Origin of the sequence: Crocosphaera sp. Alani8 (genome assembly GCF_038442745.1) — a bacterium.
Classification (GTDB): domain Bacteria; phylum Cyanobacteriota; class Cyanobacteriia; order Cyanobacteriales; family Microcystaceae; genus Crocosphaera.
The window spans coordinates 1-57,012 of the sequence record NZ_JARVCN010000460.1; the positions used below are offsets into that span (position 1 = coordinate 1).

At 38.7% G+C, this 57,012-nt stretch carries 59 protein-coding genes, 2 tRNA genes and 1 riboswitch (1 of these 62 only partly in view); of the genes, 26 read left to right on the top strand and 35 right to left on the bottom strand.

The genetic code is table 11. The features are described 5' to 3' along the window. Nucleotides 1–39 precede the first annotated feature (39 nt). Complete coding sequence (locus P9B04_RS22480) at nt 40–756, top strand: hypothetical protein (protein WP_342057192.1); 717 nt, start codon at nt 40–42, stop codon at nt 754–756. A 111-nt stretch (nt 757–867) separates the two neighbouring features. Here the strand turns inward: P9B04_RS22480 and P9B04_RS22485 are convergent, their stop codons facing one another. From P9B04_RS22485 to P9B04_RS22505, 5 genes are all read right to left on the bottom strand, one after another. After that, a complete protein-coding gene (locus tag P9B04_RS22485) occupies nt 868–1,221 on the bottom strand; it encodes a DUF1257 domain-containing protein (RefSeq protein ID WP_342057193.1) in 354 nt (117 codons plus the stop codon). Nucleotides 1,222–1,355: 134 nt separating this feature from the next. Next, entirely contained in the window at nt 1,356–2,864 is a 1,509-nt protein-coding gene (ycf46, locus tag P9B04_RS22490) for a stress-responsive protein Ycf46 (protein WP_342057194.1), read from the bottom strand. A gap of 39 nt (nt 2,865–2,903) precedes the next feature. Further along, nucleotides 2,904–3,254: a hypothetical protein gene (locus tag P9B04_RS22495; protein ID WP_342057195.1), complete on the bottom strand. Its 351-nt coding sequence runs from the start codon at nt 3,252–3,254 to the stop codon at nt 2,904–2,906. 99 nt (nt 3,255–3,353) lie between these two features. Then, the gene (locus P9B04_RS22500) at nt 3,354–4,361 is read right to left on the bottom strand and encodes a glycosyltransferase family 2 protein (RefSeq protein ID WP_342057196.1); all 1,008 of its coding nucleotides are present in this window, start codon (nt 4,359–4,361) and stop codon (nt 3,354–3,356) included. 164 nt (nt 4,362–4,525) lie between these two features. Beyond that, a complete protein-coding gene (locus P9B04_RS22505; protein WP_342057197.1) occupies nt 4,526–5,344 on the bottom strand; it encodes a sulfotransferase domain-containing protein in 819 nt (272 codons plus the stop codon). A gap of 617 nt (nt 5,345–5,961) precedes the next feature. Between P9B04_RS22505 and P9B04_RS22510 the strand changes: the two genes are divergently transcribed. After that, nucleotides 5,962–6,046 (top strand) — tRNA-Ser (locus P9B04_RS22510). A 55-nt stretch (nt 6,047–6,101) separates the two neighbouring features. Here the strand turns inward: P9B04_RS22510 and lepB are convergent. Further along, nucleotides 6,102–6,743 (bottom strand): signal peptidase I, encoded by a 642-nt coding sequence (gene lepB / locus P9B04_RS22515; protein WP_342057198.1) that lies wholly within the window; start codon nt 6,741–6,743, stop codon nt 6,102–6,104. A gap of 142 nt (nt 6,744–6,885) precedes the next feature. Here lepB and P9B04_RS22520 point away from each other — a divergent pair, with 142 nt between their 5' ends. After that, nucleotides 6,886–8,208, top strand: coding sequence for a dihydroorotase (locus tag P9B04_RS22520; protein WP_342057199.1), 1,323 nt, complete (start codon nt 6,886–6,888; stop codon nt 8,206–8,208). A 109-nt stretch (nt 8,209–8,317) separates the two neighbouring features. Here P9B04_RS22520 and P9B04_RS22525 read toward each other — a convergent pair. Next, nucleotides 8,318–8,389: transfer RNA gene (locus P9B04_RS22525), tRNA-Gln, on the bottom strand. Nucleotides 8,390–8,650: 261 nt separating this feature from the next. Between P9B04_RS22525 and P9B04_RS22530 the strand changes: the two genes are divergently transcribed. From P9B04_RS22530 to P9B04_RS22560, 7 genes are all read left to right on the top strand, one after another. Further along, nucleotides 8,651–9,694, top strand: coding sequence for an aspartate-semialdehyde dehydrogenase (locus P9B04_RS22530; protein WP_342057200.1), 1,044 nt, complete (start codon nt 8,651–8,653; stop codon nt 9,692–9,694). 58 nt (nt 9,695–9,752) lie between these two features. Next, nucleotides 9,753–10,652: a 4-hydroxy-tetrahydrodipicolinate synthase gene (gene dapA, locus P9B04_RS22535; protein WP_342057201.1), complete on the top strand. Its 900-nt coding sequence runs from the start codon at nt 9,753–9,755 to the stop codon at nt 10,650–10,652. 151 nt (nt 10,653–10,803) lie between these two features. Next, nucleotides 10,804–12,579: a ribonuclease J gene (locus P9B04_RS22540; protein ID WP_342057202.1), complete on the top strand. Its 1,776-nt coding sequence runs from the start codon at nt 10,804–10,806 to the stop codon at nt 12,577–12,579. 296 nt (nt 12,580–12,875) lie between these two features. Continuing rightward, nucleotides 12,876–13,478 (top strand): hypothetical protein, encoded by a 603-nt coding sequence (locus tag P9B04_RS22545; RefSeq protein ID WP_342057203.1) that lies wholly within the window; start codon nt 12,876–12,878, stop codon nt 13,476–13,478. Nucleotides 13,479–13,545: 67 nt separating this feature from the next. Next, nucleotides 13,546–13,752 (top strand): hypothetical protein, encoded by a 207-nt coding sequence (locus P9B04_RS22550; RefSeq protein ID WP_342057204.1) that lies wholly within the window; start codon nt 13,546–13,548, stop codon nt 13,750–13,752. 259 nt (nt 13,753–14,011) lie between these two features. Beyond that, the gene (locus P9B04_RS22555; RefSeq protein ID WP_342057205.1) at nt 14,012–14,182 is read left to right on the top strand and encodes a pentapeptide repeat-containing protein; all 171 of its coding nucleotides are present in this window, start codon (nt 14,012–14,014) and stop codon (nt 14,180–14,182) included. An 88-nt stretch (nt 14,183–14,270) separates the two neighbouring features. Beyond that, a complete protein-coding gene (locus tag P9B04_RS22560; RefSeq protein ID WP_342057206.1) occupies nt 14,271–14,804 on the top strand; it encodes a pentapeptide repeat-containing protein in 534 nt (177 codons plus the stop codon). On the opposite strand, the gene P9B04_RS22565 is transcribed toward P9B04_RS22560, so the two are convergent. The 7 genes from P9B04_RS22565 to P9B04_RS22595 all read right to left on the bottom strand — a co-directional run bounded on the left by P9B04_RS22565 (nt 14,801) and on the right by P9B04_RS22595 (nt 22,503). Continuing rightward, nucleotides 14,801–16,312: a hypothetical protein gene (locus tag P9B04_RS22565; RefSeq protein WP_342057207.1), complete on the bottom strand. Its 1,512-nt coding sequence runs from the start codon at nt 16,310–16,312 to the stop codon at nt 14,801–14,803. The genes P9B04_RS22560 and P9B04_RS22565 overlap by 4 nt on opposite strands. 42 nt (nt 16,313–16,354) lie before the next feature. Continuing rightward, nucleotides 16,355–16,984, bottom strand: a complete 630-nt coding sequence (locus P9B04_RS22570) for a transaldolase family protein (RefSeq protein WP_342057208.1) — start codon at nt 16,982–16,984, stop codon at nt 16,355–16,357. A gap of 399 nt (nt 16,985–17,383) precedes the next feature. After that, entirely contained in the window at nt 17,384–18,166 is a 783-nt protein-coding gene (locus P9B04_RS22575; protein WP_342057209.1) for an ABC transporter permease, read from the bottom strand. Nucleotides 18,167–18,194: 28 nt separating this feature from the next. Continuing rightward, nucleotides 18,195–18,779, bottom strand: coding sequence for a thioredoxin family protein (locus P9B04_RS22580; protein ID WP_342057210.1), 585 nt, complete (start codon nt 18,777–18,779; stop codon nt 18,195–18,197). An 84-nt stretch (nt 18,780–18,863) separates the two neighbouring features. Next, on the bottom strand, nt 18,864–19,952 hold the full coding sequence (locus P9B04_RS22585) for a tetratricopeptide repeat protein (RefSeq protein ID WP_446718036.1): 1,089 nt from the start codon (nt 19,950–19,952) through the stop codon (nt 18,864–18,866). A gap of 93 nt (nt 19,953–20,045) precedes the next feature. Further along, a complete protein-coding gene (gene psb27 / locus P9B04_RS22590; RefSeq protein WP_342057211.1) occupies nt 20,046–20,450 on the bottom strand; it encodes a photosystem II protein Psb27 in 405 nt (134 codons plus the stop codon). 238 nt (nt 20,451–20,688) lie between these two features. Next, on the bottom strand, nt 20,689–22,503 hold the full coding sequence (locus P9B04_RS22595; protein WP_342057212.1) for an ABC transporter ATP-binding protein: 1,815 nt from the start codon (nt 22,501–22,503) through the stop codon (nt 20,689–20,691). 202 nt (nt 22,504–22,705) lie between these two features. Between P9B04_RS22595 and P9B04_RS22600 the strand changes: the two genes are divergently transcribed. Beyond that, nucleotides 22,706–24,433 (top strand): diflavin flavoprotein, encoded by a 1,728-nt coding sequence (locus tag P9B04_RS22600; RefSeq protein WP_342057213.1) that lies wholly within the window; start codon nt 22,706–22,708, stop codon nt 24,431–24,433. A 79-nt stretch (nt 24,434–24,512) separates the two neighbouring features. On the opposite strand, the gene P9B04_RS22605 is transcribed toward P9B04_RS22600, so the two are convergent. The 3 genes from P9B04_RS22605 to P9B04_RS22615 all read right to left on the bottom strand — a co-directional run bounded on the left by P9B04_RS22605 (nt 24,513) and on the right by P9B04_RS22615 (nt 27,565). Next, nucleotides 24,513–25,178 (bottom strand): class I SAM-dependent methyltransferase, encoded by a 666-nt coding sequence (locus tag P9B04_RS22605; RefSeq protein ID WP_342057214.1) that lies wholly within the window; start codon nt 25,176–25,178, stop codon nt 24,513–24,515. A gap of 224 nt (nt 25,179–25,402) precedes the next feature. Beyond that, nucleotides 25,403–26,119: an FkbM family methyltransferase gene (locus tag P9B04_RS22610; RefSeq protein ID WP_342057215.1), complete on the bottom strand. Its 717-nt coding sequence runs from the start codon at nt 26,117–26,119 to the stop codon at nt 25,403–25,405. A gap of 381 nt (nt 26,120–26,500) precedes the next feature. Then, the gene (locus tag P9B04_RS22615) at nt 26,501–27,565 is read right to left on the bottom strand and encodes a glycosyltransferase family 4 protein (RefSeq protein ID WP_342057216.1); all 1,065 of its coding nucleotides are present in this window, start codon (nt 27,563–27,565) and stop codon (nt 26,501–26,503) included. Between the two features lie 141 nt (nt 27,566–27,706). Here P9B04_RS22615 and P9B04_RS22620 point away from each other — a divergent pair, with 141 nt between their 5' ends. From P9B04_RS22620 to plsY, 3 genes are all read left to right on the top strand, one after another. Then, nucleotides 27,707–28,120, top strand: coding sequence for a DUF3119 family protein (locus tag P9B04_RS22620; RefSeq protein WP_342057217.1), 414 nt, complete (start codon nt 27,707–27,709; stop codon nt 28,118–28,120). Nucleotides 28,121–28,357: 237 nt separating this feature from the next. Next, nucleotides 28,358–29,536: a DUF3086 domain-containing protein gene (locus P9B04_RS22625; RefSeq protein ID WP_342057218.1), complete on the top strand. Its 1,179-nt coding sequence runs from the start codon at nt 28,358–28,360 to the stop codon at nt 29,534–29,536. 41 nt (nt 29,537–29,577) lie between these two features. Further along, nucleotides 29,578–30,225: a glycerol-3-phosphate 1-O-acyltransferase PlsY gene (gene plsY / locus P9B04_RS22630; protein ID WP_287137908.1), complete on the top strand. Its 648-nt coding sequence runs from the start codon at nt 29,578–29,580 to the stop codon at nt 30,223–30,225. A 71-nt stretch (nt 30,226–30,296) separates the two neighbouring features. Here plsY and P9B04_RS22635 read toward each other — a convergent pair whose 3' ends face one another. From P9B04_RS22635 to egtD, 9 genes are all read right to left on the bottom strand, one after another. Continuing rightward, nucleotides 30,297–31,199, bottom strand: coding sequence for an RluA family pseudouridine synthase (locus P9B04_RS22635; RefSeq protein WP_342057219.1), 903 nt, complete (start codon nt 31,197–31,199; stop codon nt 30,297–30,299). Between the two features lie 4 nt (nt 31,200–31,203). Then, nucleotides 31,204–31,626 (bottom strand): ferredoxin, encoded by a 423-nt coding sequence (locus tag P9B04_RS22640; RefSeq protein ID WP_342057220.1) that lies wholly within the window; start codon nt 31,624–31,626, stop codon nt 31,204–31,206. Then, nucleotides 31,626–32,012 carry a DUF1257 domain-containing protein gene (locus P9B04_RS22645; protein WP_342057221.1) on the bottom strand — a complete coding sequence of 129 codons (387 nt, stop codon included), beginning with the start codon at nt 32,010–32,012 and terminating at the stop codon, nt 31,626–31,628. The genes P9B04_RS22640 and P9B04_RS22645 overlap by 1 nt, the downstream gene beginning before the upstream one ends. 56 nt (nt 32,013–32,068) lie before the next feature. Next, on the bottom strand, nt 32,069–32,284 hold the full coding sequence (locus tag P9B04_RS22650; protein WP_342057222.1) for a DUF2997 domain-containing protein: 216 nt from the start codon (nt 32,282–32,284) through the stop codon (nt 32,069–32,071). A gap of 252 nt (nt 32,285–32,536) precedes the next feature. After that, a complete protein-coding gene (locus P9B04_RS22655; protein WP_342057223.1) occupies nt 32,537–33,649 on the bottom strand; it encodes an ABC transporter permease in 1,113 nt (370 codons plus the stop codon). Between the two features lie 274 nt (nt 33,650–33,923). Continuing rightward, nucleotides 33,924–34,241, bottom strand: coding sequence for a thioredoxin (gene trxA, locus P9B04_RS22660; protein WP_342057224.1), 318 nt, complete (start codon nt 34,239–34,241; stop codon nt 33,924–33,926). A gap of 224 nt (nt 34,242–34,465) precedes the next feature. Then, nucleotides 34,466–35,671: a YcjF family protein gene (locus tag P9B04_RS22665; protein WP_342057225.1), complete on the bottom strand. Its 1,206-nt coding sequence runs from the start codon at nt 35,669–35,671 to the stop codon at nt 34,466–34,468. A gap of 47 nt (nt 35,672–35,718) precedes the next feature. After that, complete coding sequence (ovoA, locus tag P9B04_RS22670) at nt 35,719–37,071, bottom strand: 5-histidylcysteine sulfoxide synthase (RefSeq protein ID WP_342057226.1); 1,353 nt, start codon at nt 37,069–37,071, stop codon at nt 35,719–35,721. Nucleotides 37,072–37,148: 77 nt separating this feature from the next. Beyond that, nucleotides 37,149–38,156: an L-histidine N(alpha)-methyltransferase gene (egtD, locus tag P9B04_RS22675; RefSeq protein WP_342057227.1), complete on the bottom strand. Its 1,008-nt coding sequence runs from the start codon at nt 38,154–38,156 to the stop codon at nt 37,149–37,151. A gap of 488 nt (nt 38,157–38,644) precedes the next feature. On the opposite strand from egtD, the gene P9B04_RS22680 reads away from it, so the two are divergent. From P9B04_RS22680 to pirA, 3 genes are all read left to right on the top strand, one after another. Beyond that, nucleotides 38,645–39,082, top strand: coding sequence for a hypothetical protein (locus P9B04_RS22680; RefSeq protein ID WP_342057228.1), 438 nt, complete (start codon nt 38,645–38,647; stop codon nt 39,080–39,082). Between the two features lie 44 nt (nt 39,083–39,126). After that, a riboswitch (Glutamine riboswitch) is annotated at nt 39,127–39,187 on the top strand. 34 nt (nt 39,188–39,221) lie between these two features. After that, nucleotides 39,222–39,389 carry a hypothetical protein gene (locus P9B04_RS22685; protein ID WP_342057229.1) on the top strand — a complete coding sequence of 56 codons (168 nt, stop codon included), beginning with the start codon at nt 39,222–39,224 and terminating at the stop codon, nt 39,387–39,389. Between the two features lie 13 nt (nt 39,390–39,402). Further along, complete coding sequence (pirA, locus tag P9B04_RS22690; RefSeq protein WP_342057230.1) at nt 39,403–39,558, top strand: arginine synthesis PII-interacting regulator PirA; 156 nt, start codon at nt 39,403–39,405, stop codon at nt 39,556–39,558. 137 nt (nt 39,559–39,695) lie between these two features. On the opposite strand, the gene P9B04_RS22695 is transcribed toward pirA, so the two are convergent. After that, nucleotides 39,696–40,802, bottom strand: coding sequence for an FG-GAP repeat domain-containing protein (locus tag P9B04_RS22695; RefSeq protein WP_342057231.1), 1,107 nt, complete (start codon nt 40,800–40,802; stop codon nt 39,696–39,698). A 241-nt stretch (nt 40,803–41,043) separates the two neighbouring features. Between P9B04_RS22695 and P9B04_RS22700 the strand changes: the two genes are divergently transcribed. The 4 genes from P9B04_RS22700 to P9B04_RS22715 all read left to right on the top strand — a co-directional run bounded on the left by P9B04_RS22700 (nt 41,044) and on the right by P9B04_RS22715 (nt 43,159). After that, entirely contained in the window at nt 41,044–41,352 is a 309-nt protein-coding gene (locus tag P9B04_RS22700; protein ID WP_342057232.1) for an MTH1187 family thiamine-binding protein, read from the top strand. A gap of 60 nt (nt 41,353–41,412) precedes the next feature. Continuing rightward, a complete protein-coding gene (locus tag P9B04_RS22705; protein WP_342057233.1) occupies nt 41,413–42,084 on the top strand; it encodes a glutathione S-transferase family protein in 672 nt (223 codons plus the stop codon). 11 nt (nt 42,085–42,095) lie between these two features. Further along, on the top strand, nt 42,096–42,407 hold the full coding sequence (locus P9B04_RS22710; RefSeq protein ID WP_342057234.1) for a hypothetical protein: 312 nt from the start codon (nt 42,096–42,098) through the stop codon (nt 42,405–42,407). Between the two features lie 191 nt (nt 42,408–42,598). Further along, nucleotides 42,599–43,159 (top strand): response regulator, encoded by a 561-nt coding sequence (locus P9B04_RS22715; RefSeq protein WP_342057235.1) that lies wholly within the window; start codon nt 42,599–42,601, stop codon nt 43,157–43,159. Between the two features lie 100 nt (nt 43,160–43,259). Here the strand turns inward: P9B04_RS22715 and rsmG are convergent, their stop codons facing one another. Next, nucleotides 43,260–43,985: a 16S rRNA (guanine(527)-N(7))-methyltransferase RsmG gene (gene rsmG, locus P9B04_RS22720; RefSeq protein ID WP_342057236.1), complete on the bottom strand. Its 726-nt coding sequence runs from the start codon at nt 43,983–43,985 to the stop codon at nt 43,260–43,262. Between the two features lie 131 nt (nt 43,986–44,116). Beyond that, nucleotides 44,117–46,963, bottom strand: a complete 2,847-nt coding sequence (locus tag P9B04_RS22725; protein ID WP_342057237.1) for a cation-translocating P-type ATPase — start codon at nt 46,961–46,963, stop codon at nt 44,117–44,119. Between the two features lie 127 nt (nt 46,964–47,090). Here P9B04_RS22725 and P9B04_RS22730 point away from each other — a divergent pair, with 127 nt between their 5' ends. The 3 genes from P9B04_RS22730 (at nt 47,091) to P9B04_RS22740 (ending at nt 49,451) form a co-directional block, all read left to right on the top strand. After that, nucleotides 47,091–47,315 carry a hypothetical protein gene (locus tag P9B04_RS22730; RefSeq protein WP_342057238.1) on the top strand — a complete coding sequence of 75 codons (225 nt, stop codon included), beginning with the start codon at nt 47,091–47,093 and terminating at the stop codon, nt 47,313–47,315. Between the two features lie 75 nt (nt 47,316–47,390). Continuing rightward, a complete protein-coding gene (locus P9B04_RS22735) occupies nt 47,391–48,893 on the top strand; it encodes an AAA family ATPase (RefSeq protein ID WP_342057239.1) in 1,503 nt (500 codons plus the stop codon). A gap of 75 nt (nt 48,894–48,968) precedes the next feature. Next, nucleotides 48,969–49,451: an SH3 domain-containing protein gene (locus P9B04_RS22740; protein WP_342057240.1), complete on the top strand. Its 483-nt coding sequence runs from the start codon at nt 48,969–48,971 to the stop codon at nt 49,449–49,451. Between the two features lie 344 nt (nt 49,452–49,795). On the opposite strand, the gene P9B04_RS22745 is transcribed toward P9B04_RS22740, so the two are convergent. The 3 genes from P9B04_RS22745 to P9B04_RS22755 form a co-directional block, all read right to left on the bottom strand. Further along, on the bottom strand, nt 49,796–49,966 hold the full coding sequence (locus P9B04_RS22745) for a DUF3611 family protein (RefSeq protein ID WP_342057241.1): 171 nt from the start codon (nt 49,964–49,966) through the stop codon (nt 49,796–49,798). Nucleotides 49,967–50,221: 255 nt separating this feature from the next. Beyond that, nucleotides 50,222–50,812, bottom strand: a complete 591-nt coding sequence (locus tag P9B04_RS22750; protein ID WP_342057242.1) for a DUF3611 family protein — start codon at nt 50,810–50,812, stop codon at nt 50,222–50,224. A 351-nt stretch (nt 50,813–51,163) separates the two neighbouring features. After that, nucleotides 51,164–52,633: an efflux RND transporter periplasmic adaptor subunit gene (locus P9B04_RS22755; RefSeq protein ID WP_342057243.1), complete on the bottom strand. Its 1,470-nt coding sequence runs from the start codon at nt 52,631–52,633 to the stop codon at nt 51,164–51,166. Nucleotides 52,634–52,927: 294 nt separating this feature from the next. Here P9B04_RS22755 and P9B04_RS22760 point away from each other — a divergent pair, with 294 nt between their 5' ends. After that, nucleotides 52,928–53,788, top strand: coding sequence for an RnfABCDGE type electron transport complex subunit D (locus tag P9B04_RS22760; protein WP_342057244.1), 861 nt, complete (start codon nt 52,928–52,930; stop codon nt 53,786–53,788). An 8-nt stretch (nt 53,789–53,796) separates the two neighbouring features. On the opposite strand, the gene P9B04_RS22765 is transcribed toward P9B04_RS22760, so the two are convergent. Next, nucleotides 53,797–54,978: an aldo/keto reductase gene (locus P9B04_RS22765; protein ID WP_342057245.1), complete on the bottom strand. Its 1,182-nt coding sequence runs from the start codon at nt 54,976–54,978 to the stop codon at nt 53,797–53,799. 29 nt (nt 54,979–55,007) lie between these two features. Then, nucleotides 55,008–55,631, bottom strand: a complete 624-nt coding sequence (locus P9B04_RS22770; RefSeq protein WP_342057246.1) for an SDR family oxidoreductase — start codon at nt 55,629–55,631, stop codon at nt 55,008–55,010. Nucleotides 55,632–55,779: 148 nt separating this feature from the next. Here P9B04_RS22770 and P9B04_RS22775 point away from each other — a divergent pair, with 148 nt between their 5' ends. Then, entirely contained in the window at nt 55,780–56,514 is a 735-nt protein-coding gene (locus tag P9B04_RS22775; RefSeq protein WP_342057247.1) for a DUF1997 domain-containing protein, read from the top strand. Between the two features lie 59 nt (nt 56,515–56,573). On the opposite strand, the gene P9B04_RS22780 is transcribed toward P9B04_RS22775, so the two are convergent. Further along, nucleotides 56,574–57,012, bottom strand: the end of a protein-coding gene (locus tag P9B04_RS22780; protein WP_342057248.1) for a M23 family metallopeptidase. The gene runs 917 nt beyond the window's last position; only the last 439 of its 1,356 coding nucleotides appear in the window; the start codon falls outside the window, past its right edge; its stop codon occupies nt 56,574–56,576.

The window sequence follows — 57,012 nt, forward strand, 5'->3', positions numbered from 1 at the left end:
TTGGCTCTTTTCGTCATCTGGTAAGGCTTTCAGGTATTCGTGTCCCCACGCCAGGATGCCTACACAGCTAGATTACAATTACCTAGTCGTTCCTGGCGACTGTATCGCACTGGAGCTATTGGTAAGTTGAGATTTCAAGCAGAACAGCTACAACAATCAGGAATTCCTTGTTTCACTGCACTGGTTACCCGTGTTAATACCTTAAAAGTGTACAATGTGCTTTACATTGAGTCAGTTGAGCCGAAAGTTACTATTGTTTATGAACCAAAAAAAGGACAACGGGACATCCTAGAGTTTGCATGGACAGAAGTAGGACAACGAGTAGATGGTTTACTGCCTATTTTTGAAGAATGTGTCGATGTTGGTTTGAGGGGACAGTTAAAAAGAAGCGTGAAAACTCTAGATTATGGCAACATCTGCGATTTACATCTTCCTGAAAAGGAGACTATTATTCGTTTGTGTGATCAACAATATCGGTTCTTAGAAGGGAATCCTTTTTCAGAAAAACAAAAAGCTCAGGATGGTCAAGCAACTATGAAACAAAGTTGGCAACACATTATGGCTTTTGTTACTGAGAAAACCCCTAACCTTCCTACTTATTCAGAGTTTACTCCCTTTGGAGAATCAGCTATTGATTTTCAGGAGTTACTGAAACTCATTAACCCGCGTATAGATTTACTACGCCGAGAGGAAACCCCTTGGGATGCCGCTTTCCACTTATACAGTAGTTTGGCTTTTACGAAAACATTTCCTTGAGGATTCAAGTATGGTCAATCTTTAGACTTTAGACTACTACCTTAATTTGGCACAAGAAAAGGGTTAACCGAAGACTGGTCAACCCCTAAGCTTGGGAACGCGCGCTAAATCTTAGCTGTGAAGAACTAAATTGATATTAGCTTTGCCTAAGTTACGCTGCTTAACTTCTGCTAAGGTCTTGTTAACAGCGTACTTTTGGTTGATGGAGTTGATTAACTCAGTTTGGTTGTGCTTCTTAGCAACACCCCAAAGGTCAGCAATCAAGTCGAAGCTACCATCGCTATTGCGAGACCAGCCGAGATCGTATTCGCCATCGAGAACAGCCACGATATCAGAACGAACACGCTGACCATTGTAACCTCTTACATCAGCATCGGTCTTCACAAAAATACCGAGATCACGTAAAGAAGCTTGTAAGATTTCAGCATCTGTAATTTTGGTGCGCAGAGTGCTAAAGTGAGACATTTTCGATTTCCTCCAGTAGAACAGAAGTTAACAACAACAATTTAGGGTTTGTGTGCCGTCTAATTACGACGACTTTTGATAAACTGCTAGCTTTTGACTAGCCTTTACACCTGTTGGGAGCAGATGAAAGCTTGTTAGAATTCCAATCGCTGGTATTCAGCGACTGAAGCTGAAGCAGGTCTGGCTCTTTGCCTTGCCCAGTCCCTCAGGGCAGTTACCTGTTCAGTCATGGTGCGAGATAGGGGCAGTGTGGACTTAATGGTGGCTATGATGTCAAGCTGCGTAAACTCCCTATCCTGAGCAAACGCTTCATACATAGCAGCAATAATTGCCTGCTCTATCTCTGCACCTGAAAATCCGTCGGATACCTTAGACAGTTGCTCGATATTGAAGCGAGAAATATCTGAGCGACGCTTACTAAGATGAATATTGAAAATTGCTTGACGCTCTTCCAAACTTGGCAAATCTACAAAAAATATTTCGTCAAATCTTCCTTTCCGCAAAAACTCCCCAGGTAGCCTCTCCACTCGGTTCGCTGTGGCCATGACAAAGACTGATGATGTTTTTTCCTGCATCCAGGTCAGAAAAGAACCAAAAATACGACTAGAAGTTCCTCCATCTGAATCTGCTGATCCTGCGCTCCCGGCAAAGGCTTTATCTAGTTCGTCTATAAAAAGTATGGCAGGAGAAATAGATTCAGCTGTTTTCAGAGCATTTCTCAGGTTAGCCTCCGAGCGACCCACAGCAGAGTCATATACTCGACCTAAGTCCAAACGTAGTAGGGGAAGACCCCACAATCTAGAGGTTGTCTTCGCAATTAAAGACTTTCCACATCCGGGAACACCCAAAATTAGCATCCCTTTGGGCTGGGGCAAACCATACTCTCTTGCTCTCTCAGTAAATGCACCAGAACGCTGCTTAAGCCACTTCTTAAGTTCTTCTAGGCCACCAACAGAATCGATAGTCTCGTCTTCCTCTATGTAATCAAGAACACCATTTCTACGTATCTGCTGCTTTTTTTCCGATAGGACAATACTGACCTCTTCATCTGTCAAGCGACCAGCCTTCACATAAGCTTTGCGATATACTTTTTCCGCTTCGTCCTTAGTAAGTCCCAACGTCGCTTTAAGAAGTTTCTCTCTAGCCTCAGTAGCAATACGATTACCTCTGTTCTTCTCTAGCTGTCTCGACAAAACTTGATTTAACTCACCTAAATCTGGGAATGGGAAGTCAAGAACAACAACATCTTTTTCCAGTTCTATGGGAATCTGTTGTAGGGGGGACAACAGTATAATGGTTTTTTCAGTTCCCCGCAAACTAATAATGGCATCTCGCAGAGAACGGGTGACATTAGCATCACTTATAAACGGGTGCAAATCTTTGAATATAAAAATTCCTGGTTCCTTCTCACGTATCACCCAACTGATCGCTGGCTCTGCGTGGACCGTGTTATGCTGGGTTGATCTTCCTGCCTGTCCATACTCGACCATGCCGTGGGTCACAGTCCAAGAGAATACACGTCGGCTCTTACTGTATTGTTGAGCAATGTTAGCAACTGCTTGCTCAGCCCTTTGTTCTTCTGATGTAACAAGATATATTAAAGGATATTGAGCCTGTATTAGTATGTTTAGCTCTTCTTTCATAGTATCGACCTGTAAGTAATGTTTGGACGGTTAAGCTACTTAGCAAGGTACTAAGGCTTCTTCCCCGGATGTTTGGGCATCGGTTGAAACACACTCCCCTACTTCTATAGTGAAGTCGTCAGTGAGAACACTAGGCTGATCCTTCAGTGAAACCATTTTTCCGTCTCGCATGATCATGGCAGCCTCGCACTCCGGACATACATGGACTTGGTGCTTTTTCCCGTGGGCAGCAGACTCAATCTCTTCCACCTTGTCTGGGTGTCTAAGGTAAAAGTCAACCGCCTTCTCAACTAATGCAGACATCGAATTGTGGTCGATAGCTGCTCTAATTTTGAGTTGCCTATGGACTCCAGGGGGGAGATACAGTGTGACTTTTTGCTTGTCTTGCATATCACTCTAGCTGAGTTTACCCGGGTATGTGTGATTATCCTAGCGAGCTTTTTTTGAGCTGTCAAGCTGTTATGCCAGCATGACGGCATTATTGTAATATTACTTAATATTTGAGGACTTAACAACCTGACGAACTCGATAAATGGGGCGTTTTTGTGATTCGTGATAGGTTCTCATGATTAATTCTGCTAGTAATCCAGAAATCAATAATTGGATGCCACTGAGGATGAGAAGCACGGCTAAGATGAGTAGGGGACGATGACCAATGCTCAATCCAACAATTAATTTGAGAAAGGTTAAATAAGTTCCGATCAACAGTCCTGTGATCAGTAAAATCAGTCCACCTAATCCAAAAATATGCATGGGACGAGTCAAAAATTTTTTTAAGAAGAAGATAGTCAGTAAGTCCATGACAACTCTAAAGGTTCGTCCCAAACCGTATTTACTTTCTCCAAAACGACGGGCATGATGACGAACGGGAATTTCTGTGATTTTTGCCCCTTCGATATAAGCAAGGGCCGGTAAAAAACGATGCAACTCTCCATAGAGATTCATGTCTGAAATCACTTCTCTACGATAAGCTTTTAAGGAACATCCATAGTCGTGTAATTTAACCCCTGTAACCCGACCAATGATCCAATTGGCAATTTTAGACGGTAAAAGCCTTGTTAAACGATCATCCTGGCGATTTTTCCGCCAACCACTTACCAAATCGTAACCTTCTTCCACTTTAGCCACTAATTCAGGAATATCAGCCGGGTCATTTTGTAAATCGCCATCTAAGGTAATCATGATTTTTCCTTTTGCATATTCAAATCCTGCGGCCATGGCTGGAGTTTGACCGTAGTTGCGGCGAAAAATAATAGCAACTAAATCATGGCGATTTTTAGCGAGGTCTTGTAACAACTCAGCAGAGCCATCTCGAGAACCATCATCGACGCAAATGGTTTCGTATGGTAATTGATTTTTTTCCAAGACATCGGCAATGGTTTTAATTAAGACTGATAAACTTTCGACTTCATTAAAAATAGGAACAATCACAGAAAGATAAACTTCTTTATAACTGTGATTATCTTTCTTAGTTATTAATGTTGATGTTTGACTCATTATTTTTATGGGTTTTTATTAACAATTTTGCTGACAATGTAACATAAAATGGAGAGAAAAATGAGTCAAGAACAAAAGTTAATGTTTGTTATATCTAGTAACAGAACCCTGCCGTTAGCGACGGGGTCTAAGTTAAACTTCTCTATTTAGGTTTATGAAAGATATTAAATCCAGTTAAAGTCTTGTTCGAGGTAATCACTAAGAGATTCATTATAAGGCTTGAAAAATTCTGATAACTCCTGGTTTATTTTTGAATCTAATTTGAGATAATTACCACCATTATATACAGGGTAATCACCTTTATAGTCTGGCAAATCTAAAAAATTGAATACTTTTTGCATAGTTTTTTCAGGCTTCTCAAACAGATCTTCACTTTTGAGAATGAGAATTTGCTTGCGCGAGAATGTATCTATCCATCGCTTGATTGAGCTAACATAAATTCCCCCCGATAAATAGAAGTGTCCTGTAGGTTCTATCTTATTAAAAGGCTCATCGGGTGATTGCTTGATTCTCAGGATTTCCAGTTCCCGTTTTACCTCTTTGATAAAGGCTGGTGTTAGTTCAGATTTTTTCATACCCTTTTTCTGCATTTTCATACTAAAGTGTGAATATGCTCTGGTGACTGGATTTCTGAGTAATGCTATCAATTTTACTTGAGGCATTGTTGACTTGATCCAATTTGGTGCATTTTTACTATGAATATATCCGGGAGTTCCTTCACCTGTTAATTTATTACTTCTGGTAATAAAGTTACTCAGTGGAAAATGACTTTTATACCAATAGATTGAATGATTAGGATATTTTCCATTTAAAAAGTAACCGGGTTCTTTAACTGTGGAAGGAATTACTTTTGGGTGGTTATTTATATATTTATGTAGAGATGTTGTCCCACCTTTAGCAACACCTATAATCAAGAAATCTGGTAGTTTCCGTATAGGACTTGTTAGGATTCGATATGCCTTTGATAAGTCTTTTTTTTTCATGTTGCTCTTCTCCATTTCGATGATCAATCTGGTGACTATTATTACTTATTTCCCTGATTTAAACAAAATTTTAAATTAGTGCTTTTTTGAAACTTAGAGGAAATAAGCGTTGTCTGAAGCAATAAAACATCCCGTGAATGTGTAGATGCCTGATTCCAACACTTTCCTAACATTTTTGAGCAGTGATACATAAACCAATATTTTTGATAAGCTTTGAGATAGTTAACATCTTAATCAGTCAATTATTGACTTGCTTTGAAATTAAGTGCTAAGATGGGAAAGGTCGTGGAAAGTTGGAGTTTAGGTTCATCTTTTCTCGAAGAGGTGAAAATAAAGCTGAAAAAAGTGTAAAAAAAGAGACTATCACTATCATAGTATTCTGAACGCACTTTATGTACGCTCGAGAACAAAAAAACTTGTTCAATGTTCAAAATGCTTATTACCTAACAATCAAGTTCTGTGGATGAAGAGGTTGAAGTGTTATAACCGTAAAAATAATAGGCAAACTTTAGTCCGCTTGATTGTCCTGGTTAGTGCAGGTATTGAATAATAAACCCTTCTAGGGTTGTGCAAGTTTTACGAATATACCTTATGTGTAAATCAATGTAGATTCCTGTGGAGAGGTGGCAGAGTGGTTGAATGCGGCAGTCTCGAAAACTGCTTTGTCGCAAGGCAACGAGGGTTCGAATCCCTCCCTCTCCGTTTCCATACTAGAAGTAGAGTTGAAAAATATCCACTCTCCTGTCAATATAAAACATCAGTGTCCAGGAGCCAAGGATTTTTTAGTTCCTTCGCCGTTGACACTTTCTCCAGGATATAAAGGTTGTTGATCAAGACTTCCTAAACGGTTAAATGGCCAAAAACGAACAAAGGCTTTACCAATAATCTTGTCCTTGGGAACGAAACCCCAGTAATGAGAATCGTAGCTATTGTTTCGATTGTCTCCTAATACTAAATATTCGCCTTCCGGAACTACAACCGGTCCATAATCGTAGTTAGGATCTTCTGCGATATATTTTTCGGTAATTTCCTCACCGTTAACATAAACCTTACCTTCTCTTACCTGAACAGTCTCTCCTGGTAATCCAATAATACGCTTAATAAAAGCATCATTAAAGTCCTGCGCTTTGAGTGCTTCTGTAGGATTAAAAACCACCACATCTCCCCTGACAGGCTCCCTAAAATGATAACTTAGCTTCTCTATAATCAGGCGATCGTTAATTTCTAGGGTTGGTTCCATAGAGGAGGAAGGAATGTAACGAGCTTCAGCGACAAAAGTACGGATACCGAAGGCAAGAATAACAGCTGTGACAACCGTTTGGGTTAGTTCTACCCAAGGATTTTCCTTCTTAGAAGACTGAGAATGCTTATTTTTATCTTGTTTTGCGCTTCGAGTCATAGGATATAAATATTTTAGGAGTTAAGCGAATCGATATTTTGAGAGCGTAAGGTAACGAATATTTGATTTTATTTTAGCTAAACTTAAGTCAGTGAGACAATTGAAAGTGTGGTTGATCACATTTTAGGAGGTTTTTACTTCAATGGCACCACTTCTCATTCGTAGTCCTCGCATTCTCCTACCTGATGGGGAATTTCTACTAGGAGATATCCTAATCCAACAAGGTAAGATTGTCCAGATTGCTCCAGAAATTACTCCATCTGGGAATCATACTATCATAGACGCTGAAGGATTAACTTTGTTACCAGGAGTAATCGATCCTCAAGTACATTTTCGAGAACCGGGTTTAGAGTACAAAGAAGACCTTTTCACGGCGAGTTGCGCTTGTGCTAGGGGGGGAGTTACTTCTTTTTTAGAAATGCCTAATACACGGCCTTTAACTATCACTCAGGCGGCTTTAGACCAAAAGTTAGAGTTAGCTTCTCAAAAGTGCTTGGTTAATTACGGATTTTTTATCGGAGCTACCCCTGAAAATTTACCCGATTTATTGACAGCTAATCCAGTTTGTGGAATTAAAATTTTTATGGGATCGTCTCATGGAGCTTTGTTGGTGTCTCAAGAAAAGGAAATTGAGCCTATTTTTGCTAAAGGCGATCGCTTAATCGCAGTTCATGCAGAAGATCAGGGCAGAATTTTACAACGTCGTCAAGAATTTAAAGGTATTAGTGAGCCGGCGATTCATTCTCAAATTCAAGATGAAACTGCCGCTTTGAATGCGACAAAATTAGCTCTAAAACTTTCTCAGAAATATCAAAGACGCTTACATATTTTGCATCTATCTACCGGTATTGAAGCTGAATTTTTAAGAGAAAATAAACCCAGTTGGGTGACAACCGAAGTAACGCCTCAGCATCTACTACTAAACACAGAAACCTATGAAAAAATCGGCACTCTAGCACAAATGAATCCCCCTTTAAGATCTCCAGACAATAATCATATTCTTTGGCGTGCTTTACTGGATGGGGTAATTGATTTTATTGCTACTGATCACGCCCCCCATACTTTAGAAGAAAAAGCCAAAGGCTATCCTAGTTCTCCTTCGGGAATGCCTGGGGTTGAAACTTCTTTACCTTTAATGCTCACCCAAGCTGTAGCAGGAAAATGTACAGTTTCTCAAGTTTCTTCTTGGATGTCTAATAAACCAGCAGAAGCTTATAAAATTCCCAACAAAGGTTTAATTAAACCTGGGTACGATGCTGATTTAGTTTTGGTCGATTTAGATAACTATCGTCCTGTATTAAGAGAAGAATTGCAAACAAAATGCGGCTGGAGTCCCTTTGAAGGATGGAGCTTAACAGGATGGCCTGTTTTTACTATTGTTGGGGGAAACATTGCCTACGAAAAAGGTAAATTAAACACACAAGTCAGAGGAAAAGCTCTACAATTCTCTGGTAATGTACAGTAGGCATTTTTTGGTATAACAAACAGCTATGGGCTTAGCTTTCTTCCTTGGATTAGAACATCTATTAAGCTAGTCCCAATGATCTACAATTTAGTTAGCTGACGCACTTGAACTGGGGTGCTAGGATTCGAACCTAGGAATGGCGAGACCAAAACCCGCTGCCTTACCGCTTGGCGACACCCCAATAATCTTACCCTTGTTATTATAACAGTGCTTACCGAAAGTTTGTCAAGTATTTCTTTAGAGAAGAGAAGCAGTAAGTAACAATTTGTTATGGGTGACAATCCAAAATCAACAATTTTGCTTAAAAACATACGGTATGTTTCAACACCATTCACACTATGGCACGAAGAGATAAGGTGAGCTATTACTTGTCCTTCTTTTAATTCTCGATCTCGGTATTATGATAAGATAGAAGACCCTAAAACTTGGGAGGAACACTATATTGTCCAAGCCAGTCAATGTCGCTATTTTAGGAGCAACTGGGGCCGTTGGCACTGAGTTACTCAAATTGTTAGAAAGCCGTAACTTTCCTGTCAAAAACCTCAAACTTTTAGCTTCTCCCCGTTCTGCTGGAACCACCTTCGAGTTCCAAGGAAAAAGCATACAAGTTGAGTCTGTAACAGAGAAGGCTTTTGAAGGCATTGATATTGTATTAGCATCAGCAGGAGGATCAACATCAAAAGCTTGGGCGCAAACTATAGTAGATTCTGGGGCAGTAATGGTAGATAATTCCAGTGCTTTCCGAATGAATCCAGAAGTTCCCCTCATTGTGCCAGAAATTAACCCAGAAACCGCAGCCGACCATCGGGGGATTATTGCTAATCCTAATTGTACTACCATACTTATGGCAGTAGGGATTTACCCTCTACACCAGTTTCAACCCATCGAAAGAATTGTAGTATCTACTTACCAATCTGCTAGTGGAGCCGGTGCCAGAGCAATGGAGGAAGTGAGAACTCAATCTGAGGCTATTTTAAAGGGGGAAAAGCCTAAAGCAGAAATTTTACCTTATCCCCTTGCTTTTAACCTTTTTACCCATAATTCTCCCTTAAAAGATACGGGATACTGCGAAGAGGAGATGAAAATGGTTAATGAAACTCGCAAAATATTTGCTGAACCCAACTTAAAAATAACAGCTACTTGTGTTAGGGTTCCTGTATTGCGGGCCCATTCAGAAGCCATTAACCTAGAATTTAAAGAGCCGTTCTCAGTAGAAAAAGCAAGGGAAATTATAGCTGAGTCCCCAGGAGTTCAACTACTAGAAGACTGGCAAAAAAACTATTTTCCTATGCCTATAGATGCTTCAGGAAAGGATGCAGTTTTAGTAGGAAGAATTCGTCAAGATATTTCCCATCCGAACGGTTTAGAATTATGGATTTGTGGAGATCAAATTCGTAAAGGTGCTGCCTTAAATGCCGTACAAATTGCTGAATTATTGCTGGAAAAGAGTTGCCTTAAGAAAAACAAATCCACCTTAAAGGTTTAAAAAGAATTATCTCAGTAAATCTACAGTAGAAATAACACAATAATAGACAAAAAAAGGAATGAGTGAGAGAAGTTTTGGCCAGGTGATTACCGCAATGGTGACACCGTTCGATCAAGAAGGAAATGTTAACTATGAAGTGGCAGAAAAATTGGCTGTTCATTTAGTTAATAATGGTAGCGATACACTTTTGCTTTCAGGGACAACAGGAGAGTCTCCGACCTTGAGTTGGTCAGAAAAAACCCAGTTATTTAAGACAGTAAAAAAAGCAGTAGGTAGTAAAACTAAAGTCATAGCGGGAACAGGAGGAAATTCAACTCAAAATGCTATCGAGATGACTAAATATATCGCAAAAATAGGTTTAGATGGTTCTTTGCAAGTGGTACCTTACTACAATAAACCACCCCAAGAAGGACTATATGAACATTTTAAAAAAATTGCTGAAACCGTAGGCGATTTTCCTATTATGTTGTATAATGTACCTGGGCGAACAGGGCAAAATATGTCTCCAGAAACTACAGCTAAGTTAGCAGAAATAACTAACATTATTGCTGTGAAAGAAGCAAGCGGGAACTTAGAGCAAGCCTGTAGGATTCGGAGAATGACTGACAGTTCTTTTCTAATCTACTCAGGAGACGATTTTTTGACATTGCCATTATTAACCGTAGGAGGTGCAGGGGTTGTTAGTGTTGCCAGTCACCTAGTAGGTTCGCAGATAAAGGAAATGATTAAAGCTTATGATAATCAGCAAGGAAATCTTGCAAGCGAGATTAATGTGAAACTTTTTCCCTTATTTAAAGTCTTATTTTCTACAACAAACCCAATACCTGTAAAAGCAGCTCTAAACCTACAGGGATGGGAAGTAGGTGGAGTGAGATTACCATTAGTAAATATTGATGAAACATTAAAAAAAGAGATTAAATTGATCTTAGAAGAACTATCATTACTAAAAAAACAGTAGAATAAATAGACTATAATGTGTGTATATCAAGAATTCCGTGAGTACAGCTATCACATAGTCAGCTAGTTGTTTTTAAGTATTTTTCATTAATATATTTAGTTTTTCAAAGTACAGAATCATCAACAAGCTATTTAATGACTTCAGGAGGAAAATGAGTCAAACCAAACAGCAGCCTAGCCTAAAAATTATTCCCTTGGGAGGACTTCATGAAATAGGGAAAAACACCTGTATATTAGAGTACAACGACGAAATTATTCTCATTGACGCAGGTATAGCCTTCCCCACCGAGGGAATGCACGGGGTAAATATTGTTCTCCCCGACATGACCTATCTAAGAAAAAATCGCCACAAAATAAAGGGAATGATTGCCACCCACGGTCATGAAGATCATATTGGAGGCATTCCCCACCATCTAAAACAGTTTGACATTCCCAAGATTTACGGACCAAAATTAGCCATAGCCTTAGTTAGAGACAAGTTAGATGAAGCTGGACTGAGCAATCGCACAAAGCTGCAAACTGTTGGCCCTCGGGAAATGGTAAGGATTAGCCCCTCATTTTTGGTGGAATTTATTCGCAACACCCATTCCATGGCCGATAGCTTTACCTTAGCTATTCACACCCCATTGGGTATTGTTATCCATACAGGAGACTTCAAAATTGATCATACCCCCGTGGATGGGGAATATTTCGACTTCCAGAAATTAGCCGAACACGGAGAAAAAGGCGTTCTCTGTTTGCTGAGTGATTCAACTAATGCTGAGGTTCCCGGAAGCACTGCTTCAGAAAGCTCGGTTTACCCGAACTTAGACCGCATTATTGCCCAAGCAGAAAAGCGGTTGATGATCACCACCTTCGCCTCTTCGGTACATCGGGTCAATATTATTTTACAACTAGCCCAAAAACATAAGCGAAAAGTAGCTGTGGTGGGACGTTCCATGTTAAACGTCATCGCCCACGCCCGAGAATTAGGCTATGTTAAATGTCCCGAGGATCTATTCATTTCCCTCAAAGCCGCTAACAGTCTCCCAGATGAGCAAGTTTTAATCTTGACTACTGGTTCACAAGGAGAACCCTTAGCTGCTTTAACCCGTATTTCCAGAGGAGCGCATCGTCATCTTAAGGTTCGTCCAGGGGATACCATTGTCTTTTCCGCTAACCCCATTCCAGGGAATACCATCGCCGTTGTTAATACAATTGACCGTCTGATGATGCAGGGGGCTAAGGTAATTTATGGTCGTAAACACGGAATTCATGTTTCTGGCCACGGTTGTCAAGAAGACCATAAGCTGATGTTAGCCTTGACAAGACCGAAATTTTTTGTTCCCGTTCACGGAGAACACCGAATGCTGGTTAAACACGCCGAGACAGCTTATAAGATGGGAGTTCCTGCCGACAATATCGTTATTGTGAAAAACGGGGACATCATAGAGGTTTCAGCAAACAAAATTGCCGTTGCAGGGGAAGTTCCATCGGGAATAGAATTAGTAGACCAAGCGGGTGTGGTTCATGATCACGTAATGCAAGATCGTCAACAACTGGCCGAAGATGGTGTTGTTACTGTTGCTGCCCCCATTAGTTGGGAAGGAAAACTCATTACTCCCCCCGAAGTTCATTTACGAGGTGTGGTGACAAAAGTAGAACAATCCTTGCTCAAACAACTAATTATTAGAGCGATCGAGAATATTCTAGAGAATCGTTGGGATGAATTTGCATCCAGCGATCGCACTCCAAGGGTAGACTGGTCTTATCTGCAAGAAGAAGTTGAAAACACCCTACAGAGATTAGTCAAACGGGAATTACGGAGTTATCCCTTAGTCATCTTTATGCTACAAACCCCAGACTATTCTGATCCTAATCCTGAACCCACCAGCAGCAATCGGAAAGTCTATCGTCGTCGTCGTCCTACCGCTTCTACTGCTTCTTAATACAGTTGTGTTGTGTACCTTTTTATGACAGTAGGAAAATTGGTTGAGACTTTTTAGACACAACTGGGAGTTTCTTGAACTTCACAAACATAACAAATAGTATGATAGGGGTCAAAGAGTTTTGACCCCATATTTTTATCTAGCAGTTCCCATACTTCCAAGTACAATTATTATCGTATGTTGACAATTGTGAATTTAAAGACCAATTACAAGTAGGATGTTATATTTGTCCAGAAAAATTTTAAGATCAGAAGGAATAATAAACATATTGCCATAAATATAGATAAGAAAAGCTAATGATTGAAAAATGGAAATCTCTTCTTAACCAGTTAGAAATCATAGAAACTCCTTATGGTTCAGAATTCTGGAGTCAAGATGGACTTGAGGCATTTGAAAATGAAATACGCATATTTTTCCCAATAGGATATAAGGAGTTTTGCCAAGTGTTCGGTACAGGATGCTTTGGCGATTTTATCACTATTTTTTGCCCCAATCTTAAGTTTTCTAATGGTTGTTTAGAAGCAATAAAAGAGGAAATAATTAGATTTCCAGATCCACAACATGAAAAAATGATGGATAGAGAATCACTGATTGATTTGCTCGATTCTGCCTTTGTGTTTGGCAGAGAACCCAGCGCTATTTCTATTTTTTGGGATTTAAGATCCTATAACAAATTAGATAAAAGCTATGATATTTACTGGGCAAATAGTGATTGCTTCAGTGGAGACATTTATAAGATCGGTCGAGACTTTTATGAATTTGTTAGTGAATTTTGTCTAGGAACAAAATCTTATGAAGTTCTTCCAAAAAAAGAATGGCGTTCTCAAGAATCATTGCAAAAAACTTTTACTCGTGTACGATCTAATTGGGATTTGTTAGAAATCATAGAAATGCCTTAACATGAAAACAAGTTAAAAGTTCCTATTAACAATAGGAAATTACCAGAGGAATAATTGGACGGTTAATATGTCCCAGGAAAAGTTACAAGGAGAAGCATTATTGCAAATGCTCAAAAAGCTGTCGTTAGCTTATGTGCCTCGCACTCAAATTGCAATACAATGCGGTTATTCTACTTCAACAACGACAGAAGATGGACAACCATCCATAAAAGCTGATTTAGAAGCATTTTATAATGCAGTTCTAGAAGCTAAGGGTATATCGAAGGACAATTAGGCGTTTATTTTCAAACACTTAACCCCTAGTCGTTTCGTGTCCTCGCTCACTTTTTCTTACTTTTATATAATGCAAAACTTCTACAATGTTACTCAATTTCTGGCGATGTTTAAATAAATTTTAGACAATGTTTCAACAGAAATTCTGTGTAGAAACAACTTCACTTAGATGTAGAGATTCTGATCACACAAATTGCCATTATCCGTGAGTATACTGAAACTGAAGAAAATAAAGTTTTGTAACTTGAGGGAAAATAAGAATGGCTAATAAACAACACTTAAATCTTTTGATGCAAGGAGTAGATACCTGGAATCAATGGCGAAAAAATAATCCTGAGATCATACCTGATCTTAGAAAGGCAAATTTAAGTCAGTTAAATTTGCGGGGTGCTAACCTTGATTATGCGGATCTTAAACAAAGTAAGCTATAGCGTTTCTCGGACTCATGAGGTACACCTAACTTCTGCCTCCTGCCCCCTGCCTTCTGCCTCAAAGAGATAACTTCTGTACCTCACAAGTATGGGAACTGCTATAGTTAATACCAATCTTAGCAATTGCTCTTTGAAAAATGCTAATTTAAGCTATGCTAACCTATCAGGAGTTATTTGTTTTAAGACTATGTTATCGGAAGCTAACTTAAGTCATGCCATTTTAATCAATTCAGATTTAAGTAGAGCTAATCTGGAAAAGGCTAACTTAGGTAAAGCTTATATTGTTGATAGTTACTTGGTAGATGCGAATCTCACTTCAGCTAATTTAGAGAAATGTGATTTTACAAGAAGTTATTTAGTAGGAAGCAATTTAATAGGAGCCAATTTAAGAACAGCTAACTTGAATAAAGCAGACCTGACAGCTAGTATATTTGATAATGATAAATTTTCTAATGTGTACAGGGAACAGAGAATATTGATTAATCAAGAACCGTCAAATGATCATCCTTCTATTAAAGTTGAAGAATTAGTCAGTACTTCTTCAGAAGAAAATTATTCAGCATCGTTAGAAAGCATTTGGAAAAGAACTGTATTAGAAAGTATTTATCAAACAGTTAATTAATTAGTAGTCAGGGAAATATCTTCTCTTTCCAAGACCGGTAATTTCAATAATATTCCCGCAATAAACCAATAATAAACAGCTACAGGATCGACGGCGAGAGGATAATAATAAGGATTATAACTAATCAATAAAATAAAAATCCATAGGCATAAACCAAGTCCACGCAAAGCAGGGTTTTTAAGGGAACGATAAGCTTTAAAAGTGATAATTGTTAAAGTTGTAACAACACTTAGGAACGCAATATATCCTAAAATTCCAATTTCGTATATCATCTGAACTGGAAAAGTTTCCACTAATCTAATGGAACCCAAACGACGAGCAGCACTTGCTGTTGTTCCTAACCCATTACCTAATAGACTGATGCGGTTTTTGGTTAACCATTGTATTTGATCAAGCATAAATTCTTGAGGAGGTGAGTATTGCCAGCGTTGGGTAAAATTGATAATTATTTCGTTAAACCAACTTATTTGTGTAGCAATTACTGTTGCTAAAATAAATATAATGCCTAGCTTAATGAATAAATTTTTATTTTTTTTCTGTGTCAAAATAAACAAGGTTAAATAAATAAAAGGTACTAATAATAAAGCTGCTCTTTGCCCTGAAATTAAAGTAGCAACTAAAACCAATATCATAGTAGTGAAACTGACACCTTTCCAGAGGCGAGAAGGTTCACTTAAACTAACACCATAAGTAATGAAGCTACTTGTAATCAAAAACCAAGCCCACTGCCAAGGTGCAACAAAAGTTCCTGGTAATCTGATCAAATTTCTTCCAGGGTTAAATAGTAAGGAACCTCCTACAAAACATTGAGCGCGTAAACTAGCAGAAGTATTAGATGGTGCCGGTAAATCCACGCTTCCTGGACAGATCCCATTAACTAATAACAAATATTGAATCAGACATAAGATACAAGCAATGAAAATTAAAATCAATAAGATTCTATTAAATAGAAGTAGTGTTTTTTGACTATTAAAACAGTAGTAAGCACAGAAAATTAATGGAATGTAACCTAACCAAACTTTTAACCCAACAACACCCATTAAGGTAACTTTATCTTGAGTATTACTGAAATCTTCAGGTAAGTTAACTAAAAAGAAAGTGAACAAACAACTAATAACAAAAACAGCAATTAAAATAAGTAATATTTTAAATTTTAAAGGACGTTTTTGCCAGATTCTATAATTAATAGCAATCCCAACTAGTGCAGGTAGATAAAAGGCATCTTTAGCTAAATGAAATAAGGAATAGAGGCCTGTATAGCGAATCCCTCTACCAAATGTTTGAAAAACCCCTGCTATAGCATAGGTGATAGTTCCACCCAACGGTAAATAAATCAAAAAAGCTAATAAACCCCATCGAGGAAACAAGTAAGACAATACGGTACAAGGAACTAATAATGTTCCCAGAACAGCGAGGTTAGTTCCTCCTATTAATAGACAAAGAGAACCGATAAAAACTGTAGTAAATAAGACACTGATAACCAAAATTGTCTGTTTTTCCTGTTGCATTTTTTAAACTGTTGATGAATCTTAAATCTGAGTCTATGGTAATTAAATTCCTTGACCTTTTTCGTTGAATTCTATTACAGTTTTTTTTGATAATTCATGAGTGGTCATAGCAGTTAAAATATCCAATGGAACTGTTAAATGGTGCGCTCCTGCTTGTAAAGAGTCGGCAGCTTCTTGGGGTGACTTTAAACTAGCCGCTAGGATTTCTGTCTCACTCCCTTCTAATACTTTCGCCATTTCCTTAACCAAGGCTAAACCATCTCCTAATAATCTAGTGGCACGATTGACATAAGCAATGGCATATTTAGCTCCTGCTTCTTTAGCAATAGCAGCTTGTGCGCTACTGTAAATGGCGGTAACAGCGCAAGAAATCTGAGGAGATAGGGTTGCTGTTACTTGAAACCCGATGGTTGTGGCCGGAATTTTTAGGACAGTTTTTTCCCCAATTAATTGATAGGCTTTTTTTCCTTCTGCTATCATATCTTCAGCTTTTGTTGCTGTTAGTTGATAGTAGAGTTCCCCTGGGCTTAAATTAGCTAATTCCTGTAAAGTTTTTTCTGGGTATAAGTCGCTTTTTGCTAATAATATGGGGTTTGTGGTGATACCTTTTACCCATCCGTATTGTGTGGCTATCTTTGCCTCACTGATGATGGCAGAGTCTAAATAAATCATGATATTTAAAAAGTTAACTTCTTTGTGGTGAAGTCTTGATGCAGACTGTCTATTACTTCATTCTGTTTCATCTTAGCTCAGACATCTAGCAATCAGGAATGATTTATGAGATATGTTTTTTCCCAGTTATAAGTTGCCATTGCTCACTGTTGACTTTTCCATGTTCCCTTGTACCTCAGACTTAAATTCTCACAAGTGATACCAAATCCGGTTCTAAAACCCATCTTATCTTCTAGAAGAGGCAGGAGGCAGGGGGCAGGAGGCAGAAGGGTTTTCAGCTTTTAGGCTGTAAATTTTAAAAGGGGGTATATAAAGCGGATTTGGTATGATTACTGGTTGCTATAGTTAAATGTTAGCTCCAATTTATGTTTTTACTGTTTACTAAATAAGCTAACTAGGTTAAGAATTAATAATTAATTGTGCCTGTTCATTAAAACAACGACGATAAACCCCTTCTGTTACCAAAATAGACGTTACAATATTGGTTAGCATAATCATAAATAAAATCAAAATCTGATACGAAGCCGCATTCAAAGGGTTGTTTCCTGCCAAAACTTGACCAGTAAACATTCCAGGTAAGCTAACCATACCCACAACCATCATTTGATTTAAAGTAGGAATTAAACTAACTCGAATGGCATCTTTTCGATAGCTGGTGATCGCCTCTTTAGGTGTTGCTCCTAGACACAAATAGGTTTCTACTTCACGCTGGTTATGAGAAATAGCCGTAATAAGACGTTCCCCAGACAAAGACGCACTATTCATCGCATTTCCGAGTATCATTCCCGTTAAGGGGATTAAATATTGGGGAGAATACCATGTTTCGGGTTGGATAATCAAAACCAGGGCGTAACTTAGGGTTAAACCGTTACTGACTAGCAACGACAGCCAAACCAGAGGGAAAAAACCTTTTTCTTTATGAGGAATACGGTTACTGGTGACTTGGGCTGCAATGGTCAACATTACCCCTAAAATGAGTAACACAGGGATAGGATGGTTTAGCTCAAAAATGGCAGCAATAACGTAACCTACTACCAAGAGTTGAAGCAGCGATCGCCCTGTGGCTAATAAAAGTTGTCCTTCTAAACCTAACCTTTGCCAGTTGGACAAAACTACTGCAATAGCCATGATTCCCAAAGACCAGGCTAAATCTAGTAAATCTAGTTCTATTGCACTACCCAATGGATAATTCTCCCCACTTGATGATTAATTATGCTCCAAAGTACGGAGGCTCATTGCCTGCTTTCCATTTGATGTTACAACCAATGCTAGGCTTTTGCTGAGTATCGATCGTTCTATCTCGTAAAACCCCTTCTATGGCTGCTTTTAAGTCTTTTCCGGTAACAGGAACATCGTTTCCAGGGCGACTATCATCAAATTGTCCCCGATAGACTAAATTATTATCGGAATTGAATAAGAAGAAATCAGGGGTACAAGCGGCGGTATAAGTTTTAGCTATTTCTTGAGTTTCATCGTAACAAAAAGGAAAATTAAACCCTAACTTTTCTGCCATGTCTTTCATTTTGTCGGGGGCATCATTAGGATGAGTGATAATATCATTAGAACTAATGGCTACAACGCCTAAACCTGCATCTACATATTCTTTTCCTATTGCAGCTAAAGCGTCTTGAAGATGCTTAACAAAAGGACAGTGAACACAGATAAACATTACTAATAAAGCTTTTTTATCGGCAAAGGTGCTTAGAGAAATCTTGTTACCTGATACCACATCTTCTAGGGAAAAATCTGGGGCTTTTGTTCCCAAAGGCAGCATAGTAGAAAGGGTTTTAACCATGAAAGTAACTCCTAGTAAATTACGGATAATTGTAGGACAACCATTGACTGCGACTGTAAATACTTGTAATTATACCTGTTTTAGCTATAGTTGTTTTAACAGTCCATCAACTTTTTCAATTCCTTCTTCATTATTGTATTCTTGATAAAGTTTTTTTGCGTAGTTTAACGCTTTTTTTGCTTCTTTATCTCGGTTTCTTTCTTTAAAAGCTACCCCTAAATAAAAGTAAGGTTCAGGATTTTGGGGAATAACTTCGATTAAGTCTTTGTAAGTTATAATTGCCCCTAAGTAATCTTTTTGGGCTAATTGAATTCTGCCAACTCCTGCATAAGCTTCTGGGAGTTTTCTATTAAAAAAGGACACACGGCGATAGATTGTGAGTGCTTCATCCAGGTTATCTTGGGCTTCATAAACACGAGCAATTTTTAACTGAATTTTAGTGCTTCTCGAGTCAAGTCTGGATGCTCGTTTTAACTGTTCTTTCCCTAATTCTAGCTGCCCTTGTTGTAAATAAGCAGTGGCAAGTAATAATCTTAAATCCACATCACCAGGAAACCTCTGAACCGCATTTGTTAAATATTGTAGAGCTTCATTTAACTGTTGTTGTTGTAGTAGAGACGATCCCATAATTGCAAATGCTTCGGGGTTATTAGGTTCAAGAGCAATTACTCTTTTATAGGCTTCTGCCGCCCCTTCGTAGTCTTTTTGACGGAGTAAAACCACTCCTAAACCGATATAACTTTTGACAAATTGAGGGTTTAATTGAATAGCATAATAATAAGCAGAAGCCGCATTATTATTATCTCCGACGTTAGCTAAACTATCTCCCAAAGCGTAATAAAAATTTGGGTTACTCGAATCAAGAGAAAGAGCTTGTTGGTAATATTTTACTGCTGCTTGATAATTGCCCTGTTGACTGTGTAAATAAGCAATACCTGAAAATATTTTAGCGTTATCATTATCTAATCTAGCTGCTTGTTGATAGGTTGCGATCGCTTGTTGATAGTTACCTTTATCGACATAAGCTCTCCCTCGACGTAATAATTCATCTAATTGTTCCTTAGCAGAAGTTTGTGAAATAATTAAAGGAAAATCAACAGAGGCTAAAACGGGGGGTATGCTATTGGTTAAAATGAGGGTTGTAAGAACAGAGAAAGTTAGTTTATAAACCATAATTTTTGTAAAAGGATAATAAAAAAAGGCTTGAACGATCAAACCTTGAAACATTATAAACATAAAGACCCTATCTTTAACGATGGGGTGGGATTAAATACCTCGCTTGACAGCAACTTCTGCTTGCTTAAATTCTTGTTTTAGGCGTTTTTTCAACTTTTCAGGTATGGGACGACTACCATAAGAAGTATAGTACCCAGCAAGGGAATTTAAGGCTGTTTGCATGGTGGTGAAGGAACGAAGTCCCCCAGATTCCCCGTTGCGTCGGTAACGAGAAATATAATCATTAATTTGTTCTTTAGCGAGGGATTGAATTTCTTGTTTGTTGTCAGCATCATCGGGTAAATCAATCGCTGTGCTTAGAGTTTCAATAACTGTTAGGGTATCTTGACTATAATCGCCAGAAAGTCCTGCAGAGTCGTTTCCACAACCCGTTAAGGCAACAACAGCGACCAAAACCAATGCTAGAAGACGAGATAAGGCGGATTTGAAAAACATAAGTTGTTAATACAATTACATAATTCTAGATTTTCCCTATCCTATCCTAGAAAGGGTAATTCGGTGAAGCCCTGGTTAAACTGAGTTCAGTGTTAGGAGTTAGTAGTTCACAGTTCCGAGTTGAATCTTTTTCAACAAGAGAATGCGCGTTACATACTCTTAACTTTGACCAGTTTTCTATAAACTTCCTTATATCGAACTCATGTCTAGTTATTAATCAGTAGTTAGCTATGGGTGATTAGTTTAATTCACTCTTGACTGTATCATCGGATTTCCATGTTAGATCTTCTGGGAATTTAGGAATAGATTGAAGAAGATTTTTAGTATAGTCTTCTTGAGGGTTATTAATAATTTTTTCTGTATCTCCTATTTCAACAATTTGACCTTGATTCATCACCATAATGCGATCGCTCATAAATCTAACCACACTTAAATCGTGGGAGATAAAAATACAGGTCAGTTTTAGCTTTTCCTGTAGATCTTTTAATAGGTTTAAAACTTGTGCTTGTACGGACACATCTAGTGCAGAAACTGACTCATCACAAATCAAAAAACGGGGATTCAAAGCTAAAGCGCGAGCAATACAAACCCTTTGTCTTTGTCCTCCAGAAAATTCGTGAGGATAGCGATTATAGCTACTATTCGAGTCTAAGCCAACTAATGTTAATAATGCATGGACAATTTCTTTTCTTTTTTTACTATTAGGTTGATTTTTATGAATAATCATGGGTTCAGCAATTGCTTCTCCTACTGTTAATCTGGGGTTGAGAGAATTGTAAGGATTTTGAAAAACAATTTGCATATTTTTTCTCAGTTTCTGCAACCATTTGCTACTCATATATTTTTTAGAAATTTCATAAGTTTCAAAGGATATACTCCCCTGAGTTGCTATAATAAGTCTCAAAATTGTCCTTGCTAGGGTTGATTTTCCACAACCTGATTCTCCAACCAGACCTAATGTTTCCCCTGCGTAAACTTCAAAACCAACTTTATTAACTGCTTTAAATTTATTATTAGACAGTCCTAGAAAACCTGACTTTCCAAACTCAACTTCCAAGTTATCAACGGATAATAAAACTTTTTTTTCTTGTGCTTCTTGTTTCCTAGCTTCTATTTCATCGTGGGGAATAATTTGATAAACTAAATTGCTTTCTTGAGAAAAGTCAAGCCCTTCTTTATTGTCCAGAAAATCAGCAACAGTGGGTAACTTATCTACCTTAACGTGAAGAGGAGGACGACAGGCAAGTAGTCCCTTTGTATAACCATCTTTAGGATGACGTAAAATTTGTTCTTTTTTTCCTTCTTCTATTACTTTTCCATTTCGCATAACTAATATATTATCCGCTACTTCATTAATAACTCCTAAGTCATGGGAAATAAAAATCATAGCAATATTTTTATCTTCGCAAAGCCCTATTAATAACTCTAAAATACCTTTTTGAACCGTCACATCTAGAGCGGTTGTGGGTTCATCAGCAATTAAAATAGTAGGGTTACAAGATATAGCCATTGCAATCATGACCCTTTGTAATTGTCCCCCCGAGAGTTCGTGAGGATACCTTTTTAAATAGGCGGTTGCTTGTTTATCTGAGTAGGTTTGTTTAAGAACTTTAACACTTTTCAATAATTGAAGTGCTTCTCTGTTTGCTTGTTCTTGGGTTACATTCTGATGTAGTTTAATAGCTTCGTTTAATTGATAACCTATGGTATAAACAGGGTTAAAAGCACTCATCGGTTCTTGGAAAATCATGGCGATTTCCTTACCACGATATTTTGTCCATTTTGAAGATTCTAGGCGAGTGAGTTCTGTATATTCTTGCGGCGATTGGTAATATTTAATGCTACTTTCATAGCTAATTTTACCAGGATTTTGGATTAAACCCATAATAGCTAAAGAAGTCACCGACTTACCAGATCCTGACTCCCCAACGATTCCTAAAACTTCTCCTCTTTTAAGTTTAAAATTAACATTATCTACTGCAACTTTCTTTTTTTCTCCTTGTAAGGGAAACTGGATGTGGAGGTTAGAAACATCAAGAACAATATCACTCATAGTTCTCATAAAGGTACAAAATTAAACAGATTTTAACTGATTTTTTCTCATTTGACAAAGATTTTATTGTGCTTTTATACAGTAAGGCTCCTGTTAACTGATTAAAAGAATCTTACCCTTTCCATAAGGAACTTAAAGCCACATTATTCAAGAAGCGTGTCACAATATAAACAAATAATGAAAACAATATACGGAGAGGGATATGGTTGCAACTCCCATCAAAACTGAAAAACGTTTAACCATACAAACTGGTGATATTGCTGAAAATACTACCACTATTCGTTCCCTTGACTGGGATCGAGATCGCTTCGATATCGAGTTTGGCCTCCAAAATGGGACTACCTACAACTCCTATATCGTTCGTGGCGATAAAATTGCTCTAATAGACACTTCCCACGCCAAGTTTCGCCAATTATACATAGATACTATAACTGGACTTGTTGACCCCAAAACTATTGATTATTTGCTGGTTAGTCATACCGAACCAGATCATAGTGGTTTGGTTAAAGATATTCTAAAACTTGCTCCCCAAGCAACAGTTGTTGGTTCAAAGGTAGCAATTAACTTTTTGAAAAACTTTATCCACCAACCTTTCGAGTACATTGCGGTTAAAACCGGTGACAGCGTGGATCTAGGGAAAGGTCATGTTTTAGAATTTGTCAATGCGCCTAATCTACATTGGCCCGACACCATTTTAACCTACGACAAAGCTACCGAAATCTTATACACCTGCGATGTCTTCGGGATGCACTATTGTTCCGATAATCTCTATGATGAACACTTAGAAGATATCGCCCCAGACTATCATTTCTACTACGAATGTTTGATGGGTCCCAACGCGCGATCCGTACTTACAGCCTTGAAACGCATGGACAAATTAGGTAATTTTTCTATGGTGGCCAATGGTCACGGTCCGTTGTTACGATACAATGTTCACGAGTTAGTGGAACGCTATCGCACCTGGAGCGAAGAACAAAGCAAGGCAGATAAAAGCGTAGCAGTATTTTACGTTTCTGACTACGGATACAGCGATCGCCTTTCCCAAGCTATTGCCAAAGGTATTACCAAAACAGGGGTTGCTGTAGAAATGGTGGATCTTAAATCTGCCGATGTTCAAGATGTTCATGAGATCGTCAGTCGTTCTGCCGGTTTGGTAATTGGGATGCCCCCCCTAGAAGGTAATCATAGCAACGAAACTACTAGTAACATTGGAACAATTATTGCTGCCGCCAAAAATAAGCAATACATCGGGATGTTTGAATCCTATGGTGGCAACGACGAACCCATAGACCCTCTGCTAACCAAGTTTAGAGAAGCCGGTTTAAACAAAGGTTTTAACCCCATTCGGGTTAAGGATACTCCCACCGAAGCCATTTATCAACTCTGCGAAGAAGCAGGGGTGGATTTAGGACAAAGCTTGACCCTATCCAATAAGATGAAGCAACGGAAATCCCTCGATAATGACCTAGATAAAGCCATTGGTCGTATTAGTAGCGGTTTATATATCCTAACTGCTACCAAAGGAGAACTTAAGGGGGCAATGTTAGCCTCTTGGGTAACACAAGCGAGTTTTGAACCCCCAGGTTTCACCGTTGCAGTGGCAAAAGATCGGGCGATCGAATCTTTAATGCAGGTGGGAGATAGTTTTGTTTTAAACATCCTCGAAGAAGGAAACTATCAATCTTTGATGAAGCATTTTCTAAAAAGATTCCGCCCCGGTGCCGATCGATTTGAAGGGGTTAATGTTCAAACTGCTAACAATGGTTCTCCTATTTTAGTTGATGCTTTAGCTTATTTAGAATGCGAAGTTGTCACTCGCATGGAATGTAGCGATCATTGGATTGTTTATAGCAAAATCACCAACGGACGAGTTTCTAACCCCGATGCTTTAACAGCTGTTCATCGCCGAAAGGTTGGTAACTATTATTAAAGTTATCAGGTGGGCAATGCCCACCTTTTTTCTTGTATAAAGAAACCATCAATGTGAAATAAAACTAGATGTATTAACTCTACGATGGCATTTTTCGGTAACAACGACTGGTGATGTGATACGGATGAAAAACTTCTAAAAAATTCTTTTGAAGGGTTATAAAAAAATCATCAACAACATCAGGATCATCGATATGAAAAGGAAATTCTTGGTCAAATCCTTTGAAAAAATACCAATTAATAATTATTTTTCCTTGAGGACTAAGCATTTCTTTAAACAACAACAGTTGTTTACTAGGGACTAATAAATGTTCTAAGACATCAAAACAAATTATCGTATCGAATACTTCCTTGTCTTTCACTTCAGAACAGCAACGTACCTTATTCTTTAAACCTATTTGACTTACTCTATGATTAACAAAATCTAGGTTTCTAGAATTAATATCACAATAAGTAACTTTTTCTACTTGAGGTGATAATGCCGCTGCGATAGAGTGGGTACCAATTCCACCACCGAAATCTAAAACATTGCCTTGGCAATTATCTGCAATAAGACGTAAAGTATCAGCAATATAATCCGAACTACTCAAGTGCCAAGCAGTTAGCTCAAATAGGTGTAAATCTCCTACTTGTTCACGATAAAATGTTGTTGCTTCTTCCCAATCGAAACATTTTTTTCCTAATATTTCTAATTGTTTGTGACCTGTTTTAAGATAACTTTCTAAGGTTTCTTGATCAATTTTCAAAAATCCCTGTAGGTGCTTCTTTAAATCAAAAGCACTTTCCCAGTAGGACTTTAAAAAGGATGGTGTAGGGAATGAGGACATAGCAAATGGTTAATATTGCGGTAAGAGTGAATGAAATACCAGAAATTGCAGTAAATTAGAGTAAAACGAAACCCTGGCAGGAAAATTAATCCTACTCAACCAACTCATGAAACTCAATTAAAAGCGATCGCCTAATCATTGAATTAAAGATCAAGATTGTAAGCAAAAAAGTTACCAGTTGTATCGGAAAATAGGGGATCTTTGAAAGGAACTATCTCTATTTTGAACCGCAAAGCAGTTAATAAATCTGCTAAAGTTCCTACAGAATAATTGTTAATTCCATTTACTTTTCCCACTTGCGGAACATTATCCATCAAATGATATTCTCCCGTAATATATCGCACCTGTTTTAACTTTTTAGAAGTCAATAAAATAGGAAATTCGCTGCCTTCGCAATCCAATTTTAAGATATCAATAACCTTATCTCCTATTAAACTATCTAAAGAAACTGTCTCCACTGAGTCCCCTGATTCCCCAAAAACAGAAGGTGTTCCCGTATTTAAGGTATCTTTATTAACAGGATCTGGACCATCGGGATGCATAAGAGAAAAAGAAGTTAAAAATAGTTGCTCATCACTCAATCCATCAGATCTCCACACTGCTTTGGGAGACAGAGAAATCGAGGTACTTTCTAGGTTAAATTTAGCCAAATTATAGTTTTCACTAAAGGGTTCAAATGCCATGATATTTCTTGCACCTCGTTGCCAACATAAATAAGAAAATAATCCAATGTGACAACCTACATCAATAATAGAAGTATTTTCGTTTAGCTGTTCGGGAATTCGATATTCGTTGTCTTGCCAAATGTATTTTTGGAAAATGGCATCGCTAGTATTGGGACGAAGCCTAAACTGTGACATTTTTAAACCTTATTTAGTTGTTAGCCATCTTTTATTGTAAATGAAGATGCCACTTTTTTATCAATGCTAAAAGCGATCGCTTGATGTTTATAAGAATATGCTCTACTGCTAGATACTTATTATTAAATTATTAAAAATAAATCGCCTGTCTACTTCTAGCTATGATATAATCTTTCTTGGGTTTACCTAGTATCTAAATGCATAAAGTCATCTATCAAGATAGTGAGAAGATATTAAACAAGATAAACAAAAAATTACCTATATTAAGCAACTTATAAATGTTTTCCTGTACCTATTTATATCTCAAATTTATATCTCAAAAATTTAGATATCAAGTAAAGATTAAAAAAAACTTTCAATATTATTTAATAAATAACTAAATTACTCTTGTTTAACTAACTCATAAAACCAACCTTCAAATCTCTCACCCAATGCTTGAAGAGAGTATTCTTTTTCAGCTTGCTGACGACATTGCTTTCTATCAATTGTATCAACACGATTAATGCCGTCAACCAAACCAGAAATACTATCAGGTTCGACTAGAAATCCCGTCTTTTCATGTTGGACAATTTCTGCTGGCCCCCCCCGACTATAAGCAATAACTGGAACACCACAAGCTAAGGCCTCAACTGCAACATTTCCAAATGCTTCTATCCACCTTGGAGTCATCAGTAAAGCTTTACATCTACCCAATTTTTCTTGCAATTCTATTGTATTAAAAAAGCCTTCGTATTGATAAGAACCATCGGGATAATTTTGACGAATAGTTTGCCAGTATTTCTCATCGGTAACCTTACCAAAAATTTTCAAAGGAATATTAACAATTTTTGAAGCTTCTATGGCATCTTCTAAAGCCTTTTCTGGAGCAATTCTCCCCACCCAAGCTAAACAATTATCAGGACTATCGCAATAATTATATAAAGATAAATTTAATCCATTACCCAAGACACGGCAAATATCATTAAAGGGAAAAGTTTGGCCTTGAGCATGAGTATGAACCCCCATAGTATTTGGGTATTGTTTAGCGACTCGGTTCATAACCTCATCAAAAGCATCTGTTGTGGAACCCATACTGATAAGATGGGCAATAGGAGTGGTAAAGAAAGGAGTCAGATAAAACGGTAGCCAGTCAAAGGCAAAATTGATGATCAAATCGTAATCCTTTTCTACTCTTCCTGCGTAGTCCCACATATTGCCCAAAACCGAATTTTTCGGCAAAACAATTGGCGCATCTCTATGGTTATTTTGAATTGTATCTTGCCAAGTTCCCGAAATTTCTTGACAAGAAACCTCAGAAACAACAGAATTTTCCGGAGCCACAACTTTAACCCTGTGTCCTCTTCGCCCCATTTCTTGGGCTAAATTAAGCAAAGTTAATTCAACACCTCCCCCCATCCCCGAACCCAGTGGTCCAACAGGGGTTGACAAAAATAGCAATTTCAGCATTAAACTCTCAAAAAAAACTTGATAGCAACCGTTCCATAAATCAAGAGATAGATGTTATCCTGGGAGCTAATTTGCCCGTAATCCATCCCCTTTCCCATTGTCCCATAATTGTCTTGTTTGATACAGATTTTTACCCTGATTATGACTTCTGTGACCCCTCCCGGTATCAACCAACAAAGCGTAGAATTAGCCCCGAGCTATAGAATTCCTGTAGTTTTGCTTCTCATGGCCATCGCCGCTTTTCTCATACAACCTTGGCTAAGTCTTCCCTTCGGTTTATTAGGGTTGTTCCTTTTATTACAAACCGTTCTCATTCGCCTAAGATTTACTCAAACCGATTTAGAGGTTTATCGATCTGATCAGTGTATTCGTAGTTTTCCCTACAGCGATTGGCAAAACTGGGAAATTTTTTGGTATCCTGTACCAATTTTATTTTATTTTAAGGAAGTAAAAAGCATTCATTTTTTGCCCATTATCTTTGATCCCCAAATGCTTAACACTTGTTTGGAACAATACTGTAGTTTTGATAAAATCAAAGCAAACCAGTTGAAATGAATACCGATTCAACGATAGACTTCTGATGAGTCTATCTCTCTTGGTGGAGAAAACTGACAACAGGTAACAAATAAAAATTAGGTGATTCAAAAGAATCATAAGTGATTTGTGTGTGTTTAACAGCAAATCACCCAAGAAAAAACAGACGGTACAATTCCGTAAAAATGTTATCTTATTCCCCTTTCGTCGCCATGAGAAAAACCTCTAACATTGCACCCTGTCTCTAAATCTAAATCCATGACCTCAGACGTTCCCCAGTTTTCCAACCCGAATCTAAACCCTGATCTCTCTCAGGAGAACGCTTCTGCTGAAGAAATAGAAGGATTAGAACCTCTAACCGTTTCCGAAGAGATACGGGAAGAAGAAAGCAAAGAGATTGACTCATTCGATAAAGCAGTATCCTTTATAGATGAGTTATCGCGACCTGCGGACTTGGAAAAAACTGTCCAGGAATTGACCAACGAGGTTGAAGTATTAACGCAACAGAAACAGGATCTAATTGCCGAAATCGAAGCTTTAGAAGTGAGTAAAGCTCAAAAACTGTCAGAAAAAACCCAGACAGTAGAGCAAACTCTAGAAAAAATGGTTGCAGAAGGACTCAAAGAGCTTCAGCAAAAAAAACAAACCTTAGAACTATCTGTCGAGCAATTAGAACGCCGTCGAGATAGAATTCGTGAGGAAATGAAAACCACTTTTGCGGGAATCTCCCAAGACTTAGCTATCAGGGTACAGGGATTTAAAGACTATCTAGTGGGAAGTTTACAGGATCTCGCGGCCGCTGCTGAGCAATTGGATCTGCCAAGTCAAGACAGTTGGGAGCAACCTTCAGAACCTACCATTCCTCCTCCAACTAGTGGATCGACAGTACAAATTGCACCCCAAGCATTTGCCGAACAAACTCGTAAAATTCAGCAGATTTTAGACCAGTATCGTAGAAATCCCGATTACTATGGCCCCCCGTGGCAACTACGCCGAACATTTGAACCCATCCACGCAGAAAGAGTACAAAAATGGTTCTTTTCTCAAGGAGGTAGGGGTACAATTAAATCAATGGGCAGTCGTTTACAAAACATTTTAGTAGCTTCTGCAGTAATTTCCGTTTTGAACGAATTACACGGCGATCGCACTCGGTTTCTGATTTTGGCCAATACCCCAGAAAGATTGGGAGAATGGCGAAGGGGACTACAAGACTGTTTGGGAATTTCTCGAGGGGACTTTGGACCAGAAAGAGGAGTGGTTCTATTTGAATCCCCAGATGCTTTGGTTCAAAAAGCAGAAAGATTAGTAGAAGATGATTTGCTCCCCCTTGTCATCATCGATGAGGCAGAAGAACAAATTAATCTCTCCTTGCTACAATTTCCCTTGTGGTTGGCTTTTGCCCCAGATCCGCAGCAAATGAGCAGCTATCTCTATTAAACAACCAAAATTTTGACCACTTTCAATTTTACCGATGACTTATGGCTTTTTTCATTAGCGCATTACTAATTCTGATTGGCTATCTACTGGGTTCCATACCCACAGGATACCTGACTGCATTTTACCTAAAAGGCATTGATATTCGTGAACATGGTTCAGGATCTACCGGTGCTACCAATGTTTTACGCACTATTGGCAAACGAGCAGCTATATTTGTCTTAGGCGCAGATTTAGCTAAAGCCATGTTCGCTGTCATTGTTGTTAAACTATGGTTTTTATTCCAATCTTCCGATTTGGTTCCTTTAGAATGGAAATCTTGGCTGGTGATTTTGGCAGCGATCGCTGCTGTATTTGGTCATAGTAAGTCTATTTTCCTCAATTTTACGGGAGGCAAATCTGTTGCTGCCAGTTTAGGGGTTTTATTAGTGCTTAACCCCATTGTTGCTTTAGGTACACTAGGTAGCTTTTTGGGGATGTTAAGTCTATCTCGTATTGTTTCTTTGAGTTCTATTACTGGAGTTCTTGCTGTTAATGTGCTTATGTTTGGGTTAAATCAGCCTTTACCCTATTGTTTATTTGGGATAATAGCTGGAGTTTATGTGACTTTTCGTCATCGTACCAACATTATGCGTCTTTTCGCTGGAACCGAACCCAGACTAGGACAAAAATTACAACAAGAAGGAAGTTAATTATTTCTAACTTTTATGGAATCTTGATTATAAGGAGACAGTTGCTATGTTTAAGCGACTGTCTCCTAATTTTAATCATCAGTAAATTGTCTTTTACAAGTAAAAGTTAACGGTTTTTTGTTAATGGGATGAACACAGTAAAGTTGATAAGCGTGGAGAAAATAACCGCAATCTCCAGGAACATTTATTTGTTCTTGTTCATTATTAATTTTAGGAATTCCGCCAATTGTGTATAAGGGATCACCAAGTAAAGGGTAGCCAATAGCTGCTAAATGAATTCTAATTTGGTGGGGACGACCTGTCAATATAGTAACTTCTATTTCTGTTTTATCTGAGTGTCTTTTTAACACACGACACTCGCTGTAAGCGTATTTCCCATCACTTTTTGCCCCATAAATATAACCTAAAACAGGATCAGATATTTTTCCAATGGGATGATCAATAATAAATGAATCAGGAAGGTTAGTTTTTCCAATTAAGGTTCGATAAACTTTTTTTATTTTGTGTTCCCGCATTTGTTGGCTTAAGTGGGAACGAGCGATCGCAGTTTTTCCCATTAACATTAACCCCGATGTTCCCCTCCCTAAACGATGAATTGGTGTGGGTGGGTTATGAGGATATTGTTTTTTTAATTGCCACAATAAAGTATTTTCTAAAAACCCTCCTCCTGGTAACACAGGAAGTCCAGAAGGTTTATTCATCACCAATAGGTGATCATCTTCGTAAAGGCAATCAAAACTCAAGGGAACCTCTGGTTCCTCCCAAGGGGGACGGTTATAGCTTAACCATTGACCTGTTTTTAAAACAGTTTCGGGGGGAACAGGTTGATTGTCAACAAGAATTTGACCAGAGAGAATCCTCTCTAACCATTGTTGAGAACTAGAATGATGGTAATGTTTGGTGTAATATTGTATTAGCGTTACACCAGCATTTTTTGGCTTAATTTGTTCTCTATAAATCCAGCCATTATTCATGCTCTCATCTTTTCGTCGAGGGTTTTCTCCTTCTCTTGGGACTGCGATGGACTTGAGGAAAACCAAGGGCTTTAATCTGTTGATGCTTGCGAACCTCCTCAAGTTCTTTTAACTCTGTGTAATCAACCCAATGGATGCAATCAACAGGACAAGTATCGATCGCTTCTTGAACGGTATCCTCTTCGTCTCCGTCTTGATTGTAGACTCTAGCTCGTCCATGACTGTCTTCCACATAAAAAGTGTTGGGGGCAAAGTGAACGCAGTTTTTACAGCCAATACAGGTTAACTCGTCCACGTAGACCCCTTTTTGTCGCAGTTGACCCCCTAACTCTGGTTCAAATCCGGTTCTATCGGGAGCATCTCGAAAAATTCCCCCTAGTTCCGGTTCTAACCCAGAGCGATCGGGGGTGAAAGCGAAATCATCCATTACGCACTCCAGCGTTGAACAACAAGGCGTATAGAACCGTCTTCGTTCTTTTGTTGTTGGGCTACTTGGAACCCTTGCTTAGAAGACTCATCAAGAATAGTATGCAGAGCATATCCTTGAGTAACTTTCTTCAAAAATCCTTCAACCGATAGAGGTTGCTGCCAGTATTGTAAATCGGCAACTAATTCGTATTCGCTACCATTCCAACTAAAACCGATGTCGTAGCTATTTTCTTGTTGGAGAACAATTTCGGCCTTACGGGTTTGCCCCTTGTATCCCCTAACGGTGTGTGAACCTTCCTTCCAGTCGATTCCCATGTCATTGAGTGCTGCTTTGAGGGAGCTTAGGTTACGGATTTGGGTTTTAATGTTGCTAAAGTGTGACATATTTTTTTAAATTTGAGAACGTTACAAGAGATAGAATAATCAACAACAATTAACTCTCACCAGTCGCTAGAAGAAACCTTATTGGCAACTTTTGCTGATTGAGAGTTAGTTTGTTCGTAATATTCAGAAGTTTTCTCACTAGAAAGAACTCTTCCTAGTTGTGCTTCGATTGCTGCGGTTACCTCTTGACAGGAGGAACCTACTATGCCCGTCACTGATTCTTTGACACGGCCATCGGGGTAAATGATAAATTCTAGGGTTTCCATGTTCATGGTTGATTCTAGAACGGGGTTTTTAATGGGCTCAAGGACTAGAAACATCCGAATAATGGTTGCTCGTGTCCATTGTTACCAAGACGTTTATCTTGATTCACTTTGACTGCACCAGTTAAATGTTAGCAAAAATTAACATTTAATGGGTGCTTCACTCTAGTTATTGTAAGTTTCTCTCAACATTCTAGAAAAAGTCAAGGTTAAATTTTTCCCATAACTAAGAAATTAACAAAAATATACAGAATCGACAAACTACTCGAGACTGCGAGGATCAAGAGCGTCTCTTAAACCATCTCCAAGCAAATTAAAGGAGAGAACCGTCAAAATAATCATCAAAGCAGGGGGCCAAATCAACCAGGGTTGAAGTACCAAAATCGAGGCATTGGTAGACACAGACAGTAAATTCCCCCAACTGGGGTCAGGTTGCTGAATTCCCAACCCAATCAGACTGAGAACGGACTCAGAAACAATGAAACCAGGAACAGCCAGTGTTGCTGAGATGATAATGTATGTAGCTGTTTGGGGCAGTACATGACGAACAATTATGCGCCAAGGAGTTGCTCCCATCGCTTTTGCGGCCTGGACAAATTCTTGTTCTTTGAGGGACAATACTTGACCGCGGATAACTCTGGCCAGTCCTGACCAACCGATAAAAGATGTTATTAAAACGATTAAGAGGAATCTTTGTCCACTACTGAGACTTGGGGGAAGCACAGCAGCTAAGGCCACTAAAAGATAAATTCCAGGGATGGTCATCAAAACTTCTACCAGACGCATCAAAATACCATCGATCCAGCCTCCAAAGTAGCCAGAAATACCCCCGACGATCATTCCCAGGGGAAAAGAGATAATAATACCAACAAGACCGATAAAGAGGCTAATTCTCCCCCCAAACAGTAAACGACTGAATTGATCCCGTCCCTGTTCGTCGGTTCCCAATAAATTGATTTTTCCTGAACCAATAGTGCCAAAAAGATGACGATTAACTGAAATACCTGGAAACAATTCCACTTCTTCAAAAGAAGGGGGTAAAGGAAGACGAATTTGCAGGAATTGGTAAGTTTCACCTTTGACAAAAAGGCGAATGGGGGAAGGTTCCTCAAAATTGACGTTTAGACTACGTTTCCCCGTCTCAACATCCGTAGGACTTTGGGTGACAGGATAAACATGAGGGCCAATAAAGTCACCTCCCTTGGTTGTCCAATAAATCTGTGTGGGAGGAAGAAGAGAACCATCAGCTTGGGATGAATAAGGATTATAAGGAGCGACAAAATCCGCAGCAATTACAGCTATATAGAAAATTATCAGTAGAACTGCTCCAAAACGAGCTAAGGGGTTATCTTTAAGTTTTTTCCACCAGTTCATAACTAAAGCTTAAGCGTTAACTCAATAATTATAATTCTTTCCATTAAATAACATTTTAGTATTAGTAACAAAAATATTACTGATCACAGATAATAAGCAAATAATAGAAATGAAGCTATGATCAAAGTAGCTAAAGTTCATGAAAAAATAACTAGCTGTGGTGAGGATTTTCTACACAAGCTAAGTCGTAATTTAGTTAACAAAAACTAAGTCATTGTAGGGGATTGAACCCCTGCTTTTTTGATCAAGATCCTCACGCTTTTTTGTTTTCCACTCAAATCAAAAGATTGAGACGTTGCATTAATTGAGAGGCTTGCATAGCACCTTCAAATTTTTCTATTGGTTGACTTTTTTTAAATAAAACCAAAGTTGGCAAAGATTGGATACCGTATTTAGAGGCAATTCCTGGATATTTGTCTGTATCTATTTTGACAACTTGTACACGACTTCGCATCTGGGTTCCCACTTGTTCTAAGATAGGGGACATCATTTGACAAGGACCGCACCAAGTCGCATAAAAATCTACGAGAACCGGGACTGTTGATGCGGATAACATTTCTTCAAAACTGGAAAATTGTTTTTTAAGTGCCATAGTTGCTGAGATTTGGTTGGTTAATAAGGTTTTCAATGCTAGTTGCTATATTTCAGAAAACCCTAAATTTTATTTCCCTATAACTATGATAGATCATCATATAATCAAACAACTTTTTTCATATCCGAATTATATAGGTTTTCCCGGACTGATGATGTACACCTAATGCTAAGTCCGCCATTCAAGCTAACAAATATCCTGACTCTTCTATTAAAATGAAGTCATTAGCTTTTTTTAAAGCGATTTTGTGCCTGTTTAAAGGCTTCTCGCATCACTGTCTGAATTTGCTCAGGATTGGGTTTTTTTCCCCCCATTAAATCTCCAAAATAAACACAAGTTGCTTCCCCTAAAGCCCAGGTATAGGCACCAGCCCAAGACGCAGCAATAACACTTCCCAAACCAGGAATAAACTTAATTAATTCTCGTCCGATAGACTGGGCTAAAAACCCTCCTGCGATCGCACTTACAATACCACCAGCCTGGGATGGGGTCAAAATTTGTCCGTAGAGTTTCCCCAACAATGTCACCTGAGATACTTGTAAAGCGGTTAAAACGGGCATAGTAGCAAAGGGTAGAGGAACAGCGGCTAAAGTACCTGCTACCACAGAAAAAGCCCAAATATAGCGACGGGCAACGTCTCGATAAAGATTACCAATTTTCTCGCTGGTTTCCCCTTCTAGAAGTTGATGAATGGCTATAGATTCCGCTTCTGGTAACTTTTGGGCGATGGCGTTTCTGAGGGTTTCTAAGCCGTAAAAAACAGGGGTGTAACCGTCTTCTTCTCGGGTAAAGTCAATGAGAATGGCATCGTCGTAAAGATTCTGGAAGTCATTTTTGAGATGGTTAAAACTGCGATTGATTTCTTCAAAGTTGGGAGGATAAGGGGGATGATTTTGGGTACGGGGAGGATAAATTTCGTGAAGACAAGTAGCAACAAGAATATAGGGAATTTTAGGGGATAGTTGACGTAATTGGTGGGCAATTTTGGCTAGGGTTTCTGTAGCAAAATCATCAATTTTGACGGTTAGAATAACTACTTTTGCTTTTTGGTTGGAGGATTCTAATTTGTCGGTTAATTCTTGAATGATGGAATCCGTATTTTGTTCGATGTCTCCTAATCCTACTGTATCGGTAAAAATTAGTAACGGTAAATCATCGTTGGGGTATGTATATTGGTTCGTATGTTTGGTATGGGGACGAAATCCTTGACCAACAATTTCTGCTGAAACCCCTGTTAATCCTCTGACAATTGAACTTTTACCGGATTGGGTTTTTCCAATTAAAATAGCTTCGGTGGTGGGTAATTTTTCTCTTACTGTTTCTAAAATTTCTGCTATTTGTGTACCACTCACCTGAAACCATTGAGTAATTTTTTGTGGTAATAATTTATTTTTGAGAAAATTTTTGGTTGATTGAAAGACTTGATTCATTGCTGATAATATTAGCTTCAAGGAATTAAACTAGTATCAGTTACCGATTATTGGTTATCACTGTTTACTATTCTAAAACCTGCGTGTTGATAGAAGTTAGGGCGGAACCAATTACGATAATATTTCAAGGTTTCTGTCCCTTGAGTTACCCAAGCCCCTCCTAACATCATTTTATGACGATTATCAAAAAAAGGAGCAGAATTATCTTCGTAGAGAAAATGGGGTTTAAAACCTGGTAAAGGTTTAAAATCTTCTTCTAACCATTCCCAAACATTTCCCCGTAAATCCCATAATCCCGAGTAACTTTGGGCTGTTTTTAATAATCCAACTGGACTAGGAGAACCAAATTTTAAATTGAGATTATACTGGCTTACCTCTTCAATTTCGAGTTGATAATTTTGCTGTGGTTCGTAAGTAGCTAAATTCCACTCTGCTTCGCTCATTAATCTAGTTTCTTTTCCTTTCCAACGGCAATAAGCCATAGCTTCGTAATAATTAACTTCCACTGGCCAGTCTAAGGGTAAAGGGATTTCATCAAACATGGCACGATAATAATATTCGCCGTCATTTAATTGCCAAAATTTTGGATTTCTAACACTATTTTTTTCTTTCCATTGCCAGGATTTTTCGTCCCAATAAGTTTCATTTTCATAACCTTTATTATTGACAAATTCTAGAAATTCAGCGTTACTAACTAAGTATTGACTAGCAAAAAATGATTTAACTTTAACTAAGCGATCGCCGTATTCACAGTCCCATCCATATAATTTATCATCTCTTTCTTTTCCTAGTTTTACAGTTCCACCCTCTACCAAAACCATGTTATTACTATTAGTATTTTTGTGGGAAGGTGCATATTGCCATCCTCGAGGTTTCTCTAGTTTTTCTGTAGGAAGTTGTCTAAATAACATGGAAGAGGTTTCAAAATGAATTCGTTGATGTTCCATTCCCATCATTAGACCCCAAAGGGGATGATTTTCGTGAATGGGAAGTTCTAAAGAGGTATTTTTAATGACTTTTAAAATGACATCATAAGCTGTATTTCGATATTCCCAAATATCGTCAACCTTTGGCCAATTAATGTGTGCGATAGCTTGATCTAATTCTTCTGAATTTTCAGGATCAACCCCAAACTCAAGTAATACTTCATAATCTGCATTAATTCGTTTTTCTAGTAACCCAACTTGAATTAATTTATTAATATAAAATGCAGCAGAATGTCCTAAATAAAAAATCAATGGATTTCTTAAAGGATCGGGATTGATATAAAATGTTTCATCATCCACAATACTTTCCATTAATATGTTTTCTAATTCCCAACTATTCTGAAAATAATCAATTATGGAGTCTCGAGAACAGTTATCAAGAAAAACAGGTAGTTGAGATTTTAGAAGTGACATAATGATTCCCAGTAGATGTTAATAAACTAAATTAAATGTGATTAAGTATTGAATACTATACTTTTATTTACTTTAAGCTATTTTATCGCCTGACTAAGTATTAAAGCAAACCATTGATTTTCATCTGTAAATATTTTTATTGGTTTTAATTTTTTAGAGGCTAATTTATATTTTGTATCTTCTACATCAAATTTTCGAGAAATTTCGGTTAAGATTTTTTCTCCTTTCTCTAAACTAACTGCTAGGTTAAGAGCTTCGAGATTTACTTTTTGTTTTTTTTCTGACAACAAATACATCTCTATTTGTTTTTTTTCTTCGTTGTAAATAGCCTTATGTTTAAAACAGTTAGGATCAAAATTCCCTTTAAATCTATTGTTTAAATGATTCAGCATATTCAAATTAAAAGTTGCAGTTACTCCTTGACTATCATTGTAAGCAGCTTCTAAAATAGACTTAGGCTTTTGTAAATCAACCCCCAACAAAAAATAATCTCCATTGTTTAAAACTTGTGCAATTTTATCTAAGAAATTATCATAGGCTACATCACTAAAATTACCTATAGAACTGCCTAAAAAAAATACCATTCTCCTCTGAGAAGCAAAAGAGTCTAAATGGCTTAGAGCTTCGTCATAAGTCCCTACTAAACCCAGAATATCCAAAGAATTATAATCTTGTTTTAGTTGTATTGCACTTTCTTTGAGAATTCCTGCACTAACATCAATAGGCATATATTTAAAACCCTTTTTTTGTTGCTCATAAGCATCTAGTAATAAGCGAGTCTTCGTAGAGCTTCCACTCCCTAATTCAACCAATTCACAAGTCCCTGTAATTTGTGCAATTTCCCCTGAATATTGTTTTAAAATACTTGCTTCTGTTCGAGTAGGATAGTATTCTGGTAACTGACAAATTTGTTCAAATAATAGAGATCCTCGGTCATCGTAAAAATATTTAGGTGGGATGCTTTTAGGATATTGATTTAACCCTTCCTTAACATCTTGACCCCAGGATTGTTTTGCGTCTTTCCCTGTTTCAAGTGATTGTAAATACTCGATTTTAAATTTTTCTGTTTTTGGCTCATTCAACATACAATAACACAGATGCTCTGTGTTCGATTTTGCTCTTTTATTTTAAAACAAATTTTCTGTAAAAAACAAATTGCTAACCTTAATTTTTTTCATTTCGCATACTCTATATAGCTACAAGAGCATAACTTTTATTTGCAGTAACATGAACCTTTAGGTGCTTTTTTATTTTTTTAACTAAACTTAACGTGATTGTCATAAAAAAAAAGTACAATAAATGAATGCACAAATGTACAACACAGTTTATATTTTCCCAAATATATTATTAGTGGAGTTCTAGAAAACTCGTTGAGTACCTTACCACCATATTCAAGCAATTGAGACATGATAGTTTTGATAGTTTTCCTTCCATAAAAAAGTGTATTTGTCAAGAAAATAAATTATTGTCATTTGCAACATCAGACAAACAATTTGTCTTCGGTGAAATTAACTAGAAAAATTGGGGAACAATAAGGTTGACGAGTAAACCTAACCCTAGTGAGGAACCTTCAATGGCTAAAACAAAAAGTGAACAAACTTTGGGAAGTCTGTTACAACAAGCAAGACTAGTCAGCCCTCATCAGGTTGAGATTGCACTAAAAGAGCAGAAGAAAAATCCCCAACGTCGTTTAGGGGAAATTTTAGCTCAAAAAGGTTGGATAAAACAACAAACTGCCGATTTTTTCGCTGAAGATTGGGCCAGAACCCTAGAGAAAGCTCGCGAAGGAACTCCTCAATATCTGGGCTATTATCTAAAGAAAGCGGGCTTAATCAATGATAGTCAACTCCATAATATCTTAGAGGAACAAGGACAGGGAAGGATATGGATGAGAATCGGTGCTTTGGCTGTATTCAAGGGTTTGATTAACCAAACCACTGTTGATTTTTTTCTCCAACATCTTCACCCCAACCGTGCAGGGGATTCTCCTTTCCTGAAAGCTAGACAGTAACTAAAAATAGAAAAAAATGTTAAGATATTAACACAGCAGGATAAATCGTTCATCTGCTGGCAACAGCAGACGGAAGTAGGGAAAACTATCCCGAAGGAACGCGCCTCATTCGATTCACCACGATTCAGAAGGAGGCGTTATGCCCTTGAACAATGCAATTACTCGCCCGAAGGGGTTAGACGATTTACAGTCTAAATCCCGCTTTTTAATCGCTCAAAAACGTAGCAAGCATCAACATCGTAGACTATCGATGTTATTGCGCCTTTCCTCAGAGATGGGTATCTATGTTCAATCTTTAAAAGCATAAATAGAGGTGAGTTATGACCAATAACCAAAAGCACTTAAGCGATGTTGCTCATCTTCATCGCTCTAACATTTTGAAAAGCTTAGAGCATCGTTTGCAAGTTGCAAAGACTAAAGGACAAAGTCGTTTAGTTCAGCAATTGGAAGCAGAAAAAAGCTACTACAGTCCTTAACCTTAACAGAGTTTTTACTCCAAGGTAATCAAGAGTTCTCGTTTCAACCATAACTTAGAAACGAGGACTCTTTGACTTTAATATCAGTCTGATTGAATCAATCAATTTAGCTAGAAATATTTGATTTTAAAACAAGATTATCTCAGTTTTGACCATTTTGTAGCTATTCCTAATAAACCTAACAGAATGAATCCAAAAATAGCGTTGGGTTCAGGAGTAGCAACTAAAACTGAAATGTTATCACTATTAAAATTAGCAACCGCCAAATCTTCCCTATTGTCGTTGTTGAAATCTCCAATCACTACCGCTCTAGCTGCATCACCCACATCAATGTTACGAGGGAAACTAAAGTTTCCGAGTCCATCTCCTAAAAGTAAGGAAACATCATTGCTGAAAAAGTTGGCCACTGCTAAATCTTCATTTCCATCGTCATTTAAGTCCCCCACCGCAATAGAAGGGGGTAAAAGTCCCACTGGAAAATCTGTGCGGTTTCCAAAACTCCCCAATCCGTCTCCAAACAAAATCGAGACATCGTTATCATCAGCATTGCCAACTGCTAAATCTAATTCACCATCACTATTGAAGTCCCCTACTGCTAGTGCATCTGGTCTATCTCCTACAACAAAATTGTTGGGTGAACCAAAGTTACCGATTCCATCTCCCAATAAGATAGAAACGTCATCGCTAAAAGCATTAGCTACTGCCAAATCTAAGAAATCATCATCATCAAAAAGGCCAGTAACTACGGCAAAAGGTCCATCTCCAACTACAAAATTGTCAGGATTAAGAGAGAAATTGCCAGTGCCATTTCCCAGTAACACTGAGACATCATCTCCCTCAAAATTAACCACGGCGATATCGAGATTACCATCATTGTTAAAGTCTCCAATGGTCAAGGGAACCGGGCTATTTCCCACAGAAAAGTTAGTGGGAGAAGAAAAATTACCCACCCCATCTCCTAACAGTATAGAAACATTATTATCGATATTATTTGCAACTGCTAGATCTAATATTCCATCATTGTTAACATCTCCCACTGCAACAAAAGTTGGAGCTTCTCCTACAGCGATATCGGTACGATTACTAAAATCTCCTGTTCCATCCCCTAGCAATACTGAAATATCATTGCTCTCGAAATTAACCACCACTAAATCCTGGTTAATATCATCGTTAAAGTTCCCTGATGCAATAGATAGAGGTGTATTACCTACCAAGAAGTCCGTACGACTAAAATTCAAACTCACGTTTATCCACTCCTACAATTAATAATAATTAGACAATTCAAGAGGCTATCTTGGCACAATTATTAAGGTTAGTCAAAAGACCTATTGTCAAAGATGATAGCAGTATTTATTTGCATAGATTATAAACTTTCTAGCTTTGAGGCAGAAGGCAGAAGTTAAATTTTCGGTTATTCTATTCAATTGAAAAATGCTTAGGTTAACTGGTAAAATATGAATTAATTGTTAGATATTAATACGTTTGATGAAAGTTATTGCTGATATTTGTGTTATTCCTATGGGAGTAGGGGTTTCTGTTTCTGAGTATGTAGCTGTTTGCTTAACTATCTTCACAGAAGCCAATCTCAATCCACAACTTCATGGATATGGAACCAATGTGGAAGGAGAATGGGATGAGGTAATGGCAGCTCTAAAACGTTGCCATGAGAAAATTCACGAGATAGGAAGTCCGAGAATTAGTACCTCGATTCGGTTAGGAACTCGTACTGATAGGGAACAAACTATTGCTGATAAGATTGATAGTGTTAACTCGATTAATATGGAGTTAAATTAAACAGTATTTTTCTGATCAAAGCTTTGTATAATTAGACTTTTATACTTATAAGTCAATAATATGTTACTACTACAATTTAGCACCTCTCATTACTGCCGAAAAGCAAGACTAGCATTAGGTTATAAAAAAATCCCCTATCAAGTAGAAAACTTAACCCCAGGATTACATATTTTGAAACTAAAACCCCTGACAGGGTTAAGTACTGTGCCAGTTTTGCTCCCCCAAAAAACAGGACAACCCGAGGCAATAGCAGACTCAACTTGCATTTTTAACTACCTTGAAACCTATCAAAAAGATCCCCCTTTCATGCTATGTGATCCCCCCAAACAAACCCAAGCATTATTATTAGAAGATTGGTTAGACGAAAGTATTGGTACAGCAACTCGTTTTGTTTACTATAATTATCGTGCAGGAGAAGGAAAATCCATCGATCCATCTCTATCAAGTCAACTGGTGATCAATATTGTCCGTCGTCAATACGGCATTACACCAAAAACTGTTGAATTAGCTCAAAAACGCCTAGAAGAAGCGATGAATGTCCTTGGCTACTGGAAAGAGCAACCCTACTTAGTCGGAGACTCCTTGAGTATAGCTGACATTACCGCAACAGCTTTACTCAGTCCCCTGGCATTAATTCCTTACTATCGTCAAGCTTATCCTTGGTTATTTGAAAAAATTGTTACCATTCATAATATGTGTGGTGAAACTTTACCCCCAGGACTGTCTGTATAGGAGATAAAATCATGGTCTATAACCCACTTTATCGTGCCATTCCCATCAGTTTAGCTCTACAAATGGTATTTTTTGAGGTAGGGGTAACTTTACCACCCCCAGAGGACATTCCTGAAGAAGTGTTGCGGACCGAAATTATCACTGAGGGGCGATCGCCCGTAGATGGAGAACCCCTAAGTGCAGCAGAATACGCTCAAATCCAAGAAAAATTAGCACAGAGTCCTTATCCCCCCGAAATCGACTCAAAATTGCAAAATCTTATTTTTTTATTGAAAATACGCAAAATGCTCAAAACCTTTGTTCCTCTGCCCATAATACCTTGAGTATGATGAAAGTCATCTTTAACAGAAGAAAATGACTATAAAAATTTAGCCCAAATTTTTACTTTAAAGGCTGTTAGTTTGAGGGAATCTTGGGGAATCTTAAGGGAGAAGGATAACCAATCTATAGCCATCAAGGGCAAAGATCGATTACCTCAAAGACCATCAAATTAACGCTTATAGGGGGGTTTACTGTGTCAACTCATAAAATACTCGTCATTGATGATAGTAAAGTGATTCGGATGCGGGTTAAAGATATGTTACCAGAAGGTAACTTTCAAGTCCTCGAAGCCAAAGATGGTGTTGAAGGATACAATCTTATCCGTAGCGAACAACCTAACCTCATTATGTTGGATTTTCTACTCCCTAAAATGAGTGGTTGGGATGTTTATCAAGAAGTGCAAAAAGAATACGATCTCAAAAAAATTCCTCTTGTCTTGATGTCAGGAAGAAAAGAAGAGGTTGTTGAAAAACTTAACGAACCTTTTGAATACTTTTCTTTTATTGAAAAACCTTTCGAGAAAAAACAATTACTCGGCGCTATTAAAGATGCTATGGCTAAAGCTAGAAAGCATCCTAAACCAAAAGAAACAGCAGGAAACACTTCTCAAGTTACAGGAAATGTCAAAGATGGTGCCGCTATGGCTAAAGAAATTGTTTCTCTTCGTCAACAAGTTAATACCATGCAAGGGGAAATTGATCTACTCAAGAAACAACTAAGACAAGTATTAGGTTTCCTCCGACAAAAAGGGTAGAAATTAAAGGAATATCCCCTTGCTATTACTTCACTAGCAAGGGCAGATTTCTAATAAATTACTTTTCTTTCAGATTATTTTTATAGCCATATCCTACTAACTATAAAGGTTGTTGTTTAGGAACCCCTACAGCCCGAGGGAACTGTTCAGAAATTTTAATGGTTTTTTCAACATAAATAAAGTGGCGTACACTTTGAGTTAAAGGGGTTTTAAATTGTTTAACTAGGATCAGTTTTCCTCCTAATTGTTTTAAAGCATTGTCTAGGCTTATTTCTTCTTGGTTTTGCAAGTTTCCTCGATACAAAACCCCAATTCCTCCTACTTTGAGAAAAGGTAAAATATATTCAGCACAAACTGAAACTTCCCCCACGGCACGAATTAATCCTAAATCATAACTTTCTCGATGTTCTGGAAAATGTCCTATATCTTCTGCACGACCGATAATTGTTTGGCAGTTAGACAATTGTAATGCTTCTAAAAAGAGTTTAATAACATTAATTTTTTTACGAGTTGAATCTAGCAATGCTATTTGCCAATGAGGAAAGATAATACCAATAGGAAGACCGGGAAAACCTGCGCCTGTTCCAATGTCAATTGCTTTTAATGACTCTTTATACTGTAAAAAATCTAAGCCAATCACACCAGCTACAGAGTCCCATAAATGCTTTTCCCAAAAGTCATTTGGTTCAGTGATTCGGGTTAAATTAATTTGATTATTAATTAATAAAATTTCTTGATATAACTTTTCCCATTGTTCTAATTGATCTTGTGTGGGTTGCCATTGTAAACTATCTTGCCAAATGTCTTTGAATGTGGGTAATTCCATTAATTAAGTCAAAGGTGAACAGTTGAATGATACTATAAATTTTGGATTTAGTTGAGATACTTTTATAATACATCAAATCAATCTTTTTCTGTTTTCGGTAGGGTTCAACGGCCATTGAACCCTACAATAGTTTAATGTTTAAATTTCCGATAAAGACGGAAGAAAATCTTTTCTAATTCCACCCAAACAAACATCAAACTACTAAACAACAAACAGATAACTAATTGTTCGCCTGTTAATACTGTTGTGTTAAAGAAAGACCGTAACGGGGCAACATAAACTAACATTAATTGTAGAATCGTTGTCACAATAACAGCACCCCATAAATAAAGGTTAGAAAAAGGGTTCATTTCAATAGCTAAACGGGTAGTAGAACGAGAGGCGATCGCATGACCCATTTGAGCAATACAAAGGGTGGTAAATACCATTGTCTTCCAGCTTTCGGGATCATGACCAGGTTGTTGAGCGTCATAAAATGCCCAGGACATTAAACTAATAGTAACAATAGAAAAAATGATGCCAATACGAACAATATAAAACCCTAAACCACGGGCAAAAATGCTTTCTTGAGGATTAGAAGGAGGACGCTCCATGATATGAGGATCAGCAGGTTCCACTGCCAAAGCTAAAGCCGGTAAACCATCCGTAACTAAATTCATCCAAAGAATTTGTAGAGGGGTTAAAGGAACACCAGAAAGTCCCATTAATGGGGCCGCTGCAATAGTAATAACTTCCCCCACATTACTACCCAAAATGTACTTAATAAAGTGACGAATATTGCTGTAAACCACCCGTCCCTCTTCCGTAGCAGCGACGATAGTGGCAAAATTATCATCCAGCAATACCATATCACTCGCTTCCTTGCTCACATCCGTCCCTGTGATACCCATAGCAATACCGATATCCGCTTGTTTAAGGGCGGGTGCATCGTTCACACCGTCCCCAGTCATAGCCACAAATTTGTTGCCCTTCTGCAATGCTTGGACGATGCGTAATTTATGTTCAGGGGAAACGCGGGCATAAACGCTCACCCTGTCTACCTCTTCCTCTAACTGAGGTTGAGATAACTTTTCTAATTCCCGTCCCGTTAAGATGTTATCAGTTGTTGCGATGATTCCTAACTGTTGGGCGATCGCTTGAGCGGTGAGTTGGTGATCCCCTGTAATCATGATGGCACGAATACCGGCAGCCCGACATTTAGCCACAGCCGCTTTAACTTCAGGGCGAGGAGCATCCATCATCCCCACTAACCCTAACCAGATTAACCCCTGTTCGATCTCTTCTGCTTCCGTTGCGTCTGGTATTTGTGGGATGGGTTTATAGGCCAAACCCAACACCCGTAAAGCCCGCTTAGCCATGCCATTATTACCTCTCAATACCTGTTCTTTTTGCTCTTCGGTTAAGGGATGAACCCGTCGACCTTGTTGATAATATTGACATTGTTCGAGGATTAATTCGGGAGATCCTTTAGTAAACAAAACATATTCGTGATCCGGTTGACTTTGCCAACTAGGCCAACGATCGCCGTTTTGCCTACCTTGACAGACGGTACTCATGCGTTTGCGTTCAGAAGAAAAAGGAAATTCTGCCACCCTTGTATATTCTTCTTCTAACTCTGATTGTTGTAACCCAGCTTTCCCCCCTAACGCTAGTAACGATCCTTCCGTGGGATCACCCATAATGCTCCAGTCTTTTTCTTCTTGGGACAAATGGGCATCGTTACATAAAACCCCTGTAAATAATAAAGCTTGTAATGCGCCGTAACGACTGCAACGAATACTATTTTTCGCCTCGCTACAAATAAACTCCCCCACCGGTTCGTATCCTGTCCCTGTAACTTGATAGTTACCTTCGAGGGTTTCTACTTCTTGGACAACCATTTTATTCTGGGTTAGGGTTCCTGTTTTATCGGAACAAATAACATTAACCGATCCCAATGTTTCCACAGCCGGTAGTTTACGGATCAAAGCGTGGCGTTTAACCATACGTTGGGTTCCCAGGGCCAAAGTAACCGTAATAACCGCCGGTAAACCCTCCGGAACCACAGCAACCGCCATACTCAAAGAGATTTCGATTAACTCTTGTAATAGTCCCCATCCGGCTTTGAGGGTTCCTGCCACCACCACCACAGCAACCATAATCAATGAACCTGTTACCAGAACGTTCCCTAACTGGGTCATACGTCGCTGTAAGGGGGTGTCTTCCGTTTCCACCGATTGTAACATTTCGGCGATTTTCCCCAGTTCTGTGTCCATTCCCGTGCCGGTAACCACAACTTTGGCCCGTCCTTGAATTACCTCGGTTCCAGTAAAGACCATGTTTACCCGATCTCCCACGGGGGTATCTTCTTGTAACCCTTGGGTTAAGATATTTTTTTCAACTGCGTGGGCTTCTCCTGTTAGGGCTGACTCTCTAATTTGTAGATGAGATCCCTCTATAATTTGACCATCGGCGCACAAAGTATCTCCAGCTTCGATTATAATAATGTCCCCTGGTACTAATAAGGGTGCATCCACTTCTTGACGTTTTCCGTCTCTCAGCACTTGTACTCTAGGAGAAGATAGCTTTTTTAAGGCGGCTAGGGCTTTTTCGGCGCGGGTTTCTTGTAAGTAACCCAATAGTCCGTTTAAGATAACGATGGAAAAGATGGCGATAGTGTCTTTGAAAGGGAGGCCGCTTTTAGTTGTTCCACTGTTGCTTAGTTCAACAATATCCAAAATACCAGAAATAATAGCGACAACGATCAGCATGATTAACATGATGTTGGTAAACTGATCGAGGAGTATTTGCCAATTGCTGCGGCCTACGTTTTCTTCTATTTCGTTACGGCCATAATGTTGTTGTCTTTGATTAATATTTTCTGTGTCTAACCCAACTTGGGGATCAGTTCCCAAAATGTCTAGGGTTTTAGCTACAGAGTAAGTATGCCAGGATTGTTTTTTTTGGGGAAGGGTATGGGCAGAATAGGATCGGATCACAGGAACACAGATAAGTTAATTCTCTACTTGTGTTGATCTTACTGTTTACTTTCTCAAGGGTTCCGATTGATCACAAAATTGTAAACTGTCGTTAATTAATGGACTGTTACCGATAATCGGTCAATACATGGCCATTGCACCACCAAAAAACCCTAAACCACCGGTTATGGAATTCTATAAAAGCCATCTCAAAGATATTCAAGCAAAGTTAACCAATGATGGCAAAATTGACCCTAATTGCTCTGGCAATAATTCCCTGAAACAATTAGGTAAAGCAAGAGTGGGGGATAAGTTAGTCAAATTGTTGTTCAAAGAACTGCTTGTAGCTTATCGTAAACTTATGGTTAAATAGCACCAAAAAAAAGGGGTCTATAACCCTCCCTTGTTGGTAGTTATTTGGAAAAATTCATCCTAAAGTAATTAAAAGATGACCTTTCAAGAAGAATTTGAACTGTTGCTACGAGCTTGCTACCCTTTAATATACATTCCCACCAACGAAGAAGAAAGACTCGAAACAGCGATCGCCCAGTGCGCCAAAACCCTAGCTAACCGAACCGTTTATGTATGGGACTTTGTAGACGGCTATCAAGACAATCCCAACAACGAAGGATTCGGCAGACGCAACCCTCTACAAGCATTAGAATTTGTAGAACAATTGCCCAATAATATTGGAGGAATTTTCATTTTACGGGACTTCCAACGTTTCTTAGAAGACGTATCCATCTCTCGCAAACTACGAAACCTCTCCCGTCGCTTAAAATCCCAATCCAAGAACATCATCATCCTTGCTCCTCAACTACAAATCCCCGAAGAATTAAGCGAAGTCCTTACGGTTTTAGATTTTCCCCTCCCCATCACCCCAGAGATTGAAAGCGAACTACAACGCCTTATCGGGGCCACAGGACAACCATTATCCAATACATTAATAGACGAATTAGTAAGGGCAGCACAAGGACTCTCTTTAGAAAGAATACGCCGAGTTTTGACCCGTTGTATTGCTAGTCATGGACGCATCGAACCAGAAGACGTAGAACTAATCTTAGAAGAAAAGCGTCAATCCATCCGTCAAACCCAAATTCTTGATTTTTACCCCGCTACCGAACAAATTTCTGACATTGGGGGTTTAGATAACCTCAAAGACTGGTTATTGAGACGAGGGGGAGCATTTAGCGAAAAAGCCAGGTCTTACGGTTTACCCCACCCTCGAGGACTACTCTTAGTGGGTATCCAAGGTACAGGAAAATCCCTCACGGCTAAAGCCATCTCTCACCACTGGCGTTTACCCCTACTCCGTTTAGATGTGGGGCGGCTTTTTGGGGGACTAGTAGGAGAATCAGAGTCTCGCACCCGCCAGATGATTAGTCTAGCAGAAGCCTTAGCCCCTTGTGTCCTCTGGATCGATGAAATAGATAAAGCCTTTGCTGGAGCAGAAGGAAAAGGAGACGGAGGAACCACTAGCCGAGTGTTTGGCACTTTTATTACCTGGTTAGCAGAAAAAAAATCCCCCGTGTTTGTGGTGGCCACCGCCAACAATATCAAAGCTTTACCCCCAGAAATGCTCCGTAAGGGCCGCTTTGACGAAATTTTCTTTGTCGGTTTACCCAGTCAAGGGGAACGAGAAGCCATCTTCAACGTCCATCTATCTAGACTGCGACCCCACAATCTCAAAACTTATGACACTAAGCGACTCGCCTATGAAACCCCAGACTTTTCAGGGGCAGAAATAGAACAAACTATAATCGAAGCTATGCACATTGGGTTTAGTCAAAACCGTGACTTTACCACCGATGATGTCCTACAAGCCGCAAGTCAAATTATACCCCTAGCTCGAACTGCCCAAGAAGAAATTGAGTTTTTACGACAGTGGGCGGCGGCAGGAAAAGCGCGATTAGCTTCTCGTCAAAGTTCTTTGAACTCTCTGACTTCCTAAATCGGGAACACAGGCCAAATCAGTGGAATCAAAGTTAATATGTAACCCTACATTATCTTATATCTTGTTATCGTTATGAATCGTTTATCTGGTGTTTTTCAATTCTTATTAGGTTTTTTCCTGGGTATTTTCCTCTTGGTGGGGGGAACTGCCTCTCTTGCCTATGTCGTCTTTACTCGCATGAATGCTAACCCAGAAAAACCCCTGTTTGCCGAGGAGAAACCTCAAGATACTACCGCCAACGCCGATAGTGATCCCGCTTCTCAGCAAGCAACGGAAACTAAACCTGTCGAAGAAGTGGTATCCACAGAAACAGTGATGGAAGAGGAAACAGAGAAACTTCCTCAAGGAGCTTATCGAGCTAAAGTTACTTGGTCAACTGGGTTGAGTCTGCGATCGCAACCATCCTCCGACGGAGAAAGAATAGGCGGTGTGGAGTACGACACAGAGCTAATCGTACTAAAAAGCAGTGCCGATGGTGATTGGCAACAGGTTCGTCTCCCCAATAATCAACAAGAAGGTTGGGTTAAAGCCGGCAATGTACAAGAAATAGAATAATCGGTTAGGCCAATTAGTCGCACAAAAATGGGTGTTAACTGCGACCAGTTTTCCTTTTGCCCGATTTACCATACCCGCTCCTTGCGCTGTAAGACAACGCAGGGTTCTTGTGACCCCTTGTGACCAACTTTCGCTCGTCTCCCTGCTCCTCTGCAATCTCCACAAGAATGTTTGTGATCTACTGATACTAATCTGATTGAGTATGATACCAAACCCACTTTTGATGCTAACGACATTAGCATCCCTTTCCCTCAAAGAGATATTCATATTTTCCAAAATTAGTTTCAGTTTGTCAATAAGCTAAAAGTTATCTTTGGAAATGATAATTAACAAATTTTTCAAAATTAGGGTTGCCAAACATGAATACGAGACAACAACCATAAGCTAATGGTAACTCCTACTAATCCTGCTAAAATGACATTCATTACTGCCAATAACCCTAAAATATCCATTGGTACAATCACCAAACCAGGGTTAACCATAGTTCCCCCCGGTACAGGTTTTGACACTCCCACGAGTAGAACTGCGTGGGATTATTGCTTCACATCCTCTTAGCTAGACATAGTTTTCTCAAACCATGCCCCCGCCAGACCGAATCCACAAACATTTTAGTTTAACTTCCACTGGCTGCCCGACAGCAGACTGTATGGGTTTTTTAGATCTCTAATAGCTCGAATTAAGGAGCATATTAAACCTGCTATGACTTTGATTCTGTTCAACTGGGTAGGGCTTGTCCGTCGCAGAAAAACGTCTCAGAGGGAGTTAACCAGCTATACTGAGTACAGAAACCTAGACAATTCTAGGCAAGAAACACCGATAAATCTCTTACGGGCATTACCGCACTTAGTTGATGATACCATATTCACTCCGCCTAAAGACGGGCAAACTACATCCCACGAGTGAACTGCGTAGGCTTTGTTTGCAGTATCCTGTAAAATTGTGGTTGCCCCTTGAGGTAATGAAAGAATAGTGTAGAGTAATCTCCCCAGAGTAATAACTCCAATTAAAACAGCCAGAAACATAACCGCTAAATTAGCCGTAATACCAATCCAGACGTTCCGAAGTACCTTAGCTTTTTTTGGGTATTTTTCAGAGTTTTCAAGTTTCTTTGCTGGTCGAGTATAACCAAAACACCAAAAAATAGTAAATAAAAGGGTCATAATATCAATAAAACTAAAAATATTAGTAATACCGATTCCTGTCATTGTCTCTTCTTTGGAAAATATCCATTGAAACGTTAATAAAATAACAGGAATAGAACCTAAAATAAGTTGGCACCAAAAACCAATCCAACCCAAACGGCGTAAGTTAGCAGCAATTTGAAAATGAGTAGGTGGGGTACGAGACAATAATTGGAACATATCTAGGCTTAAAATTCTATAGTAGGGTGATTGGTTTGAAATTTGGCGATCGCTTTTTTTAATCCTTCTAGAGAATCATGGGTAATTACAGCAGTTTTCGACTTAGTGTGGCACAAGAAGTTAAGAATTGAGGTAGGAGGCAGCTGTAAAATGTACTTTAATAATTCACAAAGTGCTGTAAAAACGGTTTAAATTTTTCCCCTACTGGAAAAGACGTATAACCCCTAAAATAATGACCAATGACAGCTATTTTATTAAAAACCAATTTTCATGAAAAAGCTGTTTGATTACGTCTTTCTAGTTCATCAATCAAATAAAAAGTTTGTATTTTCCCTTTAATGAGTCTTGTTATTAAAATAACGATTGATTTTGTGTGTCTTCCGGTAGATCTATAAATACCCTTTCTCCAGGGTTTAAACCAGAAAGAACCTGGGTTTTTTCGTCCAACACTTGACCAATAGTAACGGGTTTAAATTGAGGTTGTTCGTTTTCGTCTGCTACCATGACTCCTGTTTTTCCATTTTTCGTAACGATAGCTACGGTAGGAACCACCAGAGCATCACTAATTTCTTCTCCCAAAAAGTTCACGTCAACATTCATCCGCGATAATAACTTATCTTGTCCGGTCCTCAGAGCGATGGTTACTTCAAATGAGGTCACATTTTCTTCTACAACGGCTTCTGGAGCGACCAAAACCACTTGCCCTTGAAAAATATCGTTTGGATAAGCATCCGCTGCAATGGTCACGGGTTGCCCTTGTTTAATCATGGCAATATCCACTTCTGGCACTTTAGCCACCACTTTCAATCCTCGTGCGATGGCTAAAATCGAACTGGAGGTAGCAGAAGCGGTGCTAGAGGCTGATGTAGTGGGAGTTACAAAAGCCCCTGGGTTGGCGTATTTTTGGGTAACAACACCATCGAAAGGCGCACGGATAGCGGTATCTTGAAATTGGATAACCTCTCTTTCTAGTTCAGCTTTTGCCGCTTCGGCAGCCAACTCTAAGCTGGCAATATCCATTTCGGCGGTTCGTTTTCTTTCTTCTAGTTGAATTTGTGTCTCAGCTACCATTGCTTGGGCGTGTAACACTTCGTGCTTTAACTGATCAATTTCTGGGTTTTGGGTTTGATTTGCCTGTTCTAGTCTAGTTTCCAGTTCAATTACACTAGCTTGAGCGTTATTGTAGTTATTGAGCAGTTCATCGAATCGATCTTGAGTTATTGCTCCTTCTTGAAGTAATTCTTCATTCCGTTTCACACGAGAGGCTGCTAATTGCAACCCTGAGCGCGCGGATACAATTTGTGCCTTTATTTGGTCAATGTCCCTGGGAATTCTCTCTACTGCTCTCTTTAGGTTAGCTTGAGCTTGTTGTAGTTGACTTTGGGATTGAATATAACGAGTTTCTGCCTGTCTAACCTCACTAGGAATACGAATCTTGGCTGCTTCAAAGTCAGCTAGAGCCTGTTGATATCTGGCTTCAGCGAATTTTCCTTCTGCTTTATTCTCACTGTGTTCCATAAGAGCTAAAATTTGCCCTTCTTTGACTTTCATCCCCTGTTCCACTCGTAACTGCACCAACCTTCCTGGATTTTTGGGACTAATGTTAACGCTTTCTATGGGTTCTACAACTCCACTGGCTTCGATATCCACTGCGAGGCTTTCCCGTTCAGCCATAACGGTCATTTTGTCCAGTTCACTCTCAGAAACGGGGGTTTTAGCCATTCTGTAGGTGAACCCTCCCACCAAAAGTAATCCGCCTGTCATAAGGGCTAGGATCCAAGGAAGAGGACGACTGACTTTATTAAACACAGGAACTTCCATAAAGTTATCTTTGTAAGAAACGCAACAAAACGACGTATTATTTCCTCCATATTAACCTTTATGTTGTGTATTAGCACGACAAGAAACAGAAATAATTAAAAATTTTTTACTAATTCCCTGACATTCAATGGTTACTATCTATTCCATACGGCGATAATGTATTAAATTTTAATAGGAAAGATTAATTTATTTAATCTTATTTTTCGATTTAAGATTTTTTTATAAGAAGATTCAAGTGATTATTCTGCTTAATATGCCTATAAAATAAAGAGTGTCACCGTCTAAAAATTCACTATGACTCTAAAGGATGACCGAGATTATCAAATTTTGTTCCTCAGTAGTTTTCTGGGGTTGGGTATCATAACCCGCGATTGGTCTTTAAAACCTGAGTTAATTGTTGTGGTTATTATTAGTTGTTTATTGACACAACTATTATTAACTTCTGGGATGTATTTTCTTAAACAAAAACAAAAATTTAGTTGGAATTTATCACTAATTAATCCCCTATTTATTGCTTCTTGGCGTAGCGCATTAATTACTGCTTTGGGTTTATGTCTTTTATTAAGAGCTAATCAGGCTACAACCATGATCTTAGCAGGTAGTTTAGCAATTGCTAGTAAGTTCATTTTTCGAGTTAATCAAAAACATTTTTTTAATCCTGCTAATTTCGGCATTATTGCCGCATTAACCTTCACTCAAGATGCTTGGGTGTCCCCCGGACAATGGGGTAATGATTTCTGGTTTTTACTACTATTTTTAGGTGCCGGAGCGATGATTTTAAAAAGGGTTGGTCGTTGGGAAACTTCGGCGGTTTTCTTGGTAGTTTATACATTGCTCGAAGCAGTTCGCAATTTCCGTTTAGGTTGGAGTTGGGATGTTTTGAGTCATCATCTAATGACAGGAAGTTTATTATTATTTGCGCTATTTATGCTCACCGATCCCCGTTCTATTCCCAATCATTATTTAGGTCGTATTTTGTGGGCGATCGCTATTGCTATACTAACCTTCACCCTTCAATATTCTCTCTACATTTCAACATCTATTTTCTGGGCATTATTTTGTTTATCACCTCTAACTATTATTCTCGATTACTATTTACATTCATTCGGTTTTAATTGGAAGGTGAGCTATGCTCACCTCACCATATCGTCTTAAACAATCTTTTAACTTTGGGATAATCTTTCTACAGCTTGTCCCCCTAGTAACTGATCGGTTTCCGCTAGGAAATGAGGAATTTTATGTCTATAGGGACTATCCAATAAACAGTTAGAAAGATCCACTTTTGTAACGTTTTCTGCATTATTTCCAGGAAACCAGTGTCCTCCTCTTCCCAACAAATTATATCTCATTTTCCCATATTCCACCAGATCATAAGCTAAAGCTAAGTTCCTTAACCACAAAATTGTTTTAATATCTATGTTTTCAGGAGTTTCTTGATAAGATGGTAAACCTTTATCCCAACTTTTAAACCAATTTTCTCCTAGAACTTTTATGGCTTCCTCTTCTAATCTAGCTATGATCGGTTTTAGTATGGGTTGGGGATTTTCTAATAGAGAAAGAGTGTTTAAATGCTCATCAAAATCCGTTGGACGGGCAGCCCCTAAACTAAGGGTGTGAACTTCTGGATGAGACAAACAAAAAAGATCATTAAACACCATTGGACTCAGAGGGTGACACAATTCCACCAATTTTTGGGGAGGTTCATAAAGTTTTCCTCCCTTATCAGAAGGACTAATAATAAACACCCCCATATCGTGTTTCTTGGCCGCTTCTATAGCCGGCCAATTAACCTGATTGATATAATACCAATGAAGATTAACATAATCGAAACAGTCCGTTTCTATGGTCTTTTTGATAATATCAGTAGAACCGTGGGTTGAAAAGCCAATAAAACGAACTTTACCTTGTTCTTGTAGTTTCCTTGCCTCTTCTAAACACCCTCCAGGACGAATGCAATAGTCTAGTATTTCATCTGTATTAATGCCGTGTAATCCTAGTAAATCTACATAGTCTAATTGCAAAAAATTCAAGGATTGATTAAACTGCAAACGAAACTCTTTCGGGTCTTCTTTAGGAGAAACTTTAGTCTGAATAATTAATTTCTCTCTGGGAAGTTTAGGCAAGACCTTCCCTAATTGCATCTCAGATGTTCCATACCCTCTAGCGGTTTCAATATGATTAATTCCTAGCTCTAAAGAACGATGGATGGTCGCCTCTAAGTTACGTTGATTCTCTTCAGGAATTTCGCTTTCAGGAACATCTTTCCACTTATGCTGATAACGCATTCCTCCACAAGAAAAGACAGGAATTTCTAATTCTGTACGACCGAATCTTCGATATTTCATGGTAAATAATCTAAGAAAACTAAATAATTTTAAACTTGAGCAGGTTGAGTAATTATTTCTAAAACCCGTTGCTGGTAGTCATCTTTAAACAGAGAATCTACGCACACTTGAGCTACCTTTTGTCTAGGAATACTTCCTTCAAACAGGGTATCTGCGGATGACACTAAAATCTCATCTGAGTTATTCTCGTTTTTAAGACCTCCAGGACGGACAATTGTATACTTTAAGCCACTATTTTCTAAATAGTTTTCTGCTTGCTTTTTCCAGTATAAAACTAACCAAAAAAGATTAAGGGGATGAAAAAATTGGGAAACACAAAGGGAAGAAACTAACACAAACTTTTCTATTCCTTGCGCCTTGGCGACGTTAACTAAATTTTTTGTCCCTTCGTAGTCTACCTGATAGGGTCCTGTGGGATCGAGACTCGGTCTAGCACCAGTTGCGCAGAGTAAGACGGTGCAACCTGATATGGCTTTCGTTAAACTATCCATATCCAGGACATCACCGACAGCTAACTCAACCTCAGGAGGCAAAATGCTCTTTGCTCCCTCTTGATCTCGCACCAATGCTTTGACAGGAATTTGACGATTGACCAATTCTTGGACAATTCTACGACCTGTTTCTCCCGTTGCACCCGCTACTAATGCTTTCATCGTCACACTCCTTTGACTTGATTTAGAATAAATACTTAAACATCTTTTTATTGTATTAAGTTTCGTAAATTTCGTAACCTTATAAGGAGTACCCAAACTCCATAATCCTGCTAAAAATCACTGTAAACTAACTTTTTAAGAAACCGTTATGCAATGTCAATGGCAAAATAATCATCCTAGTCAGGTTTCAGAGGATAATCTCAGAGACCAACAAATTACCGGACCCTTAGAAGCTGCGCCTGTTTCTTTTAGGACAGAGTTTGCCGGCTATATGGAAATGTATAGCGATGGTGAGACGGTGGCGAACTATCTCAATGCTCATCAAGGATGGTTTTGCCGTTGTGCTGCTCCCATGAAAACCAAAGCCATTGGAAATAATGGCTATGTGTTAACTGTAGGGCGATTTGGGTCTTTTGGTTATGAAGTAGAACCCAAATTAGCCGTTGTTCTAGAACCTTCTGCCAATGGGGTTTACGAAATGCATAGTATTCCCCTTCCTGACGAACCCTCACTAGGCTACGAAGTAGATTATCAAGCGTCTATGACGGTTAAAGAAATTCCTAGTCACCTGGCCAGTGTAGGGTTAGAAAAAACCTTTAAAAAACAGAACCAAAAACAAGTCCCTGAAGTAATCACCAAAGTTGAATGGCATTTGGCGATGGATGTGGCAGTACAGTTTCCTAAGTTTATTCGTAAGTTACCCTCATCTGTGATTCAAAAAACAGGCGATCGCTTGTTAACTCAAATCGTCCGTCAAATTTCTCCTCGCCTAACCTACAAAGTGCAAGAAGATTTCCATAAGGGGCAGAACTTACCCATCCCTCCAAAAAATAGCCGCCATCTGGAAAGAATCGAAGAATCTACCCTAGAAGAAGCGGCATAGATAAGGGATTTAGAATGTAGGGCCACTGAATTTTCAGCTCTACATTCTGAACTCTAAATTTAACCTTCGGGGGTTTCTTGTGCTTGAGCGAACTGCATGGCACGGATTAAATTGTCCATAGCGTACTCTAAATGAAGGCCAGCATCGACTGCCACCCATCCTTGTTCTGTGAGGTGTAGCCACTCAAAATGAAGGTGGGGCCCCGTAGAATACCCAGTATTCCCAACCCGTCCGATAATCGTACCCTGTTCTACCCATTCTCCAGGTTCAACATAGACATCAGAAAGATGAGCATAACGGGATTCTTGAGTTCCTTCGAGGTGACGTAGCACTACCATTAACCCATAACCTCCAGACCAATCAGCGTGAGAAACTTCCCCAGAATAGGCCGCTAATACGGGAGTGCCTTGAGGTGCGCCAAAATCGGTTCCGTTGTGCATCCTTTGGGTTCCGGAAATGGGGTGAATACGCCAACCAAAAGCAGAGGTCATGGTAGCT

What these genes read in the sequence shown, in the direction of transcription:
- P9B04_RS22545 (WP_342057203.1), top strand. Translation starts at nt 12,876, where the DNA reads ATGATTGAAAAATGGAAATCTCTTCTTAACCAGTTAGAAATCATAGAA.
- P9B04_RS22595 (WP_342057212.1), bottom strand. Translation starts at nt 22,503, where the DNA reads ATGAGTGATATTGTTCTTGATGTTTCTAACCTCCACATCCAGTTTCCC.
- P9B04_RS22755 (WP_342057243.1), bottom strand. Translation starts at nt 52,633, where the DNA reads ATGGAAGTTCCTGTGTTTAATAAAGTCAGTCGTCCTCTTCCTTGGATC.
- psb27 (WP_342057211.1), bottom strand. Translation starts at nt 20,450, where the DNA reads ATGTTTTTCAAATCCGCCTTATCTCGTCTTCTAGCATTGGTTTTGGTC.
- P9B04_RS22730 (WP_342057238.1), top strand. Translation starts at nt 47,091, where the DNA reads ATGGCCATTGCACCACCAAAAAACCCTAAACCACCGGTTATGGAATTC.
- P9B04_RS22495 (WP_342057195.1), bottom strand. Translation starts at nt 3,254, where the DNA reads ATGCAAGACAAGCAAAAAGTCACACTGTATCTCCCCCCTGGAGTCCAT.
- P9B04_RS22705 (WP_342057233.1), top strand. Translation starts at nt 41,413, where the DNA reads ATGTTACTACTACAATTTAGCACCTCTCATTACTGCCGAAAAGCAAGA.
- pirA (WP_342057230.1), top strand. Translation starts at nt 39,403, where the DNA reads ATGACCAATAACCAAAAGCACTTAAGCGATGTTGCTCATCTTCATCGC.
- P9B04_RS22585 (WP_446718036.1), bottom strand. Translation starts at nt 19,952, where the DNA reads ATGGTTTATAAACTAACTTTCTCTGTTCTTACAACCCTCATTTTAACC.
- P9B04_RS22775 (WP_342057247.1), top strand. Translation starts at nt 55,780, where the DNA reads ATGCAATGTCAATGGCAAAATAATCATCCTAGTCAGGTTTCAGAGGAT.
- P9B04_RS22685 (WP_342057229.1), top strand. Translation starts at nt 39,222, where the DNA reads ATGCCCTTGAACAATGCAATTACTCGCCCGAAGGGGTTAGACGATTTA.
- P9B04_RS22580 (WP_342057210.1), bottom strand. Translation starts at nt 18,779, where the DNA reads ATGGTTAAAACCCTTTCTACTATGCTGCCTTTGGGAACAAAAGCCCCA.
- P9B04_RS22500 (WP_342057196.1), bottom strand. Translation starts at nt 4,361, where the DNA reads ATGAGTCAAACATCAACATTAATAACTAAGAAAGATAATCACAGTTAT.
- dapA (WP_342057201.1), top strand. Translation starts at nt 9,753, where the DNA reads ATGAGTGAGAGAAGTTTTGGCCAGGTGATTACCGCAATGGTGACACCG.
- P9B04_RS22505 (WP_342057197.1), bottom strand. Translation starts at nt 5,344, where the DNA reads ATGAAAAAAAAAGACTTATCAAAGGCATATCGAATCCTAACAAGTCCT.
- P9B04_RS22645 (WP_342057221.1), bottom strand. Translation starts at nt 32,012, where the DNA reads ATGTCACACTTTAGCAACATTAAAACCCAAATCCGTAACCTAAGCTCC.
- P9B04_RS22740 (WP_342057240.1), top strand. Translation starts at nt 48,969, where the DNA reads ATGAATCGTTTATCTGGTGTTTTTCAATTCTTATTAGGTTTTTTCCTG.
- P9B04_RS22570 (WP_342057208.1), bottom strand. Translation starts at nt 16,984, where the DNA reads ATGATTTATTTAGACTCTGCCATCATCAGTGAGGCAAAGATAGCCACA.
- P9B04_RS22610 (WP_342057215.1), bottom strand. Translation starts at nt 26,119, where the DNA reads ATGTCACAGTTTAGGCTTCGTCCCAATACTAGCGATGCCATTTTCCAA.
- P9B04_RS22735 (WP_342057239.1), top strand. Translation starts at nt 47,391, where the DNA reads ATGACCTTTCAAGAAGAATTTGAACTGTTGCTACGAGCTTGCTACCCT.
- P9B04_RS22655 (WP_342057223.1), bottom strand. Translation starts at nt 33,649, where the DNA reads ATGAACTGGTGGAAAAAACTTAAAGATAACCCCTTAGCTCGTTTTGGA.
- trxA (WP_342057224.1), bottom strand. Translation starts at nt 34,241, where the DNA reads ATGGCACTTAAAAAACAATTTTCCAGTTTTGAAGAAATGTTATCCGCA.
- P9B04_RS22650 (WP_342057222.1), bottom strand. Translation starts at nt 32,284, where the DNA reads ATGAACATGGAAACCCTAGAATTTATCATTTACCCCGATGGCCGTGTC.
- P9B04_RS22520 (WP_342057199.1), top strand. Translation starts at nt 6,886, where the DNA reads ATGGCACCACTTCTCATTCGTAGTCCTCGCATTCTCCTACCTGATGGG.
- P9B04_RS22710 (WP_342057234.1), top strand. Translation starts at nt 42,096, where the DNA reads ATGGTCTATAACCCACTTTATCGTGCCATTCCCATCAGTTTAGCTCTA.
- lepB (WP_342057198.1), bottom strand. Translation starts at nt 6,743, where the DNA reads ATGACTCGAAGCGCAAAACAAGATAAAAATAAGCATTCTCAGTCTTCT.
- egtD (WP_342057227.1), bottom strand. Translation starts at nt 38,156, where the DNA reads ATGTTGAATGAGCCAAAAACAGAAAAATTTAAAATCGAGTATTTACAA.
- P9B04_RS22550 (WP_342057204.1), top strand. Translation starts at nt 13,546, where the DNA reads ATGTCCCAGGAAAAGTTACAAGGAGAAGCATTATTGCAAATGCTCAAA.
- P9B04_RS22540 (WP_342057202.1), top strand. Translation starts at nt 10,804, where the DNA reads ATGAGTCAAACCAAACAGCAGCCTAGCCTAAAAATTATTCCCTTGGGA.
- P9B04_RS22635 (WP_342057219.1), bottom strand. Translation starts at nt 31,199, where the DNA reads ATGAATAATGGCTGGATTTATAGAGAACAAATTAAGCCAAAAAATGCT.
- P9B04_RS22770 (WP_342057246.1), bottom strand. Translation starts at nt 55,631, where the DNA reads ATGAAAGCATTAGTAGCGGGTGCAACGGGAGAAACAGGTCGTAGAATT.
- rsmG (WP_342057236.1), bottom strand. Translation starts at nt 43,985, where the DNA reads ATGGAATTACCCACATTCAAAGACATTTGGCAAGATAGTTTACAATGG.
- P9B04_RS22765 (WP_342057245.1), bottom strand. Translation starts at nt 54,978, where the DNA reads ATGAAATATCGAAGATTCGGTCGTACAGAATTAGAAATTCCTGTCTTT.
- P9B04_RS22665 (WP_342057225.1), bottom strand. Translation starts at nt 35,671, where the DNA reads ATGAATCAAGTCTTTCAATCAACCAAAAATTTTCTCAAAAATAAATTA.
- P9B04_RS22485 (WP_342057193.1), bottom strand. Translation starts at nt 1,221, where the DNA reads ATGTCTCACTTTAGCACTCTGCGCACCAAAATTACAGATGCTGAAATC.
- P9B04_RS22750 (WP_342057242.1), bottom strand. Translation starts at nt 50,812, where the DNA reads ATGTTCCAATTATTGTCTCGTACCCCACCTACTCATTTTCAAATTGCT.
- P9B04_RS22565 (WP_342057207.1), bottom strand. Translation starts at nt 16,312, where the DNA reads ATGCAACAGGAAAAACAGACAATTTTGGTTATCAGTGTCTTATTTACT.
- P9B04_RS22560 (WP_342057206.1), top strand. Translation starts at nt 14,271, where the DNA reads ATGGGAACTGCTATAGTTAATACCAATCTTAGCAATTGCTCTTTGAAA.
- P9B04_RS22680 (WP_342057228.1), top strand. Translation starts at nt 38,645, where the DNA reads ATGGCTAAAACAAAAAGTGAACAAACTTTGGGAAGTCTGTTACAACAA.
- ycf46 (WP_342057194.1), bottom strand. Translation starts at nt 2,864, where the DNA reads ATGAAAGAAGAGCTAAACATACTAATACAGGCTCAATATCCTTTAATA.
- ovoA (WP_342057226.1), bottom strand. Translation starts at nt 37,071, where the DNA reads ATGTCACTTCTAAAATCTCAACTACCTGTTTTTCTTGATAACTGTTCT.
- plsY (WP_287137908.1), top strand. Translation starts at nt 29,578, where the DNA reads ATGGCTTTTTTCATTAGCGCATTACTAATTCTGATTGGCTATCTACTG.
- P9B04_RS22555 (WP_342057205.1), top strand. Translation starts at nt 14,012, where the DNA reads ATGGCTAATAAACAACACTTAAATCTTTTGATGCAAGGAGTAGATACC.
- P9B04_RS22600 (WP_342057213.1), top strand. Translation starts at nt 22,706, where the DNA reads ATGGTTGCAACTCCCATCAAAACTGAAAAACGTTTAACCATACAAACT.
- P9B04_RS22640 (WP_342057220.1), bottom strand. Translation starts at nt 31,626, where the DNA reads ATGGATGATTTCGCTTTCACCCCCGATCGCTCTGGGTTAGAACCGGAA.
- P9B04_RS22620 (WP_342057217.1), top strand. Translation starts at nt 27,707, where the DNA reads ATGACTTCTGTGACCCCTCCCGGTATCAACCAACAAAGCGTAGAATTA.
- P9B04_RS22625 (WP_342057218.1), top strand. Translation starts at nt 28,358, where the DNA reads ATGACCTCAGACGTTCCCCAGTTTTCCAACCCGAATCTAAACCCTGAT.
- P9B04_RS22700 (WP_342057232.1), top strand. Translation starts at nt 41,044, where the DNA reads ATGAAAGTTATTGCTGATATTTGTGTTATTCCTATGGGAGTAGGGGTT.
- P9B04_RS22760 (WP_342057244.1), top strand. Translation starts at nt 52,928, where the DNA reads ATGACTCTAAAGGATGACCGAGATTATCAAATTTTGTTCCTCAGTAGT.
- P9B04_RS22615 (WP_342057216.1), bottom strand. Translation starts at nt 27,565, where the DNA reads ATGCTGAAATTGCTATTTTTGTCAACCCCTGTTGGACCACTGGGTTCG.